This window comes from Citrobacter freundii complex sp. 2024EL-00216 (assembly GCF_043945515.1).
Taxonomy (GTDB): Bacteria; Pseudomonadota; Gammaproteobacteria; order Enterobacterales; family Enterobacteriaceae; genus Citrobacter; species Citrobacter portucalensis.
In genome coordinates, this window is sequence record NZ_JBIMRA010000010.1 from 57,423 (window position 1) to 115,093 (window position 57,671).

Consider the following 57,671-nt stretch of genomic DNA (forward strand, 5'->3'; position numbering starts at 1 on the left):
AGAATTGTGGGACTTTTTTGCCACGGGTATCGGGTGTCGACATGGCATCCTCCGGTTGATAATCATTTCGTATTAACCGGAGGATACACTCTGGAGTCGACTCCAGAGTCAAGCGTTTTAAAGATACAACGAACGAACAATCAGGAAATGTCCGGCGAAGTAGCAGGCGGCGGCAATGGCGTTATCAGCGCGGAAGCGGCGACGGTAATGGCTACCCAGCCAGACAATGTTGCCGATGAACAGGAGGGATGCGCCCATAAATGCCGACAGCGCCGGGGCGGTCGGTCGAAAGAACCACAGTTCACCGGCCATCCAGACCATCATCAGCGTGATGCCGATAAAGGTGCAGATAGCGACACGCAGCTCTTCCAGACGCGTCCAGATCACGGCGATCAGCAACGCCCCCAGCACTACCAGCACCAACGGCAAAGGCCAGAAGAACGACAGCGTCATTTGGCTGGCGAAGTAGATGGTATACAGCAGATGCGACAGGAAGAATGCCCCCACGGCGTACAGCAGGCGTTGGCGCGGTAACAGCGTCAGCGCATCGCCCAGCAGCGAGGCAAGCAGGCCAGCCAGCACCAGATAGCTGATAGCGTTAAACATTGGCGCCTGCCAGGCCAGCAGTGCCAGCAGGAGTAACGTCAGGGGCTTAAAGACCCAGCGTTGCCAGGCAGGTCCACGATAGGAAGCATCCACGAACAACCATGCGGAAAGACAGACAGCGATAAACGACCAAAGCATCTTAGTTCCTTGAATTCGTTATTTTTTCGTAAGCGGGGTGCTCACGGCTCTACTGTCCAGTGTAGAGGTCGACACAGCCAGATGACAACACCATAACAGGCGATGTATGCTTATTTCCGCATTTTCTGATGGGTTAATAATATGAGCAAACCACCACTTTTTTTCATTGTTATCATTGTCTTAATCGTTATCGCTGCGTCGTTTCGCTTTGTTCAGCAGCGGCGAGAAAAAGCCGATAATGATGCGGCGCCGCTGGTGCAAAAGCAGGTGGTGGTAAGTAACAAACGGGAAAAACCGCTAAACGATCGGCGATCCCGTCAGCAGGAAGTAACCCCGGCAGGAACCAGCATGCGCTATGAAGCCAGCTTTAAGCCACAAAACGGGGGGATGGAGCAGACGTTTCGTCTGGATGCCCAGCAGTACCACGCGTTAACGGTCGGGGATAAAGGCACGCTGAGTTACAAAGGTTCGCGATTTGTTGATTTTACGCATGGGCAATAAAGCCGATCGGCACTGTATTTATCTTGCCAGTGCCGATAATAAATTCAACTGAAATATATAACACTATTCAAATATAGTTATTATCTATTCTTCTGTGAAAATAACGTTGGCATTATGTTTTTTTGTGTGACTAAAATATCGATTGTATCACTATTCTGCTATCCGCCTTTCACTATCCTATTATTCCAACGTTGTCGCATGAATATAAACATGTAATTTAAATGGCTAAGGAATTGAAATGGCGAATACAATGTGGTTGACCTTGAATGGGCAGGCGCAGGGATTGATTTCTGCTGGCTGTGCATCGGTAAATTCGATAGGAAATAAATCACAAACGGCCCACCGTGATCAGATAATGGTCATGACAGTGAATCATGGCATGAGTCGGGTACAAAATGTGAACCATCAATGTTTGACGTTTATAAAGCCAGTAGATAAATCCTCGCCGTTATTAGGGAAAGCCATAACTGACAATGAAACATTGAACTGTGAATTTAGCTTCTATCGCACGAGTCCTGCGGGTTTAAATGAGTGTTATTACGCGATAAAACTTATCAATGCCAGAATATCCAGCATCCATTTACAGGTGCCTCATACTATCGATGACAGTGCGGGTCAGCCAGAAGAAGTCATTGAGCTTTCCTATGAGTCAATTACCTGGGATCACATTATGGCGGGAACCAGTGCATACAGCCTTTGGGATGAGCGAATTTATTAAGGAATAATGATGGAAAGGTATTATGACTGGATAGGAAATCACCGTGAAGATATTCTTAGAGGAAATAACTGGCAACGTAATCAGTGTATTGAGAACGAAATCAGAACGCTGAAAAATAATCTGAATAGCAATACACAACACATTATGCTGCTAACGCTTGAAGAGGCGCAGGGCGTGATTGATGATTTGCTGGGCAGCAAATCTGTCAGTTTTTCGACCAATTATGCAGGTAATATCAAAGATGCGGCTGATGCGACTAAAAAGCTGTCGAAGCTTTTTTCTTATCAACAGGCCGGAAAGATTGTCTTCACTTTAAAAGGCCTTGGGATTAAAGCAACGCAATATGCTTATCAGGGAAAGCTGTATGTGAAGATTACGGGCTACCCTTCTCTGCGGCGCATTCTTAACGGAACCCGTTACCGGATAAATCATCCTAAAGTACTTGAAGTGGGCATTGGCAGCGCCGGGTTTCGAAATGGCATAATGTCAGGGGCCAAATTCTGTATCTGGTTTTCCGCATGCTGGCGGTTGATTGAGCTGGCCTTTAAATCAGAGTATGACGTTGCCGCATTGCTGGGAAACGTGACGATGGATGTGGCGAAGGTGATTGTGAGTGTTTTTGTCTCGCAATCAGTGGGTAGTACTCTTGGGTTAGCTGTACCTCTATTGTTCTCTAGCGCCGCCGTTCCGGTTTGGGGAGAAATTGTCGGTGTCGTTGTATTAGGTTTTATTATTACCTGGTCTCTGAATGAAGTGGACAACAAATATGAGCTATCAGACAAACTGATAGCGTGTATTCGTGAGGGACTTAAAGAACGGCAAAGAATCGAAGAGAGGAACATCCAACGGCTGGGGTACAGAAGCTCCCTTTATGGCGGAAATTATTGACATGAAGCATAATATTAATCTGGTGAATATTAAGAAAAGATGCAACTTATTTCTCTGTATATTCATTTTTGGGGGGGGGACTTGGGTGGAGTATATTGCCAGCGTACCGGATCTCACCGATCTCATTGAATCCAGAAGCATCGTCTATTTTTTCTGGGGTTCATTTTGCATGTTTTTCATGATTCCGGTGACGGGTTGCTTTACTTTGGGCACTGCCTATCTGGCTTTTGCGAAAAGCATGCAGCCGCCAAAATTCTTCGACAGGACATTTACCATTGTTTTCCACGTCGCGGGGGTAGGATTTGTTATTGGTAATATTTTCTCTTTTATTGTTATTTTTTATCCTCTTGGTACTAACTATGTTTTATGTGAGCGTCCAGGCCCGACGTCTGGCACCTATTACACCCGGACCGAAGAGATTTGCGAGCAGGTGAAACACCTGCGGAAAACAAGAGCCAGTAAAGATATTCCAAAACTGAAAGATCAACTGGACGGTATATTACCACCGTGATGGTGAGTTGCAGGCCCAGCCCGGCCCGCAACGTGCCGCCGGGCGAAAAGATCACAGCTACTTCTTCAACTGATCTTTAATCTTCTTCTGCCACACCAGTAGCTCAAAGACGCCGAACAGAAAAATACGGATTTTCTCTCCGTTGGTCATCTGCGGGCCATCTTTAGGCATGGTGCTTTTTAGCAGCGCCAGCTGCATGCCATGCATCAGCACCATAAATATCAGTGCGACGTTAACGAAGATGTTAAGCGGGCGTGGAAAGGGTTGGAAAATATTCAGTAGTAAAAATGCCCAGACGCACAGCATCAGCAGGCGTCCCAGGTTAATCAGCATCGTGTTCTCCTCGTGCTTCACGTTGGTACAGGCGATAGGCGACCTGTCCGGCGACTTTCTCACGGTATAGCGACCAGTTCACCGGAACCGGCGGTAAGCCGTTTTCTACTTCGCTTTCAACGTAAATATACGCTTCATTTGCCAGCCAGCCATGAGTTTCCAGAAGAGTTAATGTTTCTTCCAGTAATCCTTTGCGAAACGGCGGGTCAACAAATACCACGTTATGCGGCGTACCTGCCTGAGCCAAAAATGTCAGCGTATTGGTATTGACGACGCGGGCATGGGAGGCTTTTAGCGTGGCGAGATTCTTTTGTAGCTGCTGAGATACCGCGCGATCCATCTCCAGAAGCGTCGCATTTGCCGCATAGCGAGAGAGGGCTTCCAGCCCCAGCGCGCCGCTGCCGGCGAAGCAGTCCAGACAGTGAGCATCGACCATTACCGGGGCCAGCCAGTTAAACAACGTTTCGCGCACACGGTCGGTGGTCGGACGTAAGCCGGGGCTGTCCGGAACCGGGAGTTTACGGCCACGCCATTGCCCGCCAATAATGCGGATCTGGCCGCTACCAGAGTGATTCGGTTTTTTCATTTCTATTATTGCTCAATCCGCCTATAGCATGTCATTCCAGGCGGTGATGTGAGTTAAGTTAACCCGTCGCCTTTCAAGTTACCTCTTCGTTGGCTGCACTTACTCACTCGAATCACTTACTAAAAGTAAGCTCATCGGGATTCGTGCGCTTGCCGCCTTGACGTAACTCGAAATTCATTGGGTATAAGTGATAGACTATTTCATCATTTTTTTAGCTGCTATGTACATAGCGTTGACGCTGTGCCATGAAGCAACAGCGGGGGAGTGTAGTCGCAAATGGCGAAAGAGAAAAAACGTGGCTTTTTTTCCTGGCTGGGCTTTGGTCAAAAAGAGCAGGCACCGGAAAACGAGACAGAAGTAAAAAACGAAGAACAACAACCGGTTGCTGAAGAAACTACCGTCGTTGACGAACAACCGCACGTCGAGGAAACCCGTAGCGAGGCTGAAACGCAAGCCTTTGCAGCTGAAGTCGTTGAAGTAACTGAACAGGTTGCGGAAATCGAAAAACTGCAGCCGGAAGAAGAACCTGTCGCCGAACAAGCGCAGCCGGAGATTGAGCCGGTTGCTGAACCCGTTGCTGAAACTGTAGTGGAAACGCCAGCAGCGGTGGTTATCGAACGCGAAGAATTGCCGCTGCCGGAAGAGGTGAAAACTGAAGAAGTTTCTGCCGAAGAATGGCAGGCCGAAGCGGAAACCGTGGAAATCGTTGAGGCGGCTGAAGAAGAAGCTGAAAACGAACCGCAACTGACCGACGAAGAGCTGGAAGCACAGGCGCTGGCCGCTGAGGCTGCTGAAGAAGCGGTTATGGTGGTGCCGGTAGAAGAACCTGCTGTAGAAGAACCGGTAGAAGAAGAGGTGGTCCAGGAGCAGGAAAAACCAACCAAAGAAGGTTTCTTTGCGCGTCTGAAACGCAGCCTGCTGAAAACAAAAGAAAACCTCGGTTCCGGATTTATCAGTCTGTTCCGTGGTAAAAAAATCGACGATGATCTGTTTGAAGAGCTGGAAGAGCAGCTGCTGATCGCTGATGTGGGTGTAGAAACGACCCGCAAGATCATTGCGAATCTGACGGAAGGCGCCAGCCGTAAGCAGCTTAAAGATGCGGAAGCGCTGTACGGTCTGTTGAAAGAAGAGATGGGCGAGATTCTGGCGAAGGTTGACGAACCGCTGAACGTTGATGGCAAAACACCATTTGTTATCTTAATGGTTGGCGTCAACGGCGTGGGCAAAACCACCACTATTGGTAAGCTGGCGCGTCAGTTTGAGCAGCAGGGTAAATCGGTAATGCTGGCGGCAGGTGATACTTTCCGTGCGGCGGCGGTAGAACAGCTGCAGGTTTGGGGTCAGCGTAACAACATCCCGGTGATTGCTCAGCATACTGGCGCGGATTCCGCGTCCGTTATCTTTGATGCCATCCAGGCGGCGAAGGCGCGTAACGTAGACGTGCTGATCGCTGATACCGCAGGGCGTTTGCAGAATAAATCGCACCTGATGGAAGAATTGAAAAAAATCGTTCGCGTCATGAAGAAGCTGGACGAAGATGCGCCGCATGAAGTTATGCTGACTATCGACGCCAGCACCGGGCAGAATGCGATAAGCCAGGCCAAACTGTTCCATGAAGCGGTGGGCTTAACCGGTATCACCCTGACCAAGCTGGACGGTACGGCGAAGGGCGGGGTTATCTTCTCGGTAGCCGATCAGTTTGGCATCCCTATCCGCTATATCGGTGTGGGCGAACGTATCGAGGATTTACGTCCGTTTAAAGCGGACGATTTTATAGAGGCACTTTTTGCCCGAGAGGATTAACAATGATTCGCTTTGAACATGTCAGCAAGGCCTATCTCGGTGGGAGACAAGCGCTGCAGGGAGTGACCTTCCATATGCAGCCTGGCGAGATGGCGTTTCTGACCGGCCACTCCGGCGCGGGGAAAAGTACCCTGCTGAAGCTGATTTGTGGAATTGAACGGCCCAGCGCCGGGAAAATCTACTTTAGCGGGCATGACATCAGCCGTTTGAAAAACCGTGAAGTGCCGTTTCTGCGTCGTCAGATTGGCATGATTTTTCAGGATCACCACCTGTTGATGGACAGAACCGTGTTTGACAACGTGGCAATCCCGCTAATCATCGCGGGTGCCAGCGGGGACGATATTCGTCGTCGCGTGTCAGCGGCGCTGGATAAGGTCGGGCTGTTGGACAAAGCGAAAAACTTCCCGATTCAGCTCTCCGGCGGTGAACAACAACGCGTCGGCATCGCCCGTGCGGTGGTGAACAAACCTGCGGTGCTGCTGGCGGATGAACCAACGGGGAACCTGGATGACGCGCTGTCAGAAGGGATCCTTCGCCTGTTCGAAGAGTTTAACCGCGTCGGGGTCACGGTATTAATGGCCACGCACGATATTGGCCTGATCTCCCGTCGCTCCTATCGCCAAATGGTTCTGAGCGATGGACATCTGCATGGAGGCCTGGCGCATGAATAGACGTGACGCTATTAACCAAATCAAACAGTTCGGTGGCCGACTGGATCGCTTTCGTAAATCGGGCGGTGCGCCGGGTGACGGCGGTCGCAACGCGCCAAAGCGTGCGAAAGCCGCGCCAAAGCCGAATTCGCGTAAAACCAATGTCTTTAACGAGCAGGTACGTTATGCGTTTCAGGGCGCGTTACAGGACCTGAAAAGCAAGCCGCTGGCGACGTTTCTGACGGTGATGGTCATTGCCATCTCCCTGACGCTGCCAAGCGTGTGCTACATGGTTTATAAGAACGTAAACCATGCGGCAAGCCAGTATTATCCGTCTCCGCAGATCACCGTTTACCTGCAAAAAACGCTGGATGATGATGCGGCGGCGCGGGTGGTTGGTCAGTTGCAGGCCGAGCAGGGCGTGGAGAAAGTGAATTATCTTTCTCGTGACGACGCGCTGGGTGAATTCCGCAACTGGTCTGGCTTTGGCGGCGCGCTGGATATGCTGGAAGAGAACCCGCTTCCGGCCGTGGCGGTTGTTATCCCGAAACTGGACTTCCAGGGTACGGAGTCGCTGAACACGCTGCGTGACCGCATCGCACAAATCAACGGTATTGATGAAGTGCGAATGGATGACAGCTGGTTCGCTCGCCTGGCGGCGCTGACGGGCCTTGTCGGACGCGTTTCCGCGATGATTGGCGTGCTGATGGTGGCGGCGGTCTTCCTCGTCATCGGTAACAGCGTGCGGCTGAGTATTTTTGCGCGTCGCGATACCATTAACGTGCAAAAACTGATTGGCGCGACGGATGGATTTATCCTGCGTCCGTTCCTCTACGGCGGTGCACTGCTCGGTTTTTCCGGTGCATTTCTTTCACTGATTTTGTCAGAAATTTTGGTGATGCGTCTGTCGTCAGCGGTAACTGAAGTGGCGCAGGTTTTTGGAACCAAGTTTGATATCAATGGCTTATCATTCGACGAGTGCCTGTTATTGCTGCTGGTGTGCTCAATGATTGGCTGGGTGGCAGCCTGGCTTGCCACGGTTCAACATTTACGCCACTTTACCCCCGATTAAAAAATCTCTGGTATAATCTTTCCCTGCACTGAGTAGTTCGCTCTGCAGGGAAAGAGTCCCTGTGATCTCTTCCCGGCGTATTCATTGTGATGTCACATTTTGTGCGTAATCTATACACATTACGACATGGAACTTGTGGATAAAATCACTGTCTGATAAAAGATTGAATGATATTCTCGTTGCTCATAAGCTCTGGCATGGTTGTTGCTACTGGTTTTTGTTAATTAGTTTTTAGCCAATGCGCCAGATGAAAAGATTGAGAGGATTTGAATGACCAAAGAAATGCAAAATTTAGCTTTAGCCCCTGTTGGTAACCTGGAATCTTACATCCGGGCTGCGAACGCGTGGCCGATGTTGTCGGCTGACGAGGAGCGGGCACTGGCTGAAAAGCTGCATTACCAGGGCGATCTGGAAGCAGCTAAAACGCTGATCCTGTCTCACCTGCGCTTTGTTGTTCATGTTGCTCGTAATTATGCGGGCTATGGCCTGCCGCAGGCGGATCTGATTCAGGAAGGTAATATCGGCCTGATGAAAGCCGTGCGCCGTTTCAACCCGGAAGTGGGTGTGCGCCTGGTTTCCTTCGCCGTGCATTGGATCAAAGCTGAGATCCACGAATACGTCCTGCGTAACTGGCGTATCGTTAAAGTTGCGACCACCAAAGCACAGCGTAAGCTGTTCTTTAACCTGCGTAAAACCAAGCAGCGTCTGGGCTGGTTTAACCAGGACGAAGTTGAAATGGTTGCTCGCGAGCTGGGTGTTTCCAGCAAAGACGTGCGCGAAATGGAATCCCGTATGGCGGCACAGGACATGACGTTTGACATGTCTTCAGACGATGAGTCTGACAGCCAGCCGATGGCCCCGGTGCTGTATCTGCAGGATAAATCTTCTAACTTTGCCGACGGCATTGAAGAAGATAACTGGGAAGATCAGGCCGCGAACAAACTGACCCACGCAATGGAAGGTCTGGACGAGCGTAGCCAGGACATCATTCGTGCCCGTTGGCTGGACGAAGACAACAAGTCGACGTTGCAGGAACTGGCCGATCGCTACGGCGTTTCCGCTGAACGTGTTCGTCAGCTTGAAAAGAACGCCATGAAAAAACTGCGCGCGGCGATCGAAGCGTAATCTTCGCGCATTGCCAATGAACCCTCGAATGTGAATTCGGGGGTTTTGTTTTTTGTAGGCCGGATAAGGCGTTTACGCTGCCATCCGGCAACACCTTTGCCCGATGGCGCTTTGCTTATCGGGCCTACGACCTTTCCTCCCCTCCCCAGATACGAATTTGTTATCTGGATGTAAATTTAGCTATTCCAAAATAATAAAAATCGGGTATGTTTTAGCAGAGTATGCTGCTAAAGCACGGGTGGCTATCCAATAATCGAAATAAAGTGCTGAACAACAACATCACAACACACGTAATAACCACAATAATGGGGATTGTCAGGATGAATATGAAGGGTAAAGCGTTATTGGCAGGATGTATCGCCCTGTCTTTGAGCAATATGGCGTTTGCTAAGGATATTAAAGTTGCCGTCGTCGGCGCGATGTCCGGTCCGGTAGCGCAGTATGGCGATCAGGAATTTACTGGCGCAGAGCAGGCGATTGCAGATATCAACGCCAAAGGCGGCGTGAAAGGCGACAAACTGGTCATGGTGAAATATGACGATGCCTGTGACCCGAAACAAGCGGTAGCGGTAGCTAACAAAGTGGTCAACGACGGGATTAAATATGTTATCGGCCACCTGTGCTCGTCTTCCACTCAGCCTGCGTCAGATATCTATGAAGACGAAGGCATTCTGATGATCACCCCAGCGGCAACGGCGCCTGAGCTGACCGCGCGCGGCTATAACCTGGTGATGCGTACCACCGGTCTGGATTCCGATCAGGGACCAACCGCTGCCAAATATATCGTTGAAAAAGTGAAGCCGAAGCGCATTGCGATCGTTCACGACAAACAACAGTACGGCGAAGGCCTGGCGCGTTCCGTGCAGGACAACCTCAAGAAAGCCAACGCTGACGTGGTGTTCTTCGACGGGATCACCGCTGGCGAGAAAGATTTCTCTACGCTGGTGGCGCGTCTGAAGAAAGAGAATATCGATTTCGTTTACTACGGTGGTTACCACCCGGAAATGGGACAGATTCTGCGCCAGGCACGCGCTGCGGGTCTGAAAACCCAGTTTATGGGGCCAGAAGGGGTAGCGAACGTGTCGTTGTCTAACATCGCGGGTGAGTCTGCAGAAGGCTTACTGGTAACGAAACCGAAGAACTACGATCAGGTTCCGGCGAACAAACCGATCGTGGACGCGATAAAAGCCAAGAAACAGGATCCGAGCGGCGCATTCGTATGGACCACCTACGCCGCGCTGCAATCCTTGCAGGCAGGTCTGAACCAGTCTGACGACCCGGCTGAAATTGCCAAATACCTGAAAGCAAACTCAGTGGAAACCGTAATGGGGCCGCTGTCATGGGATGCGAAGGGCGATCTGAAAGGCTTCGAATTCGGCGTGTTTGACTGGCATGCAAACGGGACGGCGACCGACGCCAAATAATTTTCCTGGCGCCTTTCGCGCTGCAGATGCGTTGGCTACGTTATTCAACCCCGGTCACTTACTTATGTAAGCTCCCGGGGACTTCATAACTTGCCGCCTTCCTGCAACGTGAAATTCTTGGAAAATTGCGAGATGGTTTTTTATTTTTTGCTCCCAGCATGTAGGCCGGATAAGCGTCAGCGCCATCCGGCTTTTTTATCTTTTTTCCCAGCCATTCTCCTGGGCTGTAAACCCTAACGCCTGCATAAACGCGGCCATCACGCAGCGGTCTTCAACGCCGACGTCGGCCATCCACCATGAACTCACGTCAGGGTTTTCCCGGATGACTTCTTCGATCAAATACTGCCCGACGCCGCGACGGCGGGTGATATCGCGTACGCGCAATGAATCTAATGCACCTTGCGTGCCGCTCAGGGTTACGCGAACTGCGCCTAACAGACGCTCGTTAAAGCGTGCGGCGTAGATCCGGTGCGTTTCATCTACGCTTAACGATGAGGCGGAATATTCCGGCCAGATTTTGCCCAGATCAATCTGGTCCTGGTCGCTAAAGTTATCTAAACGAACGATGGTCAGCTTCATTAACAGCATGTCCAAATCACAAAAGATGGAATGAGTGTACCGAAATAATTCGCCCGGATGCTTTCTCTTTTTTATGTGAATAACCAGATTAATAATTTTGTAACAACGGTAATGACAGTTTGAAACCGTAGAGATTGAAAAACAGGCAGAATAATACCCTGGAATGCAGCATTTTATTCGGCTCTTTGTACCGTTATTTTATGCTGACAAACGTGCTTTTTTTTGTTTATCTATAGTGAAAAGCAGAATATTATCTTTTCTTAATCGACTGAAAAATAGAGATTTTAGCCTGATTTTGCTTAAAAAACTGCGCTAAACCATTAATGAGACTGGTAAAAATAGTGTAGTTCAAAAAAAGCACAGACTGCTTTTTAACCACATAAATACAAAATATTAATTACGTCACGAATGGGGATTCAGGTAATGAAACGGAATGCGAAAACAATCATCGCAGGGGTGATAGCACTGGCAATGTCACACGCGGTCATGGCGGAAGATATCAAGGTCGCTGTTGTCGGCGCGATGTCAGGTCCGGTCGCGCAGTGGGGCGATATGGAATTTAATGGCGCACGTCAGGCCATTAAAGATATCAATGCCAAAGGCGGGGTCAAAGGCGACAAACTGGTCGCTGTGGAATATGACGACGCCTGCGATCCGAAACAGGCCGTTGCGGTAGCGAACAAAATCGTCAATGACGGTATTCAGTACGTTATTGGACATCTGTGCTCATCTTCCACGCAGCCCGCATCAGATATCTATGAAGATGAAGGCATTCTGATGATTTCTCCGGGTGCCACAAACCCGGAACTGACCCAGCGCGGTTACGCTCACATTATGCGTACAGCGGGTCTGGACTCCTCTCAGGGGCCGACCGCCGCGAAATACATTCTGGAGAAGGTGAAGCCACAGCGTATCGCCATCATTCACGATAAACAGCAATACGGTGAAGGTCTGGCGCGTTCGGTGCAGGACAGCCTGAAAGCGGGCAAAGCCAACATCGTTTTCTTTGACGGTATCACCGCCGGGGAAAAAGATTTTTCTGCGCTGATCGCTCGCCTGAAAAAAGAAAATATCGACTTTGTTTATTACGGCGGCTACTACCCGGAAATGGGGCAAATGCTGCGCCAGGCGCGTTCCGTCGGACTGAAAACCCAGTTTATGGGACCTGAGGGCGTCGGCAATGCGTCGCTGTCTAACATCGCCGGTGATGCTGCTGAAGGCATGCTGGTAACCATGCCAAAACGCTATGACCAGGATCCGGCGAATAAGGCTATCGTCGATGCGCTCAAAGCTGACAAGAAAGATCCAACCGGACCATACGTGTGGATCACTTATGCAGCCGTCCAGTCATTGGCGACAGCAATGGATCGCAGCGGTAGTAAAGAGCCGCTGGACCTGGTGAAAGATCTGAAAGCACACGGGGCTGATACCGTGATTGGGCCGCTGAAATGGGATGAAAAAGGCGATTTGAAGGGATTTGAGTTTGGTGTCTTCCAGTGGCATGCAGACGGTTCTTCGACCGTCGCGAAGTAATACCTGAAGACGAGTTATCCCACCGCCCGTGCAAAACGGGCGGGTTTAAAAAGGTTACCTTATGTCCGAGCAGTTCCTCTATTTCTTGCAGCAGATGTTTAACGGCGTCACGCTGGGAAGCACCTACGCGCTGATCGCCATCGGTTACACGATGGTGTACGGCATTATCGGCATGATCAACTTCGCCCACGGCGAGGTGTATATGATCGGCAGCTATGTCTCCTTTATGATCATCGCAGCGCTAATGATGATGGGCATCGATTCCAGCTGGCTACTGGTCGCGGCGGGCTTCGTCGGCGCGATTGTCATTGCCAGCGCCTACGGCTGGAGCATTGAACGCGTGGCGTATCGGCCCGTGCGCAGCTCCAAGCGCCTGATCGCGCTGATTTCCGCTATCGGGATGTCCATCTTCCTGCAAAACTACGTCAGCCTGACGGAAGGTTCGCGCGACGTGGCGCTGCCCAGCCTGTTTAATGGCCAGTGGACTGTCGGCAGTAGCGATAACTTCTCTGCTTCCATCACCACCATGCAGTTGGTTATCTGGATCGTAACCTTCCTGGCAATGCTGGCGCTGACGCTGTTTATCCGTTACTCCCGTATGGGCCGCGCCTGCCGTGCCTGTGCAGAAGACCTGAAGATGGCCAGCCTGCTCGGCATCAATACCGATCGCGTGATTGCGCTGACCTTTGTGATTGGCGCAGCAATGGCGGCGGTAGCGGGCGTGCTGCTCGGTCAGTTCTATGGCGTAATTAACCCTTACATCGGCTTTATGGCCGGGATGAAGGCCTTTACCGCGGCGGTACTGGGCGGCATCGGCAGCATTCCAGGGGCGATGATCGGCGGCCTGATTCTGGGCGTTGCGGAAGCGCTCTCCTCTGCTTATCTGAGTACCGAATACAAAGACGTCGTTTCATTCGCGCTGCTGATTTTGGTGCTGCTGGTGATGCCGACCGGTATTCTGGGTCGCCCGGAGGTAGAGAAAGTATGAAACCGATGCATTTTGCAATGGCGCTGCTCTCTGCCGCTATGTTCTTCGTCCTGGCGAGCGTCTTTATGGGCGTTCAGTTAGAGCTGGACGGTACCAAGCTGGTGGTCGATACCGCCGCGGATATCCGCTGGCAGTGGGTGTTTATCGGCACTGGCGTGGTCTTTCTTTTCCAACTGCTGCGTCCAGCCTTCCAGAAAGGCCTGAAGAGCGTCTCCGGACCAAAGTTTATTCTGCCGGCGATTGATGGCTCCACCGTTAAACAGAAGCTGTTCCTGGTGGCGCTGCTGGTGATTGCCGTGGCGTGGCCGTTTATGGTGTCACGCGGTACGGTGGATATCGCCACGCTGACGATGATTTATATCATCCTCGGCCTCGGCTTAAACGTGGTGGTAGGGCTTTCGGGCCTGCTGGTGCTGGGCTACGGCGGCTTCTATGCCATCGGCGCTTACACCTTCGCGCTGCTGAACCACTATTACGGACTCGGCTTCTGGACTTGTCTGCCGCTGGCGGGACTGGTTTCCGCTGCTGCGGGCTTCCTGCTCGGCTTCCCGGTACTGCGCCTGCGCGGTGATTATCTGGCGATTGTGACCTTAGGCTTCGGCGAAATCGTCCGCATCCTGCTGCTCAACAACACCGAAGTAACCGGCGGTCCAAACGGTATTAGCCAGATCCCGAAACCGACCTTTTTCGGTCTGGAGTTCAGCCGTACCGCCCGTGAAGGCGGTTGGGATACCTTCAGCAACTTCTTTAACGTCAAGTACGATCCGTCTGACCGCGTCATTTTCCTCTATCTGGTGGCGCTGCTGCTGGTGGTCTTCTCGTTGTTTGTTATTAACCGTTTGCTGCGTATGCCGCTGGGTCGTGCGTGGGAAGCGCTGCGTGAAGATGAAATTGCCTGTCGCTCGCTGGGCTTAAACCCTACGCGCATTAAGCTGACAGCCTTTACCATCAGCGCCGCATTTGCCGGTTTTGCCGGTACGCTGTTTGCCGCGCGCCAGGGCTTCGTCAGCCCGGAATCCTTCACCTTTGCCGAGTCGGCCTTTGTGCTGGCGATTGTGGTACTGGGCGGAATGGGCTCACAGTTTGCGGTGATCCTCGCAGCTATCCTGCTGGTGGTGTCACGCGAGCTGATGCGTGATTTCAACGAATACAGCATGTTAATGCTGGGTGGTTTAATGGTACTGATGATGATCTGGCGTCCGCAGGGCTTGTTGCCGATGACCCGTCCACAGTTGAAGCTGAAAAACGGGGAAGCAAAAGGAGAGCAGGCATGAGTCAGCCATTATTATCCGTTAACGGCCTGATGATGCGCTTCGGCGGTCTGCTGGCGGTAAACAACGTTGAACTGGAACTGCGACCGCAGGAGATTGTCTCGTTAATCGGCCCGAACGGTGCGGGGAAAACCACGGTCTTTAACTGTCTGACCGGTTTTTATAAGCCGACCGGCGGGACGATTAAGCTGCGCGACCAGCACCTGGAAGGGCTGCCGGGTCAGCAAATCGCGCGTATGGGCGTGGTACGTACTTTCCAGCACGTGCGTCTGTTTCGCGAAATGACGGTGATTGAAAACCTGCTGGTGGCGCAACATCAGCAACTGAAAACCGGCGTCTTCTCCGGCCTGTTGAAAACCCCGTCGTTCCGTCGCGCGCAGAGTGAAGCGTTGGATCGCGCCGCTACCTGGCTGGAGCGTATTGGCTTGCTGGAGCATGCCAACCGTCAGGCCAGTAACCTGGCCTATGGCGATCAGCGCCGTCTGGAAATTGCCCGCTGCATGGTGACCCAGCCGGAAATCCTGATGCTCGACGAACCCGCTGCTGGACTCAACCCGAAAGAGACCAAAGAGCTGGACGAGCTGATTGCTGAACTGCGTAACCATCACAACACCACCATTTTGTTGATTGAGCACGACATGAAGCTGGTGATGGGGATTTCTGACCGTATTTACGTGGTGAACCAGGGCACGCCGCTGGCGAATGGGACGCCGGAACAGATTCGTAATAACCCGGATGTTATCCGCGCCTATTTAGGTGAAGCATAATGGGGGCGAGGATTAATATGGATAAGGCGATGTTATCGTTCGACAAAGTCAACGCCCACTACGGCAAGATACAGGCGCTGCACGATGTCAGCTTGTATATCAACCAGGGTGAAATCGTTACTCTGATTGGTGCTAACGGCGCGGGAAAAACCACGCTGCTCGGCACATTGTGTGGCGACCCGCGAGCGACCAGCGGGCGAATCGTCTTTGATGGTAAAGACATTACCGACTGGCAGACGGCGAAAATCATGCGCGAAGCGGTAGCGATTGTGCCGGAAGGGCGTCGCGTGTTTTCCCGCATGACGGTGGAAGAGAACCTGGCGATGGGCGGCTTCTTTGCCGAAAAGGACCAGTTTCAGGAACGCATCAAATGGGTGTATGACCTGTTTCCCCGTCTGCATGAGCGTCGTATTCAGCGTGCGGGAACGATGTCCGGCGGTGAACAGCAGATGCTGGCGATAGGCCGTGCGCTGATGAGCCAGCCGAGGCTGCTGCTGCTTGATGAACCGTCGCTGGGTCTGGCGCCGATTATCATCCAGCAGATTTTTAACACCATCGAACAGCTGCGCGAGCAGGGGATGACCATCTTCCTCGTCGAACAGAACGCTAACCAGGCGCTGAAGCTCGCCGATCGCGGCTACGTGCTGGAAAACGGTCATGTGGTGCTGGAAGACACCGGTGATGCGTTACTGGCTAACGAAGCGGTGCGTAGTGCGTATCTGGGCGGTTAATCATTATCTGAATAGACAAGGGGCCCGCTGTGGCCCCTTTTTATTGCTCTATGTTATTATTGAGAATAGTTATCAATAATAAAAATGAACATGGAGAAAGGATGATTCGTTCAGGTACCTGCATGATGATTGGCAGTTTGTTTTTGACGCTTTCACTAACCACCCAGGCCTCAACACCGCCAGCGTTTGACCCGCGCGATCCCGCTATCTGGGAAGAGAAACCGGACAACCCGTTAGCGCAATCCGACTCGCCCTGCGAAGTATTTACCAGCTCGGTATGCCCTGGCTGGGATGATGATAAATCGGATATCCAACGTGAACGTGAGCGGCGAGAGCAGCAGCGTTTACAGAATGAATATGAGCGACGCTGGCGTCGGGATTAATCTTCCTTGCTGGAGCAGCCGATAACGCCATCCAGGCCGGAGAAGGTATAGCGATATCCGGCTTTGTTGTGCACCACCCCGCATTTTCCTGTCACTACGCTTTCACCGCCTTGCCATCTGTTTGTCGCCTTACTATCTTTTTTTTGTAATAAAAAAGTTATTTTTCTGTCATTCGAGCATGTCATGTTACCCCCGCGAGCATAAAACGCGTGATATCGCGCATCCGGCACAACAAGAGAGATAACCGATGATATCGTTACGACATACAGCTTTAGGACTGGCACTTAGCCTGGCATTTGCAGGTCAGGCACTGGCGGTCACCACTATCCCGTTCTGGCACTCAATGGAAGGCGAACTGGGTAAAGAAGTTGATTCACTGGCGCAACGTTTTAATGCCGCCAATCCCGACTACAAAATTGTTCCGCAGTACAAAGGCAACTACGAGCAGAGCCTGAGTGCAGGAATTGCTGCTTTCCGTACCGGAAATGCGCCTGCGCTGCTGCAGGTTTATGAAGTGGGTACGGCAACCATGATGGCCTCAAAAGCCATTAAACCGGTCTATGAAGTATTCAAAGAGGCTGGCATTAACTTCGATGAGTCTCAGTTCGTACCGACCGTTTCCGGTTACTACACCGACTCTAAAAGCGGACACTTGCTCTCCCAGCCGTTTAACAGCTCCACTCCGGTGCTGTACTACAACAAAGATGCCTTCAAAAAAGCCGGTTTAGACCCGGAGCAGCCGCCGAAAACCTGGCAGGATCTGGCGGAATATACCGCGAAGCTGAAAGCCGCAGGCATGAAGTGCGGTTACGCCAGCGGCTGGCAGGGATGGATTCAGATTGAAAACTTCAGCGCCTGGAACGGTCTGCCGGTAGCAACCAAAAACAATGGCTTTGACGGTACCGACGCGGTGCTGGAGTTCAATAAACTGGAACAGGTGAAACACATCGCTCTGCTGGAAGAGTTGAACAAAAAAGGTGATTTCAGCTACTTCGGGCGTAAGGACGAATCCACTGAGAAGTTCTACAACGGGGATTGTGCCATTACCACCGCCTCTTCCGGTTCGCTGGCCGACATCCGTCACTACGCTAAATTCAATTATGGCGTCGGAATGATGCCGTACGATGCCGATGTGAAGGGCGCGCCGCAGAATGCGATTATCGGTGGGGCCAGCCTGTGGGTGATGCAGGGTAAAGACAAAGCAACCTACGAAGGCGTGGCGCAGTTCCTCAACTTCCTGGCGAAGCCTGAAATTGCTGCCGAATGGCACCAGAAGACCGGCTATCTGCCGATCACCACCGCTGCCTACGACCTGACCCGTGAACAGGGCTTCTATGAGAAGAACCCTGGGGCTGATATCGCCACCCGCCAGATGCTGAACAAGCCGCCGTTGCCGTTCACCAAAGGGCTGCGTTTGGGCAATATGCCGCAGATCCGCACCATTGTGGATGAAGAGCTGGAAAGCGTCTGGACCGGGAAGAAAACCCCGCAGCAGGCACTGGACGCCGCCGTTGAGCGTGGCAATCAGTTACTGCGCCGCTTTGAGCAATCGACCAAGTCTTAAGTGTATAAGTGCCTGATGGCGCTGCGCTTATCAGGCCTACAAGTTCGTAGTTTGTAGGCCGGATAAGGTGTTTGCACCGCCATCCGGCACCTTCCAGGAAAGAACCTACATGTCTTCATCCCGTCCGGTATTCCGCTCGCGTTGGCTTCCCTATTTGTTGGTAGCTCCGCAGCTGGTTATCACCGTTATTTTCTTTATCTGGCCCGCCGGTGAAGCGCTGTGGTACTCGCTACAATCCGTTGATCCGTTTGGTCTTTCCAGCCAGTTTGTCGGACTGGAAAACTTTGTCGCGCTGTTTCATGACCCGTACTACCTCGACTCATTCTGGACCACCATTAGGTTCAGTACGTTAGTCACGGTAAGCGGTCTGCTAGTGTCGTTATTTTTTGCGGCGCTGGTGAATTACGTGGTGCGCGGCAGCCGTTTTTACCAGACGCTGATGTTGTTGCCTTATGCCGTTGCGCCCGCCGTCGCCGCCGTATTGTGGATCTTCCTGTTTAACCCAGGACGCGGGCTGATTACCCATTTTCTCGGTGAGTTTGGCTATGACTGGAACCATGCGCAAAACAGCGGTCAGGCAATGTTTCTGGTGGTGTTCGCGTCGGTCTGGAAGCAGATTAGTTACAACTTCCTGTTCTTCTTTGCCGCACTGCAGTCTATCCCGCGATCGCTGATCGAAGCTGCTGCGATTGATGGCGCAGGGCCGGTTCGCCGCTTCTTTAAGCTGGCGCTGCCGTTGATAGCCCCGGTCAGCTTCTTTCTGCTGGTGGTGAATCTGGTTTATGCCTTCTTTGATACCTTCCCGGTTATTGATGCCGCCACGGCGGGTGGGCCGGTGCAGGCGACGACCACGCTGATTTATAAGATCTACCGTGAAGGGTTTGTCGGGTTGGATCTGGCTTCTTCCGCCGCACAATCGGTGGTGCTGATGTTCCTGGTCATTATTTTGACGGTGGTGCAGTTCCGCTATGTGGAAAGTAAGGTGCGTTACCAATGATTGAGAACCGTCGTGGGCTGACAATATTCAGCCATGCCATGTTGATTATGGGGATCATGGTGATCCTGTTTCCGCTGTACGTCGCGTTTGTTGCGGCGACGCTGGACAACAAAGCGGTGTTTGAAACGCCGATGACGCTGGTTCCCGGCACGCAGTTGCTGGAGAACATGAAATACATCTGGGTCAACGGTGTGGGCGTCAACAGCGCGCCGTTCTGGTTGATGATGCTTAACAGCTTCATCATGGCGTTCAGTATTACGGTAGGGAAAATCACCGTCTCCATGCTCTCCGCATTCGCCATCGTCTGGTTCCGTTTTCCGCTGCGCAACCTGTTCTTCTGGATGATTTTTATCACCCTGATGCTGCCGGTTGAGGTGCGAATCTTCCCCACAGTGGAGGTTATCGCCAACCTGAAAATGCTCGACAGCTATGCGGGTCTGACGCTGCCGTTGATGGCATCGGCTACTGCGACCTTCCTGTTCCGACAGTTCTTTATGACCCTGCCGGATGAGCTGGTTGAGGCGGCGCGAATTGACGGTGCGTCACCGATGCGTTTTTTCCGCGATATCGTACTACCACTGTCAAAAACCAATCTGGCGGCGCTGTTCGTTATCACCTTTATCTACGGCTGGAACCAGTATTTGTGGCCGTTGTTAATTATTACCGACGTCAATTTGGGCACTGCGGTGGCGGGTATCAAAGGCATGATTGCCACTGGTGAAGGCACCACCCAATGGAATCAGGTAATGGCAGCCATGCTGCTGACGCTTATCCCTCCGGTAATCATCGTGTTAGCCATGCAGCGTGCCTTCGTACGCGGTCTGGTCGATAGTGAGAAATAAAAATGGCTGGTTTAAAACTACAGGCAGTAACCAAAAGCTGGGACGGCAAAACCCAGGTGATTAAACCGCTGACGCTGGACGTCGCGGACGGGGAATTTATCGTGATGGTTGGCCCATCCGGCTGCGGAAAGTCTACGCTGCTGCGGATGGTGGCTGGGCTGGAGCGGGTGAGCGGTGGCGATATCTGGATTGATAATAAACGCGTCACCGAGATGGAGCCGAAGGATCGCGGCATTGCGATGGTCTTTCAAAACTACGCGCTCTACCCGCATATGAGCGTGGAAGAAAACATGGCCTGGGGGCTGAAAATCCGCGGGATGGGCAAGGAGCACATTGCTGAACGGGTAAATGAGGCGGCGCGTATTCTCGAGCTGGGTGAGCTGCTCAAACGTCGTCCGCGCGAACTTTCTGGCGGTCAGCGCCAGCGCGTAGCGATGGGGCGAGCGATTGTGCGTGACCCAGCGGTATTCCTGTTCGATGAGCCGCTTTCTAACCTCGATGCCAAGCTGCGCGTGCAGATGCGTCTGGAGTTACAACATCTGCATCGCCGCCTGAAAACCACTTCGCTATACGTGACGCACGACCAGGTTGAAGCGATGACCCTCGCCCAACGGGTGATGGTGATGAACAAAGGCATTGCCGAGCAGATAGGTACACCGGTTGAGGTGTATGAAAAGCCTGCCAGCCGCTTTGTGGCGAGTTTTATCGGCAGCCCGGCGATGAACCTGCTGGACGGGTGCATCAGTACCTCGGGCACCCATTTTGAACTGGAGGGGGGCATGACACTACCCATCGGCAGAAGCGCGAGAGAGTCTATTGGGCGTAAAATGACGTTGGGTATCCGCCCAGAGCATATTGCGCTAAGCTCGCAGGCCGAAGGTGGCGTGCCGTTGGTTGTTGATACACTGGAAATGCTGGGCGCAGATAACCTGGCACACGGACGCTGGGGCGAGCAAAAGCTGGTGGTGCGACTGGCGCATCAGCATCGCCCAACGGCAGGCAGCACGCTGTGGCTGCATCTGCCGGAAAATCATCTGCATCTTTTTGATGGCGAAACAGGACAACGCGTATGAGTAACTGGCCTTACCCCCATATTGTCGCCCATCGTGGCGGCGGTAAGCTGGCCCCGGAAAACACCCTGGCGGCGATCGACGTGGGGGCGCGATACGGGCATACCATGATCGAGTTTGACGCTAAATTGTCGAAAGACGGTGAGATCTTCTTACTGCATGACGACAACCTGGAGCGAACCAGCAACGGCTGGGGCGTGGCAGGCGAGCTGAACTGGCAGGATTTATTGCGCGTGGACGCCGGCGGCTGGTTTAGCGGTGAGTTTAACGGTGAACCGCTGCCGCTGCTCTCGCAAGTGGCCGAGCGCTGCCGTCAGCACGGTATGATGGCGAATATTGAAATTAAACCCACAACCGGTACCGGAACGTTAACCGGCAAAGTCGTGGCGCTGGCCGCGCGGGAACTGTGGGCGGGAATGACGCCGCCACTATTGTCATCCTTTGAAATTGATGCACTTGAAGCGGCGCAGCAGGCGGTACCTGAACTGCCGAGAGGCTTGCTGCTTGATGAATGGCGCGAGGACTGGCGCGAGCTGACCACGCGGCTTGGCTGCGTCTCTATTCATCTTAATCACAAACTGCTGGATGAAGCGCGTGTGGATGCGCTGCGTGATGCGGGGCTACGTATTCTGGTATATACCGTCAACCGACCCCAGCGCGCGGCGGAACTGCTGCGCTGGGGCGTGGACTGCATCTGTACCGATGCCATTGATACGATTGGTCCGGATTTCCAACCTTTTTAAGGCCCAATCGTTTTTAACGGAACGTTAGGCTGCGGCGTGCTGGAGGGCTTCAGCATGTCGCCGTTCTTTTTCTCTGACAGCATATGTTGCTTATTCAGAGAGCTGTCCGGGTTACGGGTTCCACTCAACATCCCACCGTTGCTGTTGGGCAGCATTTGCTGCTGGCTGGGATTCAACTCGCCTGGCTGAGACTGAAGGACCCGCTGGGAGTTGGTGTTAATTTGGTTTTCCATATGCTGTTGCTGCATACGCGTCTGGGTTTGCAACTGTTGGTTGAGCATCCCTTTCTGCTGAATTTGCTGCGTTTGCATTTGGGTTTGCATACGCTGCTGACTCGGGATCTGATAACCGGGTTGGTTCGGGTTATTCATGGTGTTGATGGGCTGTGTAAAGCCTGCAAACGGCAACAGCATGGCTAAAAGTAAGAGTCGTTTCATCGCTTTTCTCCTCTCGGGGATCTCTTAAGTTTACTCCTTTCTCGCCGTTACGATGATTATTTCAGAGTTATGCACCAGGCTTAGTGGGGGCCGACCCCCATACATCTGGAGAATAACGATGATAAAACCGACGTTTTTACGCCGGGTAGCCATTGCTGCTCTGCTCTCAGGAAGTTGTTTTAGCGTTGCTGCCGCGCCGGCTGCGCCACCGCCGGTATCTTACGGAGTCGAGGAAGATGTGTTCCATCCCGTACGCGCTAAGCACGGAATGGTGGCCTCTGTGGATGCTTTAGCTACCCAGGTTGGTGTGGACATTCTTAAACAGGGTGGGAATGCCGTTGATGCCGCCGTGGCCGTTGGCTATGCGCTGGCGGTGACGCATCCCCAGGCGGGCAATCTGGGCGGCGGTGGTTTTATGCTGCTGCGTACCAAAGACGGTAACACCACAGCGATCGATTTTCGTGAAATGGCGCCTGCTGGCGCGACCCGTGACATGTTCCTCGATGAGCAGGGCAACGCCGATGCGAAAAAGTCGCTGACGTCGCATCTGGCATCCGGTACGCCGGGTACAGTGGCGGGTTTCTCGCTGGCGCTGGAGAAATACGGCACGATGCCGCTGAACAAAGTGGTGCGCCCGGCGATGAAGCTGGCGGAAGAGGGCTTTGTGGTTAATGACGCGCTGGCCGACGATCTGAAAACCTATGGCAGCGAGGTGCTCCCTAATCACGAGAACAGCAAAGCCATTTTCTGGAAGGACGGCGAGCCGCTGAAAAAGGGCGATAAGCTGGTGCAAAAGAATCTGGCGAAAAGTCTGGAAATGATTGCCGAGAATGGTCCGGATGCGTTTTATAAAGGGGCGATTGCCGATCAGATAGCCGGGGAAATGCAGAAGAACGGCGGGCTGATGACCAAAGAGGATTTAGCCAGCTATAAAGCCGTGGAGCGCACGCCGATCAGCGGTGACTATCGCGGGTATCAGGTCTTCTCCATGCCGCCGCCGTCCTCTGGCGGTATTCACATCGTGCAGATCCTCAATATTCTCGAAAACTTCGATATGAAGAAGTACGGGTTTGGCAGCGCCGATGCTATGCAGGTTATGGCTGAAGCGGAGAAATATGCTTACGCCGACCGTTCAGAATATCTGGGCGACCCGGATTTTGTGAAAGTGCCGTGGCAAGCGCTGACCAACAAAGCCTATGCTAAAACGCTTGCCGATCAGATTGATATCAACAAGGCTAAGCCTTCCAGCCAGATCAAACCGGGCAAGCTCGCCCCGTATGAAAGCAACCAGACTACGCACTTCTCGGTCGTGGATAAAGACGGCAATGCCGTGGCGGTAACGTATACCCTGAATACCACCTTCGGGACCGGCATCGTGGCGGGTAACACCGGTATTCTGCTGAATAATGAAATGGACGACTTCTCCGCTAAGCCGGGCGTGCCGAACGTTTATGGACTGGTGGGCGGTGATGCTAACGCGGTTGGGCCGAAGAAGCGTCCGCTGTCATCGATGTCGCCGACTATCGTGGTAAAAGACGGGAAAACCTGGCTGGTGACCGGCAGCCCAGGTGGAAGCCGAATCATCACTACCGTACTGCAAATGGTGGTCAACAGCATTGATTTCGGGATGAACGTCGCCGAAGCGACCAACGCACCGCGCTTCCATCATCAATGGTTGCCGGATGAACTGCGCATCGAGAAGGGCTTCAGCCCGGATACAATCAAGCTGCTGGAGCAAAAAGGACAGAAAGTCGCGCTGAAAGAGGCGATGGGCAGCACGCAGAGCATTATGGTTGGACCGGATGGCGCACTGTATGGTGCGTCCGACCCGCGTTCCGTGGATGACTTAACGGCGGGATACTAAGGATGACGGCCCTCTTCGATGGGAGAGGGCTTGTCGGTTCAACAGCATTATTCTTCACGTGGTTATGGTTCGTTATTGTCAGCATCTGTATTCTTTATTAGCCTGTACCCTTTTTCAGATACGCGATAGTAAGGCATGGACTTATGCCCGCTGTCCTCGATATTTACCAATCCCTCGCTAGCCAATTTATTCACAATATTAACGACATTACTGAATCCCGGGATTCTTTTCATAGATAGCGTGCGATCCAGATTCATCCAGTTCCAGTTAATATCTTTTTCAGCCATAACTTTCAGGACGTTAAGCTCTGTTTCAGTTATCATAGTTAAGTGCATCCTGGTGGTATAAGTCATCAACCGTTCCCTTGAGTCTGTAATCTTCCAGCGTGGCTGTATGGGCGTGATTCCATAGATTATATCCTGCATCCCCCTCAGGTTGCCCAAACTCCCATCCCAGATTACAGTAGCGCTGATATTCTCGACATTCATGAGTATAGTAATTCAGATCGACCTGTTCTGGAGGCATTTTCCCTTTCTCAATGTCTTTCAACCTGCCGATCATTACATCATTTGCAGGATCATGGATGAACCTGGAAATATGTTTCTCAACTGTAGCGATACCTTTACTGTTTATGATGACACCATCAGTTGTTAGGTTTTCTATGGGACCTCCGGCAAGCTCAGGATCGAATGTTCGTCCTGATGCTGTTCCCCTGGCCCCAAACTGCTCCAGTTTTTCTAATTCAGGAAATTTCATCCTTCCCATAGTTAAGCCTGCAGCTACTGAAGCACCAAGGATCAGCAATCCTTTGTTATCCATAACCTGCTCGTAACCCGCAGGAGCATCGCCCCCCAACTTTTCGGCCGTTTCCCTGAAGCCGTCGATATTCCCGTTGTAGATCCCTCCGGCGGCAAGCAGTCTGCCAACTCCTTTGCTGTTTAACGTTTTGAGGCCGTTGTCTGCGGGGGTTTTTGGGCTGGGGATAAACAGGCGGTTATAGTTTTCGGGCAACGCCAGGTAGCTGAACTCAGTGTTGGCAATAAGATGTTTGCAGAGGATATATTCATAGCTGATGGTTATTGTTTCTGTATCTAAATTATTGTCGCTGAATTGGTGTTGAATGGCTGATAGAAATGCTCCCCGCAGTTGAATATAATAATATTTCTCCCATCTACCGAACCTATTGATGCGGTAGAAATAAAACTCCATATACAACTGCTCGTTGTTGTTAATAGCGTTTACAAACAATGGGGTGCTTTTATCTATCAGTTTGCAAAATTGCAGTCCGTGAAAATGTGAACCTCTGCCAGTACTGGTTATACTATTAGAGAGCGAAAAAGCAAAAATCTCGTCTTCGTGCCCTGATTGCCAGCGGTTACCCACAGATGCAACGGTTCCACATCCGTCAGAAATAGCACCCTGCTGTTGTCCTGAAACCATCAGATAGACGATATCACTCATGACATCCTTATCCTTTTATTACGTGTTGTCGTAAAAATGGTAATTTTTATCTTTGCTTTTTATTACGCTTTCTAATGTCGTTAGTATATAGAAGAAATAAAACGTTTCACTTTAAGTGAATTTTATTGAGGGAAACCTGAATATAAATAACTTATAGAATGAGTTATTATCTATTATATAACGGTCAGTTATGTGATTGAGTGGGTTGATGTCAATATGGCAAAATCTTCCAACACCGATTAAATTCGGCAAGTCTGTGCCATATGAAATTTCCTAGTGGGGTAAAGCATGGGGGCTATGTAGAATAAACTTGCTTTGGTTCTGCTCTCCACTAGTCTGGCTACGTTACTTCCCATCCATGTTCAGACTGGTTTTTGAGGAAATTAAAACCATATTCGGAAACCCTGTAACGCTGTCTCGATTTGTCCTCATTATTGACAATATCAACTAATCCATTATTAACAAGATTGGTTACGATATTCGCAACATTACCAAATCCAGAAACGCCTCTCGTATAAAGAGCACGATCCAAAGCTATCCAGTTCCAGTCAATATCTTTTTCAGCCATAACTTTCAGTACGTTAAGCTCTGTTTCAGTTATCATAGTTAATCGCATCCGAGTAAGCTTAGCTTCGTGTTTTTTTGCTTTCTTCGTAGTCTTTTAAATATTTCTCCAGCGGCCAGGCAGTGCCTAAATCAAAGATTTCACCACTATCTTTATCGATGATGAATGGAGCGTTTCCTGCCAGACGGGCAACGTTGTCTCCGGTTTCAAGGTATTCCCTGGACTCGAAGCAAAAAAACCAACCTTCTGCAAACCTTCCATGGAGTGTGATAACGACAGGAGCATCCTCATCGTAAAGATATTTATTGGCTTTGTTTATGGCTTCTTCGTAAGAGATCATTAGCATTCCCCTTATAGCGCATAACTTTATTATTTTGCTTTATACTTTTTCGCTCAAGCCCAACATACTCAACAAAACCATCCCCAGAATAAATATTCATTCTTATTCTGAGGATGTCTACTGTATCTTTTGCAAGTTTTTTAGGTATGAACAACACAAAAAATCTATCGTCACCATCAATAATTACTCCTGAGGCCAATTGTGATAATATTTCGTCTGGTAATATATAACCACCTAATGTTTTCTTGCTTATTTTTTTTTGCATTTTGTTCTAAAGCATTTAAAGGTATTTTTCTCATTATACGCCCTTGTTTTTATTAGCGAACAGTATCTAATATTTCATTTAAAAATTCAGTATAGGATTTAAATGTTCCAAATACATTGTCAGTGCCGATGTTGTCTCTAATTTCAAAAAGACAGGATTTAGTATCATAGGTGAATAACGAAATACTATCATCACCAATGACTAATCGTTCTGCAAGATCAGGGTTTATATAGTCATCATTATTTCTATAAAATTCGTTCACTAGAAATAAGTTATTAACTAAAGGTTCTGGTATTGAAAGACTGAAAATTCTTAATCCGTTATACTCAAACCCATCCATTGTTTCTAAGAATGTTAAATAATCAGGTTGATTAGAGCATAATATGCAGACTTCATCACATAATTGTTTGAGTATCGGTGATGTTTCAGTTTTAGAGTTTCTTTTTGTGATGCTTTCAATAAATGAACTTTTTATGGCATCTTCTATAGGGTAAGCAAAGCTATCCATCATGATTTTTAATTCAACAAGGAGGTCTTCAATTTTCATTTTTTCTGTAATCCTAAAATATTACTTAAGTGGGTAAATTGAACCTGAAGGGATTGCCCAGAGTATTGTTTTGCTTTCTCCAGGTAACATTTTTCTTGTTGCATTGGATTGCATATTGATAAATATTTTGTGATAGGGTTCGTTCTTTGTTAGTACTAAATTATCAAAGTTATTTGTTCCTCCATCATCTAATGGTAATTTATGGTGAATACTATAGTTATGAGGCACATTCCCGTTACGCATTCTTAATAAATCTCCCGAATTAAATCTATTTGCGTAAATAGTTTTTTTTGCAAGGTCAATTATGAACTTTTTCCTTATAGTACTATCGAATTCCTTTCGTAGTACTGCTGCTTCAATTGGGTTTCTTCGGGTGTAATTTATTTCTTTTACGATTACGCCAGAAAGTAATTTGGGTTCGCCTCTTAGTTTTCCAAGATAGATGGTAATCTCATGATAATAACCAAAACTAGAACGTCTGGCTAACAAAATTGAACTTGCAGCAAGTAACGCACCTGTAGTTTTTTCATTCAGGACTTGATCATATCCTTTAATCGCATCGCCCCCCAACTTTTTCGCCGTTTCCCTAAAACCGTCGATATTGCCGTTGTAGATACCTCCGGCGGCAAGCAGTCTGCCAACCCCTTTGCTGTTTAACGTTTTGAGGCCGTTGTCTGCGGGTGTTTTTGGGCGGGGGATAAACAGGCGGTTGTAGTTCTCGGGCAACGCCAGGTAGCTGAACTCAGTGTTGGCAATAAGATGTTTGCAGAGGATATATTCATAGTTGATGGTTATTGTTTCTGTGTCTAAATTATTGTCGCTGAATTGGTGTTGAATGGCTGATAGAAATGCTCCCCGCAGTTGAATATAATAATTCTTCTCCCATCTACCGAACCTATTGATGCGGTAGAAATAAAATTCCATATACAACTGCTCGTTGTTGTTAATAGCATTTACAAACAATGGGGTGCTTTTATCTATCAGTTTGCAAAATTGCAGTCCGTGAAAATGTGAACCTCTGCCAGTACTGGTTATACTATTAGAGAGCGAAAAGGTAAAAATTTCGTCTTCGTGCCCTATTTGCCAGCGGTTACCCACGGATGCAATGATTCCACATCCGTCAGAAATATCGCCCTGCTGCTGCCCTGAAACCATCAGATAGACGATATCACTCATGATATCCTTATCCTTTTATTATTTGCTGTCATAAAAACGGTAAATTGCTTTTTGTTTTTATTACGCTTTCTGATGGCGTTCGTATATAGCGGAAATAAAACGTTTCACTTTAAGTGAATTTTCTTGAGGGGAATCCGAATATAAATAGCTAAGGGGGTTATTTTTATTTATTTTATAATGGAGGGTTATTAATGGAGTTTTTATTGATGTTTATTAACCCATATCAACAGCCTACAGCGTTCTGAACGATGTAGGCCTGACCGGTAGGTTATGGCGCATATCGCTGCAGTGATTCGGACCAGCGGAATATTTGGCTGCTTTTATCCTGTAGGCTAACGCGCTCTAAGTCATAAAATCCGTGCGTCTTTGCCGAGCGCATTTTGAGAATGTACTTACTTTCGCTGATGTCGTGCTGCCTTGTGCCGTCTTTATTCCAGTCTCCAGCAATGTCCGAATAGTAATAAACAAGGTCAGAAAACACGTTGATTATCTTGCTGTCTTTGATGGTGTAGAGTTCCAGCACTTCATAAAATGCGCCGCCGCCGGAATACGCATCAGAGTATCCACCCCGCACCCCGAATGCCAGGGTATCGGGTGCTATCCGGTACGGTGCCAGATCCAGCTTTGTATAATAAGCCAGCGGTCTGACGGACTCATCATCGCTCTCTTTTTCAGCGGCTTTATTCCACTCTGAGAGCTGGTTTAACGGTTTTTCCGAGCGTGCAATCGGCGTTAGCTGCGGCTTCTGCCAGGAAAAAATGCCGAGATATAATTTATTAGCGCGCCCGTTGCTGTAGTTTTCCGGGCAGGTGTTATCCGCGTATTTTTTTGCTTGCTCGGCGTCAGCCTTATTATCGGCGAAACAGGCAATGCCAATATATTTACCGTCTTTTCCCCAAGATTTAGCACCGGTCAGGATCAGATTGTCAGGATCTTCATTCGGTGCAACCCATGCAATCCACTGCTTTTCAGATAAGCCCTGAGGAAGCTCACCAAATCCTTTCGCAGGGGTTGCTCCTGCCATTTGCTCAGCAAAAATCTGTTTACCTTCAGGATGTTGGATAGCACTGGCTACGGAATCGAGATTTTGTACGGTAGTGGCAAAAGCAGGGGAGAGCGAGGCCAGCAAAAGCAGGGGAAGAAACTTTTTCACTATTGCGTCCTTTCAATAAGCAGGGCGATAAGGCTCGCCCTTAAATTTATTTCACGCGCGCCATAAAGTAGGCATCAACATACTCACCGTTGCGCAGGCCGTATTTCTTACCGGTGCCTTCGATTTCAAAGCCGTACTTCTTATAGACTGCTACAGCAGGCTCATTATCAACAAATACCGTCAGCTCAATGCGCTCGACGCGCAGCCAGTTGTCGCACATGTCGATCATCGTACGAATCAGCGCGCTGGCAACGCCACGATTGTGCCACCTGCCATCCACGCAGATACCAAAATCGGCCACGTGGCTGCGGCGCGGGCGCTGCGCGACCTCAATACAGAGATGCCCCACGACGATATCGTCAATGCAGGCAACCAGCTGTTTGACACCGGCTTGCTCGGTTAGCCGCGCTTGCCACATTTCGAGAGAAGGATGAGGAACCTGTAGCGTGTTGTGGTACACCTCCGGCTGGGCGTGGATCTGACGAATTGCGTCGTAATCTTTCGGTTCAGCGTGGCGTATCACTATCTCACTCATTCCTTATCTCCTGCAGGGTTAATTGTGCATTTACACTCGCTGAGAAAGAAAAATCCGTCAACTGCATTTTTTTGCAAAAAGAAGTAGACAAGTGCGAATGAGAATGATTATTATTGCTCTGCGTTCAGGGGAACCCCTACGGAGAACCTGAAAGCACGACATTGCTCACATTGCTTCCAGTATTACTTTAGCCAGCTTTTGCTGGCTTTTTTTTTGGCTGGGTTTCGGGCTAGTTTGCTTGCCAGCTTAATCCCGGGCTGTGCTCGCAATCCTCACGTACTCTGTGTACGCTCCGGTTGCTGCGCGCAGGCCGTGAATAATCTGCCTACGCCACTTACGCCCGATCTTTTGGCTGTATAATGCGGTAGGCCGGATAAGGCAACGCCGCATCCGGCACGATGACAGGATGGATTCAGTCTCCAGCCGCTTTGCGCTATGGTGTAGACAATCACCTTCAAAAGGATCGTCTCATGACCTTACACTGCGCATTTATTGGTTTTGGTAAAAGCACCACCCGCTACCATTTGCCGTACGTCCTCAACCGCAAAAATAGCTGGCACGTCGCGCACATTTTCCGCCGCAACGCCAGGCCGGAAGAGCAGGCGCCGCAGTATTCGCATATTCACTTCACCAGCGACCTCGACGAGATCTTAAACGATCCGCAGGTGAAACTGGTGATCGTCTGTACCCATGCTGACAGCCATTTTGAATATGCTAAACGCGCGCTGGAAGCGGGTAAAAATGTGCTGGTTGAGAAACCCTTCACGCCGACGCTTGCGCAAGCAAAAGAGCTGTTCGAACTGGCGCGAAGCAAAGGACTGACCGTTACGCCGTATCAGAATCGCCGTTTTGACTCCTGCTTCCTCACCGCGAAAAAAGCCATTGAGAGCGGCAAGCTCGGCAAGATTGTTGAGGTTGAAAGCCATTTCGATTACTACCGTCCTGAAGCAGAAACCAAGCCGGGACTGCCGCAGGACGGCGCGTTTTATGGTCTGGGCGTACACACCATGGATCAGATTATCTCGCTGTTTGGACGTCCCGATCATGTGGCCTATGACATCCGCATCCTGCGCAACAAAGCGAGCCCGGACGATACCTTTGAAGCGCAGCTGTTTTACGGCGACCTGAAAGCCATTGTTAAAACCAGTCATCTGGTGAAAATCGACTATCCGAAGTTTATCGTCCATGGCACCAAAGGCTCGTTTGTGAAGTACGGCATCGACCAGCAGGAAACCAGCCTGAAGGCCAATATCATGCCGGGTGAGCCAGGTTTCGCTGCTGATGATTCCATTGGGATGCTAGAGTACGTCAACGATGACGGCATCACGGTAAAAGAAGAGGTAAAACCGGAAGTGGGGGATTACGGTCGCGTGTATGACGCGCTGTACCAGACGCTGACCACCGGTACGCCTAATTACGTCAAGGAATCTGAAGTTCTTACCAACCTGGAGATCCTCGAACGCGCCTTTGAACAGGCAACGCCTGCCACGATAACCCTCGCCAAATAGCCTGCACAGACTCCTCTGGGCTTGTTCATATTTTTTGAACAGAGGAGTCAATTTTCACCCTCTATGATCCCAGACGGATTGAGTCCACACTTACTCCATCGAAAACATCTGGGGGTGAACACAATGATCTACTTACGCAAAGCTAACGACCGTGGCCATGCTAATCATGGCTGGCTTGATTCATGGCATACCTTCTCTTTTGCCAACTACTATGACCCGAACTTTATGGGGTTCTCGGCACTGCGCGTGATTAACGATGACGTGATCGATGCAGGTCAGGGATTTGGTACTCACCCCCATAAAGACATGGAAATCCTGACCTACGTGCTGGAAGGCGCGGTGGAGCATCAGGACAGCATGGGCAACAAAGAGCAGGTTCCGGCAGGTGAGTTTCAGATTATGAGCGCCGGGACGGGGATCCGTCACTCGGAGTACAACCCGAGCAATACTGAGAAGCTGCATCTGTATCAGATCTGGATCATGCCGCAGGAGAACGGTATTACTCCGCGCTATGAACAGCGTCGTTTCGATGCCGCTCAGGGTAAACAACTGGTGCTGTCGCCGGATGCCCGTGATGGTTCACTGAAAGTGTACCAGGATATGGAGCTGTACCGTTGGGCACTGGTCAAAGATGAGCAGTCGGTGCATCAGATTGCCGCGGAACGCCGCGTTTGGATCCAGGTGGTAAAAGGCAACGTGACGATTAACGGCACTAAAGCGACCACCAGCGACGGTCTGGCAATCTGGGATGAACAGGCAATTTCTATTCATGCCGACAGCGACAGTGAAGTGTTGCTGTTTGACCTGCCGCCAGTATAAAAATACACGTCATCCTTCAAGCCGCATCTGTGTTGGCTTTCCTCGCTCACCCCGGTCGCGTACTTAATGTACGCTCCCGGGGATTCACTGCGTCGCCGCCTTGATGCAACTCGAATGATTTTGTGTATTTATCACAATAAAAACTCCTTTTTTTCTCTGCAAAGGTTCACGCACGTCCGTGGTAAACTGGGGGAATCTATCCCTTTTTAACGCTTCAGGACGATGAAAAAGAAAAGACCCGTACTTCAGGATGTAGCCGACCGCGTGGGCGTGACCAAAATGACGGTCAGTCGCTTTTTGCGTAACCCGGAGCAGGTCTCCGTGGCGCTGCGGGGCAAAATTGCCGCTGCACTTGATGAGCTGGGTTATATTCCCAATCGCGCTCCTGATATCCTTTCTAACGCTACCAGCCGCGCTATCGGCGTGCTGTTACCGTCTCTCACTAACCAGGTTTTTGCTGAAGTGCTACGCGGCATTGAGGCTGTCACCGACGCCCATGGTTATCAAACCATGCTCGCGCACTACGGCTATAAGCCTGAGATGGAACAAGAGCGCCTGGAATCGATGCTGTCGTGGAATATCGATGGCCTGATCCTCACCGAACGTAGCCATACGCCCCGTACGCTGAAAATGATTGAAGTTGCCGGTATCCCGGTGGTTGAGCTGATGGATAGCCAGTCTCCGTGTCTGGATATCGCCGTCGGTTTCGACAACTTCGAAGCCGCGCGTCAGATGACTGCCGCTATTATCGCCCGCGGGCACCGTCATGTAGCCTATCTTGGCGCTCGTCTTGATGAACGTACTATCATCAAACAGAGAGGCTACGAGCAGGCAATGCGCGATGCCAACCTGGTGCCGTACAGCGTGATGGTGGAACAGTCTTCTTCCTACTCCTCCGGTATTGAACTCATCCGTCAGGCGCGGCGCGAATACCCGCAGCTCGACGGCGTTTTCTGTACCAACGATGACCTGGCGGTAGGGGCGGCTTTCGAATGCCAGCGTTTAGGGCTGAAAATCCCGGATGACATGGCGATTGCCGGATTCCACGGTCACGACATCGGGCAGGTGATGGAGCCGCGTCTGGCGAGTGTGCTCACGCCACGTGAACGGATGGGCAGCATTGGCGCAGAACGCCTGCTGGCGCGCATTCGTGGTGAAGCAGTCACGCCTAAAATGTTAGATTTAGGTTTCACCTTGTCACCGGGCGGATCTATTTAAGCCAACAAGTTTGAAGTAGCTCACACTTATACACTTCGAGCACGAATGGATATTGCTTCTCTATTTATCCGGCTGGACAATGTTACCGATAACAGTTACCCGTAACAATTTCCTGATTCTTGTACCAGTGGGGGCAACGCTTTGAGCACGACTAATCATGATCACCACGTTTACGTTCTGATGGGCGTATCGGGCAGCGGTAAATCTGCTGTCGCCAGCGAAGTGGCGCATCAACTGCAGGCCGCGTTTCTTGATGGCGATTTTCTCCATCCGCGCAGCAACATCATGAAAATGGCTTCCGGTGAGCCACTCAACGATGACGACCGTAAACCGTGGCTACAGGCGCTGAATGACGCCGCTTTTGCGATGCAGCGTACCAACAAGGTTTCGCTGATCGTCTGTTCTGCCTTGAAAAAAGTCTACCGCGACCAGTTGCGCGACGGTAACCCGAACCTCTCTTTCATTTATCTGAAAGGGGATTTTGACGTTATCGAAAGCCGTCTGAAGGCGCGTAAAGGCCACTTCTTCAAAACGCAGATGCTGGTTACCCAGTTTGAAGCGCTGGAAGAACCGGGTGCGAATGAAAACGATGTACTGGTGGTCGATATCGATCAACCACTGGACGGTGTGGTCGCCAGCACCATTGAGGTTATTAACCAAGGCAGTAAGTAGTGAGCACATTAACGCTTGTTTTAACAGCAGTAGGGTCCGTTTTATTACTGCTGTTTTTAGTGATGAAGGCGCGTATGCACGCCTTCGTTGCTTTGATGGTGGTATCCATTGGTGCAGGTCTCTTTTCCGGTATGCCGCTCGATAAAATCGCGGCGACCATGGAAAAAGGGATGGGAGGCACGCTCGGTTTCCTGGCGATTGTGGTGGCGCTGGGGGCGATGTTCGGCAAGATTTTGCATGAGACCGGCGCGGTCGATCAGATTGCCGTCAAAATGCTGAAATCCTTCGGTCATAGCCGCGCACATTACGCGATTGGCCTGGCCGGTCTGATTTGCGCGCTGCCGCTGTTCTTTGAGGTGGCGATTGTGCTGCTGATTAGCGTAGCGTTCTCAATGGCGCGCCATACCGGTACTAACCTGGTTAAGTTGGTCATTCCGCTGTTTGCGGGCGTGGCGGCTGCCGCAGCGTTCCTGCTGCCGGGGCCTGCGCCGATGCTGCTGGCCTCTCAGATGCACGCCGACTTTGGCTGGATGATCCTGATTGGCCTGTGCGCCGCGATCCCGGGCATGATTATCGCCGGGCCGCTGTGGGGTAACTTCATCAGCCGTTACGTTGAGCTGCACGTACCGGAAGACATTTCCGAGCCGCATCTGGGCGAAGGCAAAATGCCCTCCTTTGGCTTCAGCTTATCGCTTATCCTGCTGCCGCTGGTGCTGGTTGGTCTGAAAACCATCGCCGCACGCTTTGTTCCGGTCGGTTCTTCAACCTACGAATGGTTCGAGTTTATCGGTCATCCGTTTACCGCGATTCTGGTTGCCTGTCTGGTGGCGATTTACGGTCTGGCGGTGCGCCAGGGCATGCCAAAAGACCGCGTGATGGAAATCTGCGGCCATGCGCTGCAGCCAGCGGGGATTATTCTGCTGGTGATTGGTGCGGGCGGCGTGTTCAAACAGGTACTGGTAGATTCCGGCGTTGGCCCTGCACTGGGCGAAGCGTTAACCGGTATGGGCTTGCCGATCGCTATCACCTGCTTCGTGCTGGCGGCGGCGGTGCGTATCATTCAGGGGTCCGCGACAGTGGCCTGCTTAACGGCGGTCGGTCTGGTGATGCCAGTGATTGAGCAACTGAACTACTCCGGTGCCCAGATGGCGGCGCTGTCTATCTGTATCGCGGGCGGCTCTATCGTGGTCAGCCACGTTAACGACGCTGGTTTCTGGTTGTTCGGTAAATTTACCGGTGCGACTGAAGCGCAAACGCTGAAGACCTGGACGATGATGGAAACCATCCTCGGTACGGTCGGCGCGATTGTCGGTATGATTGCCTTCCAGCTGTTGAGCTGATGGCATTGCCCGGTGGCGCTAGCGCTTACCGGGCCTGGAAACGAGCACATATCGACACCGTAGGCCGGGTAAGGCAAAGCCGCCACCCGGCTTTTTTACAGCACCATCACACCATCCTCGGTTTTCAACCAACGCGGCGCTTTTAACGTATCGGCGAAATAGCCTACCAAATCCTGCAGTAAATCGCCCGCCACGCGTTCCATCTCGTCAGACAGCGTTTTGCTCATCAGTAAATGCGTCAAAAGCTGGCAGTAACGCCCCATCTGATCTGGTTCGGGTTCAAAGAGGGGAGAGCGGGTCGGTAAGGTTTCTACCGTCAGGCTGGCCTGTAGATGCTGCGGTACAGGTTCCGTTAAGGTTGGTTGTAGTAGTGCCAGACAGGCCGACAGGCGCGCACAAATCGCCAGTTTTTCAACAGGGTCATGACATTCAACAAGCCCTTCGACAAAACGCTCACAGTTATCCGCCAGTTCGGTGAAGTCCGTGACATGGCTAAAGGGCAGGGTAAATAAAGAGTGTGAAAAGAGAGGGGTAGTCGCCATAGGGCAGCCTCCAATGAGTGAAATTTACCACCACCGAAGGGACCAACCTTTTGGTGGCGGGCTGAACGGAGTTGGTCCTACCGGCCTCATTGGATACCGGTGCGTCTTGTGACGCCACCGTCCAGCCCACCATTGAGGTGTAGCTGGTCGCACGACAAAAGTGAATTTTATCGCGAATGAGGTAATCAGGGGACCAATCCTGGCACCTGATTTTGCAAGTGCAGCGAGAAGATAATGCTAATCCGCGATGCTGACAAGAGCGTATTCCGGAAGGCGCTTCGCAGAAATGAAAATACGCTTTTTCAGAGACTTAAATGATTGAGGTGTTTCTCACAAACACATTCACGGCGCTGATTGCCCGGTGGCGCTAGCGCTTACCGGGCCTACACACGAGCATATATCAACACCGTAGGCCGGGTAAGGCGAAGCCGCCACCCGGCGTAAAGTGAGTGCGTTACCCCTTCATCCACATCCGCACGCCATCGAGGAACATCTGGGTTGCCATCATCACCAGAATCAGCCCCATCAGGCGTTCCAGCGCGTTAACCCCTTTCTCTCCCAGCAGACGTAAAAACAGCGAAGACTGCAGCAAAATCACGAATGTACCGCCCCAGGCGATCAGCAGCGCAATCACCAGATGCCCCATCTGGTTTGGGTACTGATGCGACAACAGCATTAATGAGGCCAGGATTGTCGGACCGGCGACCAGCGGAATCGCCAGCGGTACGATAAATGGCTCTTCACCAGCCGGAAGCCCGGTGCTATTCCCGGTGGCGCTGGGGAAAATCATCTTAATGGCGATCAGGAACAAAATGATGCCCCCGGAGATCGATACGGTTTCTGCACGCAGGTTAAGAAATGCCAGAATTTTCTCGCCCGCAAACAGGAATATCAGCATCACCAACAGCGCAATAAACAGCTCGCGAATCATAATCGCGCGGCGACGTTTTGGTTCGGTATGTTTCAATACGGACATGAAAATGGGCAGATTTCCGAGCGGATCCATAATCAGGATCAATAAAACTGCCGCTGAAATGATTTCATTCATAACTCAAATTCCCTGATAATTACCGCGGACTTTCTGCTTGCTTGCGCAGCGGGATAAGTCGCATTACTGATGGCTTCGCTATCATTGATTAATTTCACTTGCGACTTTGGCTGCTTTTTGTATGGTGAAGGATAGGCCAGTAGGATACTGGTTAGCATACACAGCACACATCTCTGCAGGAAAAAACGCTATGAAAAATGTTGGTTTTATCGGCTGGCGCGGTATGGTCGGCTCTGTTCTCATGCAACGCATGGTTGAGGAGCGTGACTTCGACGCCATTCGCCCTGTTTTCTTTTCTACTTCCCAGCTCGGGCAGGCGGCACCGACGTTCGGTGGCACCGCGACCGGCACACTTCAGGACGCTTTTGATCTGGATGCGCTGAAGGCGCTCGATATCATCGTGACCTGTCAGGGCGGCGATTATACCAACGAAATCTATCCAAAGCTTCGTGAAAGCGGTTGGCAGGGTTACTGGATTGATGCAGCCTCTTCGCTGCGTATGAAAGACGATGCCATCATTATTCTCGATCCGGTTAACCAGGATGTCATCACCGACGGCCTGAACAAAGGTATTAAGACCTTTGTCGGCGGCAACTGTACCGTTAGCCTGATGCTGATGTCCCTCGGTGGCCTGTTTGCCAATGACCTGGTTGACTGGGTTTCCGTAGCGACCTATCAAGCGGCTTCCGGCGGCGGCGCGCGCCATATGCGTGAACTGCTGTCTCAGATGGGTCATCTGTATGGCCATGTGGCCGAGGAACTGGCGACCCCTTCCTCTGCTATTCTCGACATCGAACGTAAAGTGACGACCCTGTCCCGCAGCGGCGAACTGCCGGTTGATAACTTTGGCGTACCGCTGGCCGGTAGCCTGATTCCGTGGATCGACAAACAGCTCGATAACGGTCAGAGCCGTGAAGAGTGGAAGGGACAGGCGGAAACCAACAAAATTCTCAACACGTCTTCCGTGATCCCGGTTGATGGTTTGTGCGTGCGCGTCGGCGCGCTGCGCTGCCACAGCCAGGCGTTCACCATTAAACTGAAAAAAGATGTGTCTATTCCGACCGTGGAAGAACTGCTGGCGGCGCACAATCCGTGGGCCAAAGTTGTACCAAACGATCGGGATATCACCATGCGTGAGTTAACCCCGGCGGCCGTTACCGGCACGCTGACCACGCCAGTAGGCCGTCTGCGTAAGCTGAACATGGGACCGGAGTTCCTGTCAGCCTTTACCGTGGGCGACCAGTTGCTGTGGGGGGCTGCGGAGCCATTGCGCCGTATGCTGCGCCAATTGGCGTAATAGTTTGTTAACGATCAAGGGGTGAGGAATCACCCCTTTTTTTGCGTAATACAGGAGTAAGCGCAGATGTTTCATTTTTTACCAGGAGTAAGATAAAGCATTGGCTATTCTTTAAGGGTGACTTAGTACCGGAGGTATTAAGTTGTTGCCTGAAGGTGGGACGACGCAGAGAGGATGCACAATTGTGCTGCGCCGTTCAGGTCAAAAAAAGTGTCACTACCTGATGTCGAAAATCAGTTGGAAGGGGTGACGCCATAAAACAGGATGACAACCATGTCCGTTCGTATCGATAGAGACGTGATTAATGCGCTGATTGCAGGCCATTTTGCGGATCCTTTTTCCGTACTCGGTATGCACCAAACTGATGCTGGACTTGAAGTCCGCGCCCTATTACCTGACGCCACCGAAGTGTGGGTGATCGAACCCAAAACCGGACGCAAAGTCGGCAAGCTGGATTGCCTCGACTCTCGCGGTTTTTTCTGTGCAGTACTTCCCCGCCGTAAAAATTTCTTTCGCTATCAGTTGGCCGTTGTCTGGCATGGACAGCAGAATCTGATTGATGACCCTTATCGTTTTGGCCCGCTGATCCAGGATATGGATGCCTGGCTGTTATCTGAAGGTACGCACCTGCGACCTTACGAAACGCTGGGTGCGCATGCGGATACCATGGATGGCGTAACCGGTACGCGCTTCTCAGTCTGGGCGCCTAACGCTCAACGCGTGTCAGTGGTTGGGCAGTTCAACTACTGGGATGGCCGTCGCCACCCAATGCGCCTGCGCAAAGAAAGCGGTATCTGGGAGCTGTTTATCCCCGGCGCGCAGCATGGTCAGCTGTATAAATACGAGATGATCGATGCCAACGGTAAGCTGCGAATCAAAGCGGACCCTTACGCCTTCGAAGCGCAAATGCGTCCGGAAACCGCGTCGCTTATCTGTGGTCTGCCGGAAAAAGTAGTGCAAAGCGAGGCGCGCAAAAAAGCCAACCAGTTTGATGCACCGATCTCTATCTATGAAGTGCACCTGGGCTCATGGCGTCGTCATACCGATAACAACTTCTGGCTGAGCTACCGCGAACTGGCGGATCAGTTAGTGCCGTACGCTAAGTGGATGGGTTTTACTCATCTCGAACTGTTGCCGATTAACGAGCATCCGTTCGACGGTAGCTGGGGCTACCAGCCTACCGGCATGTATGCGCCGACCCGTCGCTTCGGGACGCGCGATGATTTCCGCTATTTCGTGAATGCCGCGCATCAGGCGGGGCTGAACGTCATTCTCGACTGGGTGCCGGGTCATTTCCCGTCGGACGACTTTGGTTTGGCAGAGTTTGATGGCACCAACCTGTATGAGCACAGCGACCCGCGCGAAGGATATCACCAGGACTGGAACACGCTGATCTACAACTATGGTCGCCGTGAAGTCAGCAACTACCTGGTGGGTAATGCTCTGTACTGGATTGAACGCTTTGGTATTGACGCGCTGCGCGTGGATGCCGTGGCGTCGATGATTTATCGCGACTACAGCCGCAAAGAAGGGGAATGGATCCCAAACGAATTTGGTGGTCGTGAAAACCTCGAAGCCATTGAATTTTTGCGCAATACCAACCGCATTCTTGGCGAGCAGGTGCCTGGTGCGGTGAGCATGGCGGAAGAGTCGACCGACTTTGCCGGCGTTTCAAGACCACAGGATATGGGCGGTTTAGGGTTCTGGTATAAGTGGAACCTCGGCTGGATGCACGACACGCTGGACTACATGAAGCTGGATCCGATTCATCGTCAGTACCATCACGACAAGCTGACCTTCGGCATGCTGTACAACTACACCGAAAACTTCGTCCTGCCGCTGTCGCATGATGAAGTGGTACACGGTAAAAAATCCATTCTCGATCGCATGCCGGGAGACGCATGGCAGAAGTTTGCCAACCTGCGCGCCTACTACGGCTGGATGTGGGCCTTCCCGGGCAAAAAACTGCTGTTTATGGGCAACGAGTTTGCGCAGGGACGTGAATGGAACCATGACGCCAGCCTCGACTGGCACCTGCTGGAAGGTGGCGATAACTGGCACCACGGCGTACAGCGTCTGGTGCGCGATCTGAACCACACCTACCGTCATCACAAAGCGCTGCACGAGCTCGACTTTGACGCCTATGGCTTTGAGTGGCTGGTGGTAGATGACAACGAACGTTCGGTGCTGGCTTTCGTGCGTCGTGACAAGGTCGGCAATGAAATCATCGTGGTCAGCAACTTTACGCCTGTGCCCCGCCACGGCTATCGCTTCGGTATCAATCAACCAGGCAAATGGCGTGAGATCCTCAATACCGACTCGATGCATTACCACGGTAGCAATACCGGCAATGGCGGTGCGGTGCACAGCGATGAAATCGCCAGCCATGGTCGTCAGCACTCACTGAGCCTCACGTTACCGCCGTTGGCAACGATCTGGCTGGTTCGGGAGGGGTAATGACGCAACTGGCAACCGGCAACGCCACCCCCCATGGTGCAACGTATGACGGCCATGGTGTCAATTTCACACTCTTCTCAGCCCACGCTGAACGCGTTGAATTATGCGTATTCGATGAGCAAGGGTGCGAACTTCGCTATGACCTGCCGGGGCGTAGCGGTGATGTCTGGCACGGCTATCTGGCCAACGCCCGGCCCGGTCTGCGCTATGGCTATCGTGTTCATGGCCCATGGCAACCGCAGCAGGGCCACCGGTTTAATCCGGCCAAGCTGCTGCTTGACCCTTGCGCCCGTCGGGTGGATGGCGAGTTAAAAGATAACCCGCTGCTGCACGGTGGGCTAAATGAACCGGATCATCATGATAATGCCACCATCGCGCTGAAGGGCGTGGTGGTGTCCGATCATTATGACTGGGAGGATGATACCCCGCCGCGCACGCCGTGGGGCAATACCGTGATTTACGAAGCGCATGTCAAAGGGTTGACGTATTTGCATCCTGAGCTGCCGGAAGAGATTCGCGGAACCTACAAAGCGCTGGGCCATCCAGTGATGATCGATTACTTCAAGCGCCTCGGCATTACCGCGCTGGAGCTGCTGCCGGTGGCGCATTTTGCCAGCGAACCACGGCTTCAGCGGCTGGGGCTGTCGAACTATTGGGGCTACAACCCGGTAGCGATGTTCGCGCTGCATCCGGCCTATGCCTGTTCGCCGGAGAGTGCGCTTGATGAGTTTCGCGACGCGGTAAAAGCGCTGCACAAAGCGGGGATTGAGGTCATTCTCGATATCGTTTTGAACCACAGCGCCGAGCTGGATCTCGAAGGCCCCGTCTTCTCGCTGCGCGGAATTGATAACCGTAGCTATTATTGGATCAGGGACGATGGTGATTACTACAACTGGACCGGTTGTGGGAACACCCTCAATCTGAGCCATCCGGGCGTTGTGGAATACGCATGTGAATGCCTGCGCTACTGGGTTGAAACCTGCCATGTGGATGGTTTTCGTTTTGATTTGGCTTCCGTCATGGGGCGTACACCTGCGTTTCGTCAGGATGCGCCACTGTTTACCGCGATCCAAAACTGTCCGCTGCTCTCACGCGTTAAGCTGATTGCGGAACCGTGGGATATTGGTGAAGGTGGGTATCAGGTGGGGAATTTCCCCCCGCCGTTTGCCGAGTGGAATGACCATTTCCGCGATGCGACCCGACGCTTCTGGCTCCAGCGTAATCTCTCGTTGGGTGAGTTTGCCGGGCGTTTTGCCGCATCAAGCGACGTGTTTAAACGCAATGGTCGCAAACCCAGCGCGACGGTCAATCTGGTGACTGCGCACGACGGTTTTACGCTACGCGACTGTGTGTGCTTCACAAATAAGCACAATGAAGCGAATGGTGAGGAAAATCGCGACGGCACTAGCAATAACTACAGCGACAATCATGGTAAAGAAGGATTAGGCGGCACGCTGGACCTGATTGAGCGGCGGCGCGACAGCATTCATGCGCTGTTATCCACGCTGTTGCTCTCCCAGGGGACGCCGATGTTGCTGGCGGGCGATGAGCATGGTCATAGCCAGCACGGCAACAATAACGCTTACTGCCAGGATAACGCCCTGACCTGGCTGGACTGGCAGCAGGCAAACAGCGGACTAACCACATTTACCGCTGCCCTGATCCATCTTCGCCAGCAAATTCCTGCACTGACGGGTGATCGCTGGTGGGAAGAGGGCGATGGCAATGTTCGTTGGCTAAATAAGTACGCACAACCCTTAAGTGCGGATGAGTGGCAAAACGGCCCGAGGCAGATGCAAATCCTGCTATCAGACCGTTTTCTGATTGCAATAAATGCCACGCTTGAGGTGACAGATATCGTTTTACCTGAAGGGGAATGGTGCGCCGTTCCCCCATTTGCCGGAGAGGATAATCCGGTGCTTACGGCTGTCTGGCAGGGACCTGCGCACGGACTGTGTGTGTTCCAGAGAAGATAAAAAAGGAGTTAGTCATGGTGAGTTTAGAGAAGAACGATCGTGTAATGTTGGCGCGCCAGCTGCCATTAAAATCTGTTGCCCTGATCCTGGCCGGTGGCCGCGGTACCCGCTTAAAAGATTTAACCAACAAACGTGCCAAACCTGCTGTGCACTTTGGCGGTAAGTTCCGCATTATCGATTTTGCCTTATCCAACTGTATTAACTCCGGGATCCGCCGTATTGGCGTGATCACCCAGTACCAGTCCCACACGCTGGTGCAGCATATTCAGCGCGGCTGGTCGTTCTTTAGCGAAGAGATGAACGAGTTTGTCGATCTGCTGCCTGCCCAGCAGAGAATGCAGGGTGAAAACTGGTATCGCGGTACGGCGGATGCGGTGACCCAAAACCTGGACATCATTCGACGCTATAAAGCGGAATATGTGGTGATCCTCGCGGGCGATCATATCTACAAGCAGGACTACTCACGCATGCTTATCGACCACGTCGAGAAAGGCGCGCGTTGCACCGTGGCCTGTATGCCAGTGCCTATTGAAGAGGCCAGCGCGTTTGGCGTAATGGACGTGGACGACAGCGACAAAATTATCGAGTTTGTTGAAAAACCCGCTAACCCGCCAGCCATGCCAGGCGACCCGACCAAATCTCTTGCCAGTATGGGGATCTACGTTTTCAACGCCGATTATCTGTATGAATTGCTGGCGGAAGATGACCTCGATGAAAACTCCAGTCACGATTTCGGTAAAGACATTATCCCGAAAATCACCGAAGCTGGCATGGCGTATGCACATCCATTCCCGTTGTCCTGCGTGCAGTCTGACCCGGAATCCGAGCCGTACTGGCGTGACGTGGGTACGCTGGAAGCCTACTGGAAGGCGAACCTCGATCTGGCTTCGGTGACGCCTGAACTGGACATGTACGACCAGGACTGGCCAATCCGTACGCACATGGAATCGCTGCCACCGGCGAAATTTGTTCAGGACCGTTCCGGCAGCCACGGAATGACGCTGAACTCGCTGGTTTCTGGCGGATGCATAATTTCAGGTTCGGTGGTGGTGCAGTCCGTTCTGTTCCCGCGAGTGCGGGTGAATTCATTCTGTAACATTGATTCGGCAGTGTTGTTACCTGAAGTGTGGGTGGGACGTTCGTGCCGCTTACGTCGTTGCATTATCGACCGCGCCTGCGTTATTCCCGAAGGCATGGTGATTGGTGAAAACGCGGAAGAAGATGCGCGTCGTTTCTACCGTTCAGAGGAAGGTATTGTGCTGGTCACGCGTGAAATGCTACGCAAACTGCAGATCAAACAGGAGCGATAATGCAGGTTTTACACGTTTGTTCAGAGATGTTCCCCCTGTTAAAAACCGGGGGACTGGCGGATGTTATTGGGGCGTTACCCGCAGCGCAAATAGCGGACGGCGTGGATGCCCGCGTGCTGCTCCCGGCGTTTCCTGATATTCGTCGCGGCATTCCCGATGCGCAGGTTGTAACGCGTCGGGATACCTTCGCCGGACGTATCACGCTGCTGTTCGGGCATTTCAACGGCGTGGGTATTTACCTGATTGACGCGCCGCATCTCTATGACCGCCCCGGTAGCCCGTATCACGACACTAACCTGTTTGCGTATACCGATAACGTGCAGCGTTTTGCATTGCTGGGCTGGGTTGGCTGTGAAATGGCCTGTGGCCTTGACCCATTCTGGCGCCCGGATGTGGTGCATGCGCACGACTGGCATGCGGGTCTGGCCCCGGCGTATCTGGCGGCGCGCGGCCATCCGGCGAAATCGGTGTTCACCGTCCACAACCTGGCGTATCAAGGCATGTTTTATGCAAAGCATATGGATGACATCCAATTGCCATGGTCGTTCTTTAATGTGCACGGACTGGAGTTTAACGGGCAGATTTCGTTTCTGAAGGCAGGGTTGTACTACGCCGACCACATTACGGCGGTCAGTCCGACCTACGCGCGGGAAATTACCGAGCCGCAGTTTGCCTACGGGATGGAAGGTCTGTTGCAGCAACGTCATCGCGAAGGGCGCCTTTCCGGCGTGCTGAACGGCGTTGATGAAAAAATCTGGAGCCCGGAAACCGATCTCCTGCTGGCATCGCGATATACGCGCGACACGCTGGAGGAGAAGGCAGAAAACAAACGTCAGCTTCAGATAGCGATGGGACTTAAGGTCAACGATAAAGTACCGCTGTTTGCCGTGGTGAGCCGTCTGACCAGTCAAAAAGGGCTGGATCTGGTGCTGGAAGCGCTGCCGGGGTTGTTAGAGCAGGGTGGACAGTTGGCATTGCTAGGCGCGGGCGATCCGGTATTACAGGAAGGATTCCTCGCCGCAGCGGCGGAACATCCAGGACAGGTGGGTGTGCAGATCGGCTATCACGAAGCCTTCTCGCACCGCATCATGGGTGGGGCCGATGTGATATTGGTTCCCAGCCGTTTTGAGCCGTGTGGCTTAACGCAGTTGTATGGACTGAAGTACGGCACGCTGCCGCTGGTGCGGCGCACCGGTGGGCTGGCTGATACAGTCTCTGACAGTTCGCTGGAAAACCTGGCGGACGGTATCGCCAGTGGGTTTGTATTTGAAGATAGTAATGCCTGGTCGCTGTTACGCGCGATCCGGCGTGCTTTCGTATTGTGGTCCCGGCCTTCGCTTTGGCGGTTTGTACAACGTCAGGCCATGACCATGGATTTTAGCTGGCAAGTCGCGGCGAAGTCATACCGTGAGCTTTACTATCGCTTGAAATAGATATCCAGGAATCACCTATATGAATGCTCCATTTACTTATGCATCGCCCACACTCAGCGTAGAGGCACTTAAGCATTCTATTGCCTATAAGCTGATGTTCACGATTGGTAAGGACCCGGTCATTGCCAATAAACATGAGTGGCTGAACGCCACGTTGTTCGCGGTGCGCGACCGTCTCGTGGAGCGCTGGCTGCGTTCTAACCGTGCGCAATTATCTCAGGAAACTCGTCAGGTCTATTACTTGTCTATGGAGTTTCTGATTGGCCGCACGCTTTCCAATGCACTGTTATCGCTGGGCATTTATGACGATGTCAAAAATGCGCTGGAAGGTATGGGGTTGGATCTTGAAGATCTGATCGACGAAGAAAACGACCCGGGTCTTGGCAATGGCGGTCTCGGGCGCCTGGCGGCCTGCTTCCTGGACTCTCTGGCAACGCTGGGATTGCCGGGACGCGGTTACGGTATTCGTTATGACTACGGTATGTTCAAGCAGAACATTGTTGATGGCCGCCAGAAAGAGTCGCCGGACTACTGGCTGGAATACGGTAACCCGTGGGAATTCAAACGCCACAACACGCGCTACAAAGTGCGTTTTGGCGGGCGTATTCAGCAGGAAGGTAAGAAAACTCGCTGGATAGAAACCGAAGAGATCCTCGCGGTCGCCTACGACCAGATTATCCCCGGCTACGACACCGACGCCACCAACACGCTGCGTCTGTGGAATGCCCAGGCCAGTAGCGAGATTAATCTCGGTAAATTTAACCAGGGCGACTACTTTGCGGCTGTGGAAGATAAAAACCACTCCGAGAACGTCTCCCGCGTACTGTACCCGGACGACTCCACCTATTCAGGACGCGAGCTGCGGTTGCGCCAGGAGTATTTCCTGGTCTCCTCTACGGTGCAGGACATCCTGAACCGTCATTATCAGCTGCACAAAACCTACGACAATCTGGCGGATAAAATCGCCATTCACCTCAACGATACCCATCCGGTGCTGTCGATCCCTGAGCTGATGCGCTTACTGATCGATGAGCATAAGTTCAGTTGGGACGATGCGTTTGAGGTCTGCTGCCAGGTCTTCTCGTATACCAACCACACCTTGATGAGCGAAGCGCTGGAGACCTGGCCCGTCGATATGCTGGGCAAAATTTTGCCGCGCCATCTGCAAATCATCTTTGAAATCAACGACTACTTCCTGAAGACGTTACAGGAACAGTATCCAAACGATACTGCTCTGCTGGGGCGGACGTCGATTATCGATGAATCTAACGGCCGTCGTGTGCGTATGGCATGGCTGGCGGTGGTGGTGAGCCACAAGGTTAACGGCGTTTCCGAGCTGCACTCCAACCTGATGGTGCAGTCGCTGTTTGCTGATTTTGCGAAGATTTTCCCGACTCGCTTCTGCAACGTCACCAATGGCGTGACGCCGCGCCGCTGGCTGGCGCTGGCTAACCCGTCGCTCTCTGAAGTGCTGGATGAGAACATTGGTCGCACCTGGCGAACCGATCTCAGCCAGCTCAGCGAGCTTGAGCAGCACTGCGATTACCCACTGGTAAATCAGGCGGTGCGCCGCGCGAAGCTGGAGAATAAAAAGCGTCTGGCCACGCTCATCGCCCAGCAACTGAACGTGGTGGTGAACCCGAAATCGCTGTTTGATGTGCAGATAAAGCGTATTCACGAATACAAACGCCAGTTGATGAACGTGCTGCATGTGATCACCCGCTACAACCGCATTAAGGCCGATCCTGACGCTGAGTGGGTGCCGCGTGTGAATATCTTCGCCGGTAAAGCGGCTTCTGCTTATTACATGGCGAAACACATCATTCACCTGATCAACGACGTCGCGAAAGTGATCAACAACGATCCGCAAATTGGCGACAAGCTGAAAGTGGTGTTTATCCCCAACTACAGCGTCAGCCTGGCGCAGGTGATTATTCCAGCTGCCGACCTTTCTGAACAGATTTCTCTGGCCGGGACCGAAGCCTCCGGTACCAGTAATATGAAATTTGCTCTTAACGGTGCGCTGACCATCGGTACGCTGGACGGTGCCAACGTTGAGATGCTGGAGCATGTGGGCGCAGAAAATATCTTTATCTTTGGTAATACGGCGGAAGAGGTCGAGGCTTTACGCAGCCAGGGCTACAAGCCGCGTGAGTATTACGAGAAAGACGAAGAGCTGCACCAGGTGCTGACGCAGATCGGCAGCGGCGTATTCAGCCCTGAGGAGCCGGGACGTTATCGCGACCTGGTGGATTCGCTGATTAACTTTGGTGACCACTATCAGGTTCTGGCGGATTATCGCAGCTACGTTGATTGCCAGGATAAGGTTGATGAACTGTATCGTCACCCGGAAGAGTGGACCACCAAGTCGATGATTAATATTGCCAACATGGGGTACTTCTCGTCGGACAGGACGATCAAAGAGTACGCCGAAAACATCTGGCATATTGATTCGGTGCGGTTGTAACACACGATGCCGGGGGCGCTTCGCTTGCCCGGCCTACGTTTATGCACTCTTGTAGGCCGGATAAGGCGCTAGCCGCATCCGGCATTTTTATCAGGACGCCAGCGACAGCTGGTGCTTCTCAATGTACTCCGCCAGCCACTGGGTCATACGCGACTGCTGCTCAGCATTCAGCCACATACCTTCTTTCGTGCGACGCCACAACGCATCTTCCGCACGACGAACCCATTCGTGATCGACCAGATATTTCAGCTCGGCCTCATAAAACTCATGGCCAAAGTCTTCACCTAACTCGGCAAGCGAGGTGGCTTCGCCGATAACCCATTCGGTGTTGCTGCCGTATGTGCGAGAATAATGGCGTGCCAGCGACTCGGTCAGGAACGGGTAGCGACGGCGCAGTTTGGCCGCGTAATCTTCGCGATCGCCGCCAATGTCACCGCCTGGCAGAATGCACTCTTTCGTCCATGCCGGACCAATTCCTTGGTAGTACGATGCCAGTTTTTCCATCGCGTGCTCAGCCAGCTTACGATAGGTGGTCAGCTTACCGCCAAAGACCGACAGCAACGGCGCTTTGCCGTTTTCGTCGTGGATATCCAGCGTGTAATCACGGGTGATCGCCTGCGGTGAGTCAGACTCGTCATCGCACAGCGGACGCACGCCTGAGTAAGTCCAGACGATATCATCACGGCCCAGCTGCTTCTTAAAGTGCGCGTTGTAGACCTTCAGCAGGTAATTGATTTCGCTTTCATCAATTTTCACTGCTTTCGGATCGCCTTTGTATTCAACGTCTGTCGTCCCGATGATCGAGAATTCGTCCATCCATGGGATAACAAACACAATACGCTTATCTTCGTTTTGCAGAATATAAGCTTGCTTCTGGGTATGTACGCGCGGCACTACGATGTGGCTGCCTTTAATCAGGCGAATGCCGTACGGTGATGGCAGGTGCATACCGTCGTCGAAGAACTCTTTCACCCACGGACCGGTGGCGTTGACCAGGCCACGCGCCTGCCAGGTGTATTTTTTGCCGGTATCGATATCTTCAGCTTCAACAATCCACAAACCGTTTTCACGGCGAGCAGAAGTGGCGCGAGTGCGGGTTAATACTTCTCCGCCTTTGCGTACGACCATTTGGGCGTTTGCCAAAACCAGTCGCGCATCGTCTACCCAGCAGTCAGAATATTCGAAACCGCGCACAATCTCAGGTTTCATTACGGAATCCGCGCCAAAACGCAAACCGGTAGAGCTTGGTAAACTGGTGCGTTTGCCCAGATGATCGTACATAAACAAACCAATGCGGATCATCCACGCCGGACGCAGGTGCGGGCGATGGGGCAGGCGAAAGCGCATCGGGAAGGCGATATGCGGTGCCATTTTCAACAGCACTTCACGTTCGGCCAGCGCTTCGCTTACCAGACGAAATTCGTAGTGTTCCAGGTAGCGCAGGCCACCGTGGATGAGTTTGGAGCTAGCGGAAGAGGTGGCGCAGGCTAAATCCTGCGCTTCCAGCATCAGCACGGATAAACCGCGTCCAGCGGCATCTGCCGCGATACCGGCACCGTTGATGCCTCCACCTATCACAATCAGATCTTTGGTTTCCATGCTGGCCTCTCGCACTTTCGTTATAGCTCATTAATGTTCGTTATCGAGCATAATAGCAAAGAATCGCGCCATTGGTAACATCGGATAAACAATTTACAGTGATACATATAACATTATGGCGTTTAACTGCCGTCGGGACGTACACTAAGCAGTAACATGTCCGAAAAGCATCACCTGCCATATAAAGAAGAGAGAGCAATGGATCAGTTTGAATGTATTAATGTCGAAGAAGCGCATCAAAAGCTGCATCAGGGGAGCGCGGTGTTAGTGGATATCCGTGATCCGCAAAGCTATGCCATGGGTCATGCCCCGCAGGCGTTTCATCTGACGAATGACACGCTGGGGTCATTTATGCGCGAGCATGATTTCGACACCTCTGTGTTGGTGATGTGTTATCACGGCAACAGCAGTAAAGGCGCGGCGCAATATCTTCTTCAGCAGGGCTATGACGCGGTTTACAGCGTTGACGGCGGCTTCGACGCCTGGCATCGACATTTTCCGGCAGAAGTGGCATACGGTTCGTAAGCTAACAAAGATGCAGCCTGAAACGGGCAGGATATATATACTGTCCTCTTTTGTGTGGAATAAGCGACAGCAACCATGTTGATGATTACCTCTTTTGCTAACCCCCGCGTGGCGCAGGCATTTGTTGATTATATGGCGACACAGGGCGTTATCCTGACGATTCAACAACATCAGCAAACGGATGTCTGGCTGGCGGATGAGTCCCAGGCCGAGCGCGTGCATGCTGAACTGGCGCGATTTCTGGAGAATCCGGGCGATCCGCGCTACCTAGCGGCAAGCTGGCAGTCGGGTCAGACCGACAGCGGTCTGCACTACCAGCGTTATCCGTTCCTGGCCACATTGCGCGAACGCGCAGGCCCGGTAACCTGGTTGGTAATGGCCGCGTGTGTGCTGGTGTTTATCGCGATGAACGTGCTGGGCGACCAGGCGGTGATGCTTTGGCTGGCATGGCCGTTTGACCCTTCGCTGAAATTTGAATTCTGGCGTTATTTCACCCACGCTTTTATGCACTTCTCGCTGATGCATATTCTGTTCAACCTGTTGTGGTGGTGGTATCTCGGCGGTGCGGTTGAAAAGCGTCTGGGCAGTGGAAAACTGATTGTAATTACCGTGATCAGCGCCCTGTTGAGCGGCTATGTTCAGCAGAAATTTAGCGGCCCGTGGTTTGGTGGACTGTCTGGCGTGGTATATGCGCTGATGGGCTACGTGTGGTTGCGCGGCGAGCGCGATCCGCAAAGCGGTATTTTCCTGCAGCGTGGTTTGATTATCTTTGCTTTGATCTGGATTGTTGCCGGCTGGTTTGATCTATTCGGCATGTCGATGGCGAATGGCGCTCATATCGCCGGGTTGGCCGTGGGTCTGGCAATGGCGTTTGCCGATACGATGAATGTGCGGAAACGAACTTTGTAGGCCGGATAAGCGTTAGCGCATCCGGCAAAATTTCAGGGAACACTAATGAAGCAAACACAACGACATGACGCGATCATCGAGCTGGTAAAAAAACAGGGATACGTCAGTACTGAAGAGCTGGTGGAGCATTTCTCCGTCAGCCCGCAGACGATTCGCCGCGATCTTAACGATCTGGCCGATCAGAACATGATTTTGCGCCATCACGGCGGCGCGGCGCTGCCATCCAGCTCAGTCAACACCCCGTGGCATGACCGTAAAGCGACGCAGACGGCGGAAAAAGAGCGCATTGCCCGCAAAGTTGCCACGCAAATCCCGAACGGCTCAACGCTGTTTATTGATATCGGAACCACGCCGGAAGCGGTGGCTCACGCGCTGCTTAATCACAGCAATTTACGCATTGTGACCAACAACCTCAATGTGGCGAACACGCTGATGGCGAAAGAGGATTTCCGCATAATCCTCGCCGGTGGTGAACTGCGTAGCCGCGACGGCGGTATTATGGGCGAAGCGACCCTCGACTTTATTTCTCAGTTCCGTCTGGACTTCGGCATCTTAGGGATCAGCGGCATCGACAGCGACGGTTCTCTGCTGGAGTTTGATTATCACGAGGTTCGCACCAAGCGCGCGATCATTGAGAATTCACGGCATGTGATGCTGGTGGTGGACCACTCGAAGTTTGGGCGTAACGCGATGGTGAATATGGGCAGCATCAGCATGGTGGATGCGGTGTATACCGACACGCTGCCGCCTGCTGGTGTGATGCAGGTGATTGCTGACCATCATATCCAGTTAGAGCTGTGCTAAGGTAATTCCAGGCCTGATAAGCGTTGCGTATCAGGCATTAACTAAACGCCGTACCCCATCATCTTCAGCAGCTTCTGCGCATGTTGCACCGCATCCTGGCGATGTGCGACGCCGAGCTTTTGGTACAAATTGCGGATGTGCGTCTTGATGGTCGTTGCCGCGACGGCCAGCTCACCGGCGATCTGCTCGTTGCTGTAGCCTGAATAAATCAGTCCCAGAACCTGCCATTCGCGCTGGGTCAGCGGGCTGGTGCGGATAAGCTCCGGCACTTCCGGGTGAGTAAGCAGACGCTCAACGAATCCTTCATCGAAGTGGGCGAATTTATGGCGGTGGTGCTGGTTAATCTCACGCAAAATGCGCTGGGCGCGGTGCTGATCGAGTTCCGGTAAGGTATTGAGCTGAATCAGCTGACGCAGTTGTTGCGCCATGGCCTCGCCTTCGATAACAAAGTGGCTGATAAACCCGGTACGGTTCGCCAGCTGTAGGGCGTCGAGTAACACACGCTGGGCGTCATTTTTGCGCCCTGCCTGCCAGTAGAGCTGATTAAGCAGCAACAGGTTGCGGTTCAAATCGCTCATCAGGCGCAGGTTGCGCGCATTTTCATTCAACTCTTCCAGCACAATCTCAGCCGGTTCAAACTCGCCGAGCAGGATTTGTGCACGAGCGATGTTGCGCCACTGGCTTTGCAGGAAGTGGTTATTGGCGAATTCTGGTTTCGGCGTGTGGCGCAGCCAGTTGGCGGCCGAGTTTTTGTCGCCCACCATTTGCCAGTAAATCACCCGCACCTTATCGGCGTTGGAGATCCAGTCGCTGTGATAGTGACCGTTACCCAGCAGGTTTTCCAGGCGGTTGAGCAGGCTGCGAGCGTTATCGAGATCGCCCCGTGCCAGTGAACACTGAACCAGCAACGCCAGACACTGTAGCTGTTGCTGCGGCTGGAAGGTGGAAAGCAGTTCAATACCGCTACGGGCAGAGGCTTCTGATTCGTCCAGACGCGCCCATGCCCACAGTAGCTGCGCGCGAATACGTACCAGGAATTCGTGCATCGGCAGCTGTTCCAGGTGCTGTTCTTTGATCAGCTGGAACGCTTTTTCCTGAGTTTCCCAGGCGGCCTGTAAAAAGCCCTGGGCAAACAAAATTTCGCTTTGCTGGATAAGACTCCACAGTGCGTAATGCCAGACGTCATGATGGCGGGCCATTTGCTCGGTTTGCTGCATCAACGCCAGAGAGCGCGTGAGATCGCCCTTACAGTGCAGGACTTCGCCGTGCACCGAGGTGGCGACGATACGGCTATAGAACCAGGCGATGGGTAACTCATCCAGCGCCAGTTTCGCCAGACGCTCGGCTTCGTCAGGGTTGCCGTCGTTAATCGCTACCTGCGCCCGCAGGGCGTTGAATTCGGCGTGCAGTGTCGGCTCCATGTCGCCTTTCATTTCCTGTTCTGCGCGCGCCAGCAAGGTGTTAACCTCTCCGTAGCGGTGCTGGCTTTGCATCAGCCAGGCTTGCAACAGAACCAGACGCGGATTTTCCAGTAGGCTTTCCCACGGCAGGGCTTTCAGCGACTCTTCCAGTAACGTCAGCTCGCTATGGTTAAACAGTCCCCACGCATGATTAAGCAGGATATCGCGTAGCATATGGGCGTCGCCGGCCGCCAGCGCGTGGTGGATAGCTTCGCTGGGGAAGCCTTGCGCCATCCAGCTTTCAGCTGCGGCGCGGTGTATTTCGGGCAGTTCGTTCGCCAGCTCCCATTGGCAGCGCTGGCGTAAAAAGCTGCCAAACAGCGGGTGATAGCTGAACCACTCGCCAACGTCATCCATTCGCTGCAGGAATAACCCCTGGCGCTCAATTTCTTCCAGCCGCATCTGGCCGTTTTCTTCCCCGGTAACGCGGACGATTAGCGCATCGTTCATGGAACGCAGAATGGCGCTTTTCAGCAGGAAGTGACGGGTGCCGAGGTCAACGCTGTCCAGCACTTCATCAACCAGGTAATCAGATAAATGGCTGGCGTTGATCCCGGCGAGGCGACGTGCCGACTGGTGAGCAGAGTTATTGTTCTGGCGGGCGGAAAGGGCGATCAGTTGTAACGCTGTGGCCCAGCCAGCAACGTCATCACACATCCGGCTGCTTTCAGCCGCTTCAATGGGGGAGGACAAACGTCGGTCGAAAAATTGTTTGGCTTCCTGATGGTTAAAGGCTAACTGTTGGCTGCCTATCTCCAGCAGTTGATCGCGTACCCGCAGGTTGGCAATACCCAACTGCGGCAGGTTGCGCGACAGCACGACCAGCGTGAGGTTCTCAGGCTGATGACGCAGGAAGAAACGCATCGCTTCGTGAATGGCCGGATTAGAGATCAGATGATAATCATCTACTACCAGGTAGAGCGGGCGGTGCCACTCGGCCAGTTCGATAAATAGCTGGGCAAACAGTGACGTCAGGCTGGCATACTGACGTTTTTGCACCATCGCTTCACTGGTGGTGCAGTGTCCACCTGTTGCCTGTTGGATAGCGGCGATCAGATAACTGGCAAAGCGCTCTTGCTGATTATCGCCCTCATCCAGAGAATACCAGCCTAAATCATTTTTCCCTGCCGCCCATTGTGAAACCAGCGTCGTTTTTCCATAACCAGCAGGACTTGTTATCAGGGCAAGCCTGAAATTGTTCGCGCCGGAAAGTTTAGCCAACAGGCGCTCACGAACCACCGTATGGTCGAGTCGAACCGGACGACTTAATTTAGACGGAATCAACATAAGTTAGTCACTTCACTGTGTGAAAATAGGGAAGAATGATTTTTTTGCGCTTCGTAATTAATAGATATAAGGTCGGCCAGATTGGTGTTTTATGCAAGCTAAGCGGACTTTTTGTGTGTCTGATTTTGCACTATGTCACAAATCTATACATCTATTGCAATAAATGCTTTAAAGAGTCGCAACAGGCGTGGCGACTGGATCCGTTGTAATTTTGACTGTGTCGAAAAATCCCTCTCTTTTTATATGGTTACTCAAATAGCTAATGAATATCACCGAATTTTGTGGCCGACTTAAAAGTTTTATGTGAACTATCTTATCCGGCACAGATATTTCAGGTTAGAAACTATTTCCCTATTTACACATTGTTTCTCATCGTCATATCGCTATTTGATATTGTCGATTAATCCTTTGTTACTAATGCGTCATCCGAAGAGCGTTATGCGGGGGTTTCGCGAATTTACGGGCAATTACCTCCCCTTTAAGTGGTGACGATCACACTTTTATGCTCATCCCCGCTCCTCCTCCCTCCCTAATCCGTGCCAGGATGAGGAATGTCAACAACGAGCCAGGCAAACTAGCGATAACGTTGTTTTATTACCTAAGGATCTGGAACCCCTATGTCACAGCCTACTTTCAACAAAGATCAATTTCAGGCTGCCCTGACGCGTCAGTGGCAGCGCTTCGGTTTACTGTCGGCTCAAGAAATGACGTCGCGCCAGTGGTGGCAGGCAGTGAGTGGGGCGTTGGCTGAGTTACTCAGCGCCCAGCCTGCGGCGAAACCGGCAAAAAATCAGCGTCACGTTAACTACATCTCGATGGAGTTTTTGATTGGTCGCCTGACCGGCAACAATTTACTCAACCTCGGCTGGTATCAGGCGGTGAGCGATGAGCTGAAAGCGCATGACGTCAACCTGACTGATCTGCTGGAAGAAGAGATCGATCCGGCGTTGGGTAACGGTGGATTGGGACGCCTGGCGGCCTGCTTCCTTGATTCGATGGCGACAGTCGGCCAGTCGGCGACGGGCTACGGTCTCAACTACCAGTACGGCCTGTTCCGTCAGTCATTTGCCGATGGCCAACAGATGGAAGCCCCGGATGACTGGCATCGTGGCAGCTACCCGTGGTTCCGTCACAACGAGGCGCTGGATGTGCAGGTTGGGATTGGCGGCAAGGTCACCAAAGAAGGGCACTGGGAGCCAGGGTTTACTATCACCGGCCAGGCCTGGGATCTGCCGGTTCTTGGTTACCGTAACGGCGTAGCGCAACCGCTGCGTCTGTGGCAGGCCAGCCATGCGCACCCGTTTAACCTGACCAAATTTAATGACGGCGATTTCCTGCGCGCAGAGCAGCAGGGCATCGACGCTGAAAAACTGACGAAAGTGCTGTACCCGAACGATAACCACACCGCGGGTAAAAAGCTGCGCCTGATGCAGCAGTACTTCCAGTGCGCCTGCTCCGTAGCCGACATTCTGCGCCGCCATCATCTGGCAGGGCGTAAGCTGCACGAACTGGCTGATTACGAAGTCATTCAACTTAACGATACTCACCCTACTATCGCGATCCCTGAACTGCTGCGCGTGCTGATTGATGAGCACCAGATGAGCTGGGACGATGCGTGGGCGATTACCAGCAAGACCTTCGCTTACACCAACCACACCCTGATGCCGGAAGCGTTAGAGTGCTGGGATGAGAAACTGGTGAAAGCACTCCTGCCGCGCCACATGCAAATCATCAAAGAAATTAACGACCGCTTTAAGACGTTGGTTGATAAAACCTGGCCGGGTGATGCTGAAGTATGGGCGAAGCTGGCAGTGGTGCACAATAAACAGGTGCGTATGGCCAACATGTGCGTGGTCAGCGGTTTTGCGGTCAACGGCGTGGCGGCGCTGCACTCCGATCTGGTGGTGAAAGATCTGTTCCCGGAATATCACCAGCTCTGGCCGAACAAATTCCATAACGTCACTAACGGGATTACTCCGCGTCGCTGGATTAAGCAATGCAACCCGGCGCTTGCCGCACTGCTGGATAAATCGCTGAAAAAAGAGTGGGCTAACGATCTCGATCAGCTGATCAATCTGGAAAAATACGCGGACGATGCGAAGTTCCGTCAGCAGTATCGTGACATCAAGCTGGCGAACAAAGAGCGTCTGGTGAAGTTTATTAAAGCGCGCACCGGTATTGAAATAACGACTAACGCTATCTTTGATATTCAGATTAAACGTCTTCATGAGTACAAGCGCCAGCACCTCAATCTGCTGCATATTCTGGCGTTGTACAAAGAAATTCGTGAGAACCCGCAGGCCGATCGCGTGCCGCGTGTATTCCTGTTTGGCGCAAAAGCCGCGCCGGGTTACTACCTGGCGAAAAATATCATCTTCGCCATCAACAAGGTTGCACAAACCATCAATAACGACCCGACAGTCGGCGACAAGCTGAAGGTCGTATTCCTGCCGGATTATTGTGTCTCGGCGGCGGAAATGCTGATCCCGGCGGCGGATATCTCTGAGCAGATTTCAACCGCAGGGAAAGAGGCTTCCGGCACCGGTAACATGAAGCTGGCGCTGAACGGTGCGTTAACCGTAGGTACGCTGGATGGCGCAAACGTCGAAATCGCCGAGAAGGTGGGTGACGAGAATATCTTTATCTTTGGTCATACCGTGGAAGAGGTGAAGGCGCTCAAAGCCAAAGGCTACGACCCGGTGAAATGGCGTAAAAAAGACAAAGTGCTGGATGCTGTCCTGAAAGAGCTGGAAAGCGGGAAATACAGCGATGGCGACAAGCATGCCTTTGACCAGATGCTGCACAGTATCGGCAAGCAGGGCGGCGATCCGTAT

Annotated in this window: 55 protein-coding genes and 2 pseudogenes (2 of these 57 cut by a window edge); 36 read left to right on the plus strand and 21 right to left on the minus strand. The window is 52.1% G+C overall.

The features are described 5' to 3' along the window. Positions 1-43, minus strand: partial view of a Zn(II)/Cd(II)/Pb(II) translocating P-type ATPase ZntA gene (gene zntA, locus ACHHZ7_RS14625; protein ID WP_060682898.1) — the 5' portion only. It extends 2,156 nt beyond the left edge of the window; the window shows 43 of its 2,199 coding nt (coding positions 1-43); it begins with the start codon at positions 41-43; its stop codon lies off the left edge, out of view. A gap of 74 nt (positions 44-117) precedes the next feature. Then, positions 118-744 (minus strand): lysoplasmalogenase, encoded by a 627-nt coding sequence (locus ACHHZ7_RS14630; protein WP_003827558.1) that lies wholly within the window; start codon positions 742-744, stop codon positions 118-120. A 141-nt stretch (positions 745-885) separates the two neighbouring features. On the opposite strand from ACHHZ7_RS14630, the gene ACHHZ7_RS14635 reads away from it, so the two are divergent. From ACHHZ7_RS14635 to ACHHZ7_RS14650, 4 genes are all read left to right on the plus strand, one after another. After that, complete coding sequence (locus ACHHZ7_RS14635) at positions 886-1,245, plus strand: DUF2500 domain-containing protein (protein ID WP_060682897.1); 360 nt, start codon at positions 886-888, stop codon at positions 1,243-1,245. Between the two features lie 238 nt (positions 1,246-1,483). After that, positions 1,484-1,963 (plus strand): Hcp family type VI secretion system effector, encoded by a 480-nt coding sequence (locus ACHHZ7_RS14640; RefSeq protein WP_008786370.1) that lies wholly within the window; start codon positions 1,484-1,486, stop codon positions 1,961-1,963. Positions 1,964-1,969: 6 nt separating this feature from the next. After that, positions 1,970-2,851: a hypothetical protein gene (locus tag ACHHZ7_RS14645; protein WP_225623072.1), complete on the plus strand. Its 882-nt coding sequence runs from the start codon at positions 1,970-1,972 to the stop codon at positions 2,849-2,851. Then, positions 2,835-3,362, plus strand: a complete 528-nt coding sequence (locus ACHHZ7_RS14650; RefSeq protein ID WP_060682895.1) for a DUF1240 domain-containing protein — start codon at positions 2,835-2,837, stop codon at positions 3,360-3,362. Before ACHHZ7_RS14645 ends, ACHHZ7_RS14650 begins: the two co-directional genes overlap by 17 nt. 57 nt (positions 3,363-3,419) lie before the next feature. On the opposite strand, the gene ACHHZ7_RS14655 is transcribed toward ACHHZ7_RS14650, so the two are convergent. Continuing rightward, positions 3,420-3,695: a DUF1145 family protein gene (locus ACHHZ7_RS14655; protein WP_003023415.1), complete on the minus strand. Its 276-nt coding sequence runs from the start codon at positions 3,693-3,695 to the stop codon at positions 3,420-3,422. Beyond that, complete coding sequence (rsmD, locus tag ACHHZ7_RS14660; protein WP_003827565.1) at positions 3,685-4,281, minus strand: 16S rRNA (guanine(966)-N(2))-methyltransferase; 597 nt, start codon at positions 4,279-4,281, stop codon at positions 3,685-3,687. The genes ACHHZ7_RS14655 and rsmD overlap by 11 nt, the downstream gene beginning before the upstream one ends. A gap of 276 nt (positions 4,282-4,557) precedes the next feature. On the opposite strand from rsmD, the gene ftsY reads away from it, so the two are divergent. The 5 genes from ftsY (at position 4,558) to livJ (ending at position 10,355) form a co-directional block, all read left to right on the plus strand. Continuing rightward, positions 4,558-6,084: a signal recognition particle-docking protein FtsY gene (gene ftsY / locus ACHHZ7_RS14665; protein ID WP_008786366.1), complete on the plus strand. Its 1,527-nt coding sequence runs from the start codon at positions 4,558-4,560 to the stop codon at positions 6,082-6,084. Between the two features lie 2 nt (positions 6,085-6,086). After that, positions 6,087-6,755 carry a cell division ATP-binding protein FtsE gene (gene ftsE / locus ACHHZ7_RS14670; RefSeq protein WP_003023420.1) on the plus strand — a complete coding sequence of 223 codons (669 nt, stop codon included), beginning with the start codon at positions 6,087-6,089 and terminating at the stop codon, positions 6,753-6,755. Further along, a complete protein-coding gene (ftsX, locus tag ACHHZ7_RS14675; RefSeq protein WP_003837835.1) occupies positions 6,748-7,806 on the plus strand; it encodes a permease-like cell division protein FtsX in 1,059 nt (352 codons plus the stop codon). The genes ftsE and ftsX overlap by 8 nt, the downstream gene beginning before the upstream one ends. Before the next feature lie 270 nt (positions 7,807-8,076). After that, a complete protein-coding gene (rpoH, locus tag ACHHZ7_RS14680) occupies positions 8,077-8,931 on the plus strand; it encodes an RNA polymerase sigma factor RpoH (RefSeq protein WP_003023425.1) in 855 nt (284 codons plus the stop codon). Positions 8,932-9,251: 320 nt separating this feature from the next. Next, entirely contained in the window at positions 9,252-10,355 is a 1,104-nt protein-coding gene (livJ, locus tag ACHHZ7_RS14685) for a branched chain amino acid ABC transporter substrate-binding protein LivJ (protein WP_139153507.1), read from the plus strand. Between the two features lie 83 nt (positions 10,356-10,438). Here the strand turns inward: livJ and ACHHZ7_RS14690 are convergent. After that, positions 10,439-10,566: pseudogene (locus ACHHZ7_RS14690) on the minus strand (hypothetical protein). Continuing rightward, on the minus strand, positions 10,551-10,934 hold the full coding sequence (gene panM, locus ACHHZ7_RS14695; RefSeq protein WP_060683761.1) for an aspartate 1-decarboxylase autocleavage activator PanM: 384 nt from the start codon (positions 10,932-10,934) through the stop codon (positions 10,551-10,553). The pseudogene ACHHZ7_RS14690 and the gene panM overlap by 16 nt, the downstream one beginning before the upstream one ends. 423 nt (positions 10,935-11,357) lie before the next feature. Between panM and livK the strand changes: the two genes are divergently transcribed. From livK to ugpQ, 11 genes are all read left to right on the plus strand, one after another. Beyond that, positions 11,358-12,467, plus strand: a complete 1,110-nt coding sequence (gene livK / locus ACHHZ7_RS14700; protein ID WP_003023433.1) for a high-affinity branched-chain amino acid ABC transporter substrate-binding protein LivK — start codon at positions 11,358-11,360, stop codon at positions 12,465-12,467. Positions 12,468-12,528: 61 nt separating this feature from the next. Next, entirely contained in the window at positions 12,529-13,455 is a 927-nt protein-coding gene (gene livH / locus ACHHZ7_RS14705; protein ID WP_003827575.1) for a high-affinity branched-chain amino acid ABC transporter permease LivH, read from the plus strand. Next, on the plus strand, positions 13,452-14,729 hold the full coding sequence (gene livM, locus ACHHZ7_RS14710) for a branched chain amino acid ABC transporter permease LivM (protein ID WP_060682894.1): 1,278 nt from the start codon (positions 13,452-13,454) through the stop codon (positions 14,727-14,729). The genes livH and livM overlap by 4 nt, the downstream gene beginning before the upstream one ends. After that, the gene (livG, locus tag ACHHZ7_RS14715) at positions 14,726-15,493 is read left to right on the plus strand and encodes a high-affinity branched-chain amino acid ABC transporter ATP-binding protein LivG (protein WP_003023438.1); all 768 of its coding nucleotides are present in this window, start codon (positions 14,726-14,728) and stop codon (positions 15,491-15,493) included. Before livM ends, livG begins: the two co-directional genes overlap by 4 nt. Before the next feature lie 17 nt (positions 15,494-15,510). Then, entirely contained in the window at positions 15,511-16,224 is a 714-nt protein-coding gene (livF, locus tag ACHHZ7_RS14720) for a high-affinity branched-chain amino acid ABC transporter ATP-binding protein LivF (protein WP_003827581.1), read from the plus strand. A 101-nt stretch (positions 16,225-16,325) separates the two neighbouring features. Then, the gene (locus ACHHZ7_RS14725) at positions 16,326-16,607 is read left to right on the plus strand and encodes a hypothetical protein (protein ID WP_003827582.1); all 282 of its coding nucleotides are present in this window, start codon (positions 16,326-16,328) and stop codon (positions 16,605-16,607) included. A 247-nt stretch (positions 16,608-16,854) separates the two neighbouring features. Beyond that, positions 16,855-18,171 (plus strand): sn-glycerol-3-phosphate ABC transporter substrate-binding protein UgpB, encoded by a 1,317-nt coding sequence (gene ugpB, locus ACHHZ7_RS14730; RefSeq protein WP_060682893.1) that lies wholly within the window; start codon positions 16,855-16,857, stop codon positions 18,169-18,171. Between the two features lie 109 nt (positions 18,172-18,280). Further along, on the plus strand, positions 18,281-19,168 hold the full coding sequence (gene ugpA, locus ACHHZ7_RS14735; RefSeq protein ID WP_060682892.1) for a sn-glycerol-3-phosphate ABC transporter permease UgpA: 888 nt from the start codon (positions 18,281-18,283) through the stop codon (positions 19,166-19,168). Beyond that, entirely contained in the window at positions 19,165-20,010 is an 846-nt protein-coding gene (ugpE, locus tag ACHHZ7_RS14740; protein ID WP_003023450.1) for a sn-glycerol-3-phosphate ABC transporter permease UgpE, read from the plus strand. The genes ugpA and ugpE overlap by 4 nt, the downstream gene beginning before the upstream one ends. Positions 20,011-20,012: 2 nt before the next feature. After that, on the plus strand, positions 20,013-21,083 hold the full coding sequence (locus ACHHZ7_RS14745) for a sn-glycerol-3-phosphate import ATP-binding protein UgpC (protein WP_008786359.1): 1,071 nt from the start codon (positions 20,013-20,015) through the stop codon (positions 21,081-21,083). Then, entirely contained in the window at positions 21,080-21,823 is a 744-nt protein-coding gene (gene ugpQ / locus ACHHZ7_RS14750) for a glycerophosphodiester phosphodiesterase (protein ID WP_060682891.1), read from the plus strand. Before ACHHZ7_RS14745 ends, ugpQ begins: the two co-directional genes overlap by 4 nt. Here the strand turns inward: ugpQ and ACHHZ7_RS14755 are convergent. Further along, positions 21,820-22,260, minus strand: coding sequence for a DUF2756 family protein (locus ACHHZ7_RS14755; RefSeq protein ID WP_032945243.1), 441 nt, complete (start codon positions 22,258-22,260; stop codon positions 21,820-21,822). The genes ugpQ and ACHHZ7_RS14755 overlap by 4 nt on opposite strands. A gap of 118 nt (positions 22,261-22,378) precedes the next feature. Between ACHHZ7_RS14755 and ggt the strand changes: the two genes are divergently transcribed. Further along, positions 22,379-24,124, plus strand: coding sequence for a gamma-glutamyltransferase (gene ggt / locus ACHHZ7_RS14760; protein WP_048215387.1), 1,746 nt, complete (start codon positions 22,379-22,381; stop codon positions 24,122-24,124). Positions 24,125-24,186: 62 nt separating this feature from the next. Here the strand turns inward: ggt and ACHHZ7_RS14765 are convergent, their stop codons facing one another. The 9 genes from ACHHZ7_RS14765 to yhhY all read right to left on the minus strand — a co-directional run bounded on the left by ACHHZ7_RS14765 (position 24,187) and on the right by yhhY (position 30,166). Beyond that, positions 24,187-24,447 (minus strand): hypothetical protein, encoded by a 261-nt coding sequence (locus ACHHZ7_RS14765; RefSeq protein WP_008786356.1) that lies wholly within the window; start codon positions 24,445-24,447, stop codon positions 24,187-24,189. Then, positions 24,437-25,585, minus strand: coding sequence for a type VI secretion system tube protein TssD (tssD, locus tag ACHHZ7_RS14770; protein ID WP_032945241.1), 1,149 nt, complete (start codon positions 25,583-25,585; stop codon positions 24,437-24,439). The genes ACHHZ7_RS14765 and tssD (ACHHZ7_RS14770) overlap by 11 nt, the downstream gene beginning before the upstream one ends. Before the next feature lie 340 nt (positions 25,586-25,925). Beyond that, a complete protein-coding gene (locus ACHHZ7_RS14775; RefSeq protein WP_060683760.1) occupies positions 25,926-26,189 on the minus strand; it encodes a hypothetical protein in 264 nt (87 codons plus the stop codon). A gap of 22 nt (positions 26,190-26,211) precedes the next feature. Next, positions 26,212-26,490: a YrhB domain-containing protein gene (locus ACHHZ7_RS14780; RefSeq protein WP_060682888.1), complete on the minus strand. Its 279-nt coding sequence runs from the start codon at positions 26,488-26,490 to the stop codon at positions 26,212-26,214. Beyond that, on the minus strand, positions 26,453-26,755 hold the full coding sequence (locus ACHHZ7_RS14785) for a hypothetical protein (RefSeq protein ID WP_225623073.1): 303 nt from the start codon (positions 26,753-26,755) through the stop codon (positions 26,453-26,455). The genes ACHHZ7_RS14780 and ACHHZ7_RS14785 overlap by 38 nt, the downstream gene beginning before the upstream one ends. Positions 26,756-26,807: 52 nt before the next feature. Then, positions 26,808-27,302, minus strand: coding sequence for a YrhA family protein (locus tag ACHHZ7_RS14790; protein ID WP_060682887.1), 495 nt, complete (start codon positions 27,300-27,302; stop codon positions 26,808-26,810). Positions 27,303-27,323: 21 nt separating this feature from the next. Then, positions 27,324-28,478, minus strand: coding sequence for a type VI secretion system tube protein TssD (tssD, locus tag ACHHZ7_RS14795; protein WP_060682886.1), 1,155 nt, complete (start codon positions 28,476-28,478; stop codon positions 27,324-27,326). A gap of 268 nt (positions 28,479-28,746) precedes the next feature. Continuing rightward, a complete protein-coding gene (locus ACHHZ7_RS14800; RefSeq protein WP_060682885.1) occupies positions 28,747-29,631 on the minus strand; it encodes a hypothetical protein in 885 nt (294 codons plus the stop codon). Between the two features lie 46 nt (positions 29,632-29,677). Then, complete coding sequence (gene yhhY, locus ACHHZ7_RS14805) at positions 29,678-30,166, minus strand: N-acetyltransferase (RefSeq protein ID WP_008786353.1); 489 nt, start codon at positions 30,164-30,166, stop codon at positions 29,678-29,680. Positions 30,167-30,636: 470 nt separating this feature from the next. Here yhhY and ACHHZ7_RS14810 point away from each other — a divergent pair, with 470 nt between their 5' ends. The 5 genes from ACHHZ7_RS14810 to gntU all read left to right on the plus strand — a co-directional run bounded on the left by ACHHZ7_RS14810 (position 30,637) and on the right by gntU (position 35,723). Next, positions 30,637-31,674, plus strand: coding sequence for an oxidoreductase (locus tag ACHHZ7_RS14810; protein ID WP_060682884.1), 1,038 nt, complete (start codon positions 30,637-30,639; stop codon positions 31,672-31,674). A 123-nt stretch (positions 31,675-31,797) separates the two neighbouring features. Beyond that, complete coding sequence (gene yhhW, locus ACHHZ7_RS14815) at positions 31,798-32,493, plus strand: quercetin 2,3-dioxygenase (protein ID WP_003023472.1); 696 nt, start codon at positions 31,798-31,800, stop codon at positions 32,491-32,493. A gap of 222 nt (positions 32,494-32,715) precedes the next feature. Continuing rightward, positions 32,716-33,711, plus strand: coding sequence for a gluconate operon transcriptional repressor GntR (gene gntR, locus ACHHZ7_RS14820; RefSeq protein ID WP_008786351.1), 996 nt, complete (start codon positions 32,716-32,718; stop codon positions 33,709-33,711). Positions 33,712-33,852: 141 nt separating this feature from the next. Continuing rightward, positions 33,853-34,383 carry a gluconokinase gene (gene gntK / locus ACHHZ7_RS14825; protein WP_003023475.1) on the plus strand — a complete coding sequence of 177 codons (531 nt, stop codon included), beginning with the start codon at positions 33,853-33,855 and terminating at the stop codon, positions 34,381-34,383. Beyond that, complete coding sequence (gntU, locus tag ACHHZ7_RS14830; RefSeq protein WP_060682883.1) at positions 34,383-35,723, plus strand: gluconate transporter; 1,341 nt, start codon at positions 34,383-34,385, stop codon at positions 35,721-35,723. The genes gntK and gntU overlap by 1 nt, the downstream gene beginning before the upstream one ends. Here gntU and ACHHZ7_RS14835 read toward each other — a convergent pair. The 3 genes and pseudogenes from ACHHZ7_RS14835 to yhgN form a co-directional block, all read right to left on the minus strand. Continuing rightward, positions 35,646-35,825: pseudogene (locus ACHHZ7_RS14835) on the minus strand (MarC family protein); the annotation flags it as partial. The gene gntU and the pseudogene ACHHZ7_RS14835 sit on opposite strands and share 78 nt — an antisense overlap. Further along, positions 35,819-36,265, minus strand: a complete 447-nt coding sequence (locus tag ACHHZ7_RS14840; protein WP_060682882.1) for a hypothetical protein — start codon at positions 36,263-36,265, stop codon at positions 35,819-35,821. The pseudogene ACHHZ7_RS14835 and the gene ACHHZ7_RS14840, both read right to left, overlap by 7 nt. Before the next feature lie 454 nt (positions 36,266-36,719). Continuing rightward, the gene (gene yhgN / locus ACHHZ7_RS14845) at positions 36,720-37,313 is read right to left on the minus strand and encodes an NAAT family transporter YhgN (protein ID WP_003023480.1); all 594 of its coding nucleotides are present in this window, start codon (positions 37,311-37,313) and stop codon (positions 36,720-36,722) included. A 190-nt stretch (positions 37,314-37,503) separates the two neighbouring features. On the opposite strand from yhgN, the gene asd reads away from it, so the two are divergent. The 6 genes from asd to glgP all read left to right on the plus strand — a co-directional run bounded on the left by asd (position 37,504) and on the right by glgP (position 48,253). Further along, entirely contained in the window at positions 37,504-38,610 is a 1,107-nt protein-coding gene (asd, locus tag ACHHZ7_RS14850) for an aspartate-semialdehyde dehydrogenase (RefSeq protein WP_003827614.1), read from the plus strand. Positions 38,611-38,883: 273 nt separating this feature from the next. Next, complete coding sequence (gene glgB, locus ACHHZ7_RS14855; protein ID WP_032945237.1) at positions 38,884-41,067, plus strand: 1,4-alpha-glucan branching enzyme; 2,184 nt, start codon at positions 38,884-38,886, stop codon at positions 41,065-41,067. Beyond that, positions 41,067-43,043 carry a glycogen debranching protein GlgX gene (glgX, locus tag ACHHZ7_RS14860; RefSeq protein WP_060682881.1) on the plus strand — a complete coding sequence of 659 codons (1,977 nt, stop codon included), beginning with the start codon at positions 41,067-41,069 and terminating at the stop codon, positions 43,041-43,043. The genes glgB and glgX overlap by 1 nt, the downstream gene beginning before the upstream one ends. A 14-nt stretch (positions 43,044-43,057) precedes the next feature. Further along, a complete protein-coding gene (glgC, locus tag ACHHZ7_RS14865) occupies positions 43,058-44,353 on the plus strand; it encodes a glucose-1-phosphate adenylyltransferase (protein WP_006687433.1) in 1,296 nt (431 codons plus the stop codon). Next, positions 44,353-45,786, plus strand: coding sequence for a glycogen synthase GlgA (gene glgA, locus ACHHZ7_RS14870; RefSeq protein WP_003827622.1), 1,434 nt, complete (start codon positions 44,353-44,355; stop codon positions 45,784-45,786). Before glgC ends, glgA begins: the two co-directional genes overlap by 1 nt. A gap of 19 nt (positions 45,787-45,805) precedes the next feature. Then, on the plus strand, positions 45,806-48,253 hold the full coding sequence (glgP, locus tag ACHHZ7_RS14875) for a glycogen phosphorylase (protein WP_048215392.1): 2,448 nt from the start codon (positions 45,806-45,808) through the stop codon (positions 48,251-48,253). A gap of 90 nt (positions 48,254-48,343) precedes the next feature. Here glgP and glpD read toward each other — a convergent pair whose 3' ends face one another. Continuing rightward, positions 48,344-49,852, minus strand: coding sequence for a glycerol-3-phosphate dehydrogenase (gene glpD, locus ACHHZ7_RS14880; protein ID WP_008786343.1), 1,509 nt, complete (start codon positions 49,850-49,852; stop codon positions 48,344-48,346). Between the two features lie 198 nt (positions 49,853-50,050). Here glpD and glpE point away from each other — a divergent pair, with 198 nt between their 5' ends. From glpE to ACHHZ7_RS14895, 3 genes are all read left to right on the plus strand, one after another. Further along, complete coding sequence (gene glpE / locus ACHHZ7_RS14885) at positions 50,051-50,377, plus strand: thiosulfate sulfurtransferase GlpE (RefSeq protein ID WP_060682880.1); 327 nt, start codon at positions 50,051-50,053, stop codon at positions 50,375-50,377. Positions 50,378-50,452: 75 nt separating this feature from the next. Then, complete coding sequence (gene glpG / locus ACHHZ7_RS14890) at positions 50,453-51,286, plus strand: rhomboid family intramembrane serine protease GlpG (RefSeq protein ID WP_032945236.1); 834 nt, start codon at positions 50,453-50,455, stop codon at positions 51,284-51,286. A gap of 45 nt (positions 51,287-51,331) precedes the next feature. Next, entirely contained in the window at positions 51,332-52,090 is a 759-nt protein-coding gene (locus ACHHZ7_RS14895) for a DeoR/GlpR family transcriptional regulator (protein ID WP_003023499.1), read from the plus strand. A 41-nt stretch (positions 52,091-52,131) separates the two neighbouring features. On the opposite strand, the gene malT is transcribed toward ACHHZ7_RS14895, so the two are convergent. Next, positions 52,132-54,837 carry an HTH-type transcriptional regulator MalT gene (malT, locus tag ACHHZ7_RS14900; RefSeq protein ID WP_032945235.1) on the minus strand — a complete coding sequence of 902 codons (2,706 nt, stop codon included), beginning with the start codon at positions 54,835-54,837 and terminating at the stop codon, positions 52,132-52,134. A gap of 617 nt (positions 54,838-55,454) precedes the next feature. Between malT and malP the strand changes: the two genes are divergently transcribed. Continuing rightward, on the plus strand, positions 55,455-57,671 hold the 5' portion of the coding sequence (malP, locus tag ACHHZ7_RS14905; protein WP_060682879.1) for a maltodextrin phosphorylase. It continues 177 nt past the right edge of the window; the window shows 2,217 of its 2,394 coding nt (coding positions 1-2,217); it begins with the start codon at positions 55,455-55,457; its stop codon lies off the right edge, out of view.

Coding starts and splice junctions, on each gene's coding strand:
- ACHHZ7_RS14630 (WP_003827558.1), bottom strand. CDS start 744: ATGCTTTGGTCGTTTATCGCTGTCTGTCTTTCCGCATGGTTGTTCGTG.
- ACHHZ7_RS14635 (WP_060682897.1), top strand. CDS start 886: ATGAGCAAACCACCACTTTTTTTCATTGTTATCATTGTCTTAATCGTT.
- ACHHZ7_RS14640 (WP_008786370.1), top strand. CDS start 1,484: ATGGCGAATACAATGTGGTTGACCTTGAATGGGCAGGCGCAGGGATTG.
- ACHHZ7_RS14645 (WP_225623072.1), top strand. CDS start 1,970: ATGATGGAAAGGTATTATGACTGGATAGGAAATCACCGTGAAGATATT.
- ACHHZ7_RS14650 (WP_060682895.1), top strand. CDS start 2,835: ATGGCGGAAATTATTGACATGAAGCATAATATTAATCTGGTGAATATT.
- ACHHZ7_RS14655 (WP_003023415.1), bottom strand. CDS start 3,695: ATGCTGATTAACCTGGGACGCCTGCTGATGCTGTGCGTCTGGGCATTT.
- rsmD (WP_003827565.1), bottom strand. CDS start 4,281: ATGAAAAAACCGAATCACTCTGGTAGCGGCCAGATCCGCATTATTGGC.
- ftsY (WP_008786366.1), top strand. CDS start 4,558: ATGGCGAAAGAGAAAAAACGTGGCTTTTTTTCCTGGCTGGGCTTTGGT.
- ftsE (WP_003023420.1), top strand. CDS start 6,087: ATGATTCGCTTTGAACATGTCAGCAAGGCCTATCTCGGTGGGAGACAA.
- ftsX (WP_003837835.1), top strand. CDS start 6,748: ATGAATAGACGTGACGCTATTAACCAAATCAAACAGTTCGGTGGCCGA.
- rpoH (WP_003023425.1), top strand. CDS start 8,077: ATGACCAAAGAAATGCAAAATTTAGCTTTAGCCCCTGTTGGTAACCTG.
- livJ (WP_139153507.1), top strand. CDS start 9,252: ATGAATATGAAGGGTAAAGCGTTATTGGCAGGATGTATCGCCCTGTCT.
- panM (WP_060683761.1), bottom strand. CDS start 10,934: ATGAAGCTGACCATCGTTCGTTTAGATAACTTTAGCGACCAGGACCAG.
- livK (WP_003023433.1), top strand. CDS start 11,358: ATGAAACGGAATGCGAAAACAATCATCGCAGGGGTGATAGCACTGGCA.
- livH (WP_003827575.1), top strand. CDS start 12,529: ATGTCCGAGCAGTTCCTCTATTTCTTGCAGCAGATGTTTAACGGCGTC.
- livM (WP_060682894.1), top strand. CDS start 13,452: ATGAAACCGATGCATTTTGCAATGGCGCTGCTCTCTGCCGCTATGTTC.
- livG (WP_003023438.1), top strand. CDS start 14,726: ATGAGTCAGCCATTATTATCCGTTAACGGCCTGATGATGCGCTTCGGC.
- livF (WP_003827581.1), top strand. CDS start 15,511: ATGGATAAGGCGATGTTATCGTTCGACAAAGTCAACGCCCACTACGGC.
- ACHHZ7_RS14725 (WP_003827582.1), top strand. CDS start 16,326: ATGATTCGTTCAGGTACCTGCATGATGATTGGCAGTTTGTTTTTGACG.
- ugpB (WP_060682893.1), top strand. CDS start 16,855: ATGATATCGTTACGACATACAGCTTTAGGACTGGCACTTAGCCTGGCA.
- ugpA (WP_060682892.1), top strand. CDS start 18,281: ATGTCTTCATCCCGTCCGGTATTCCGCTCGCGTTGGCTTCCCTATTTG.
- ugpE (WP_003023450.1), top strand. CDS start 19,165: ATGATTGAGAACCGTCGTGGGCTGACAATATTCAGCCATGCCATGTTG.
- ACHHZ7_RS14745 (WP_008786359.1), top strand. CDS start 20,013: ATGGCTGGTTTAAAACTACAGGCAGTAACCAAAAGCTGGGACGGCAAA.
- ugpQ (WP_060682891.1), top strand. CDS start 21,080: ATGAGTAACTGGCCTTACCCCCATATTGTCGCCCATCGTGGCGGCGGT.
- ACHHZ7_RS14755 (WP_032945243.1), bottom strand. CDS start 22,260: ATGAAACGACTCTTACTTTTAGCCATGCTGTTGCCGTTTGCAGGCTTT.
- ggt (WP_048215387.1), top strand. CDS start 22,379: ATGATAAAACCGACGTTTTTACGCCGGGTAGCCATTGCTGCTCTGCTC.
- ACHHZ7_RS14765 (WP_008786356.1), bottom strand. CDS start 24,447: ATGATAACTGAAACAGAGCTTAACGTCCTGAAAGTTATGGCTGAAAAA.
- tssD (WP_032945241.1), bottom strand. CDS start 25,585: ATGAGTGATATCGTCTATCTGATGGTTTCAGGACAACAGCAGGGTGCT.
- ACHHZ7_RS14775 (WP_060683760.1), bottom strand. CDS start 26,189: ATGATAACTGAAACAGAGCTTAACGTACTGAAAGTTATGGCTGAAAAA.
- ACHHZ7_RS14780 (WP_060682888.1), bottom strand. CDS start 26,490: ATGATCTCTTACGAAGAAGCCATAAACAAAGCCAATAAATATCTTTAC.
- ACHHZ7_RS14785 (WP_225623073.1), bottom strand. CDS start 26,755: ATGCAAAAAAAAATAAGCAAGAAAACATTAGGTGGTTATATATTACCA.
- ACHHZ7_RS14790 (WP_060682887.1), bottom strand. CDS start 27,302: ATGAAAATTGAAGACCTCCTTGTTGAATTAAAAATCATGATGGATAGC.
- tssD (WP_060682886.1), bottom strand. CDS start 28,478: ATGAGTGATATCGTCTATCTGATGGTTTCAGGGCAGCAGCAGGGCGAT.
- yhhY (WP_008786353.1), bottom strand. CDS start 30,166: ATGAGTGAGATAGTGATACGCCACGCTGAACCGAAAGATTACGACGCA.
- ACHHZ7_RS14810 (WP_060682884.1), top strand. CDS start 30,637: ATGACCTTACACTGCGCATTTATTGGTTTTGGTAAAAGCACCACCCGC.
- yhhW (WP_003023472.1), top strand. CDS start 31,798: ATGATCTACTTACGCAAAGCTAACGACCGTGGCCATGCTAATCATGGC.
- gntR (WP_008786351.1), top strand. CDS start 32,716: ATGAAAAAGAAAAGACCCGTACTTCAGGATGTAGCCGACCGCGTGGGC.
- ACHHZ7_RS14840 (WP_060682882.1), bottom strand. CDS start 36,265: ATGGCGACTACCCCTCTCTTTTCACACTCTTTATTTACCCTGCCCTTT.
- yhgN (WP_003023480.1), bottom strand. CDS start 37,313: ATGAATGAAATCATTTCAGCGGCAGTTTTATTGATCCTGATTATGGAT.
- asd (WP_003827614.1), top strand. CDS start 37,504: ATGAAAAATGTTGGTTTTATCGGCTGGCGCGGTATGGTCGGCTCTGTT.
- glgB (WP_032945237.1), top strand. CDS start 38,884: ATGTCCGTTCGTATCGATAGAGACGTGATTAATGCGCTGATTGCAGGC.
- glgX (WP_060682881.1), top strand. CDS start 41,067: ATGACGCAACTGGCAACCGGCAACGCCACCCCCCATGGTGCAACGTAT.
- glgC (WP_006687433.1), top strand. CDS start 43,058: ATGGTGAGTTTAGAGAAGAACGATCGTGTAATGTTGGCGCGCCAGCTG.
- glgA (WP_003827622.1), top strand. CDS start 44,353: ATGCAGGTTTTACACGTTTGTTCAGAGATGTTCCCCCTGTTAAAAACC.
- glgP (WP_048215392.1), top strand. CDS start 45,806: ATGAATGCTCCATTTACTTATGCATCGCCCACACTCAGCGTAGAGGCA.
- glpD (WP_008786343.1), bottom strand. CDS start 49,852: ATGGAAACCAAAGATCTGATTGTGATAGGTGGAGGCATCAACGGTGCC.
- glpE (WP_060682880.1), top strand. CDS start 50,051: ATGGATCAGTTTGAATGTATTAATGTCGAAGAAGCGCATCAAAAGCTG.
- glpG (WP_032945236.1), top strand. CDS start 50,453: ATGTTGATGATTACCTCTTTTGCTAACCCCCGCGTGGCGCAGGCATTT.
- ACHHZ7_RS14895 (WP_003023499.1), top strand. CDS start 51,332: ATGAAGCAAACACAACGACATGACGCGATCATCGAGCTGGTAAAAAAA.
- malT (WP_032945235.1), bottom strand. CDS start 54,837: ATGTTGATTCCGTCTAAATTAAGTCGTCCGGTTCGACTCGACCATACG.